Source organism: Knoellia sp. 3-2P3, from assembly GCF_029223115.1.
Classification (GTDB): Bacteria; Actinomycetota; Actinomycetes; order Actinomycetales; family Dermatophilaceae; genus Pedococcus_A.
On sequence record NZ_JARGZE010000003.1, the window covers coordinates 1 to 55,015 of the forward strand.

Sequence of the window (55,015 nt, forward strand, 5' to 3'; positions counted from 1 at the left end):
GACCTTGCTGCGGCGCGCGGTGGCGGCCGGTGACGAGGTCGGCAAGACGAACAAGACGACCCTGCTGCTGACCATGAGCTACGACGACCTCAAGGCCGGGCTCGGCGCGGCCACCACCCTGGGCGGGCTCGACGCCGGCACCCACCTCGCCCCCGAGACCGTCCGCCGGCTGTGCTGCGACGGCTCCGTCATCCCCATCGTCCTGGGCGGCAAGGGTGAGGTCGTGGACTGGGGCCTGGAGAAGCGGTACTTCACCGACGCCCAGACCAAACGGCTCTGGCTGCGCGACGGCGGGTGCACGTACCCGGGCTGCGACGCCCCGCCGCAGTGGACCGACGCCCACCACCTCGTGCACTGGGCAGACCTCGGCCCCTCGAACCTGTCGAACGCGGCCCTGCTGTGCGAGCGGCACCACACGATCGTGCACACCCGCCGCCACGCCGGCCGAGTCGTCCGCGACGCGCACGGCGAACGGGTCGAGTGGGACCTGGTCCGCGGGTCCTACGAGCTCCTGGCCCGTCGCGCCGCCCAGGAGCCAGCGTGACCCCGCCCCACACCCCGCCTGCCGCCGGCGGGGCCCTCGGCATGTCACTCAGCCGACCACAGGCTGGTCACAGGCAAGTCGGCGAACGGCCTCGCTCCCCCTGAGGCGCCACCTAGCATCGTCCCCGTGGCCCGCACCGACCCTCCCCCAGCACCAGGTCCGGCGCAGCTGGCGGTGAGCCCGCTCCAGGGTCTCCTGCTCGCCGTCCTGTTCCTGGTCGAGGTCCTGTGCCTGGTGGCGGTCGCCTGGTGGTCGGTCGGTCTCGGCGGGGCACTGGGCATCGCCGTCGCAGTCGTCACCGTGTCGGTCATGGTTGCCCTGTGGGGGCGCTACGCCGCGCCGAAGGCCGCCCAGCGGCTGCACGGTCTGCCCCTGGCCGCCTTCATGCTGGGGTGGTTCGCGGTCGGGGGCGTCTGCCTGGCCGCCGTCGGCCACCCCTGGTGGGGCGTGTCGCTCGTGGCCGGCTTCGCCCTCGTCAAGGGCCTGCTTCGACTGACGGGCCACCGGCACTCGGGCTGGGGGTCGTCAGCACCAGCGGCGGTGGAGGGACAGCGCCCGGACGTCGGTCAGTGAGGCCACCTGGTCGACGATGACGCGCAGCGCGGCCGCGTCCGACTCGGCCGCCTTCCAGTCGGCGAGCAGGTCGAGGTCCAGGCGCTCGGCGGGCGACTGCCGGTAGGCGGCCACGAGGTCCCTGACCACCGCCCGCTGGCCGGCCATGACCTCGACGCGCTCCTCGGCATACATGACGAAGTGCGCTGCCGTGGCCTTGAGCACCGCGACCTCGGCGCGGGTCGCGTCGGGCACGACGAGGTCGGCGTCGTAGCGGGTGAGGTCGCCGTCGCCGTGGCGTTCACGGGTGGCGAGCTCGACGGCGAGCACGAACCTGCCGATGAGGCGCGACGTCATGTCCTTCAGCGCGGCGAGGTCGCGCCGCGACCCATCGTAGGCCGTTGGCACAGCGCCCGTCGCCAGCACCCGCTCCAGGGCGGCGCCGAGGTCCTCGGAGCCGAGGTCGGCGGCATACAGCCCGCTGGCCATGGCCAGCACCTGCTCGACGTCGGAGGTGTCGCGCAGCCTCCGCAGGTCGAGCCGTCCCGAGGCCACGGCGTCCTCGACGTCGTGGACCGAGTAGGCGACGTCGTCGGACCAGTCCATGACCTCGGCCTCGAGGCAACGTCGACCCTCCGGGACGCCGTCGCGGAACCACGCAAACACGTCCAGGTCCTCGGCGTACACCCCGAACTTGCGAGTCCCCTCGCCCCCCTCCCCCCGCGCCCACGGGTACTTCGTCGCGGCGTCGAGGCTGGCCCGGGTGAGGTTGAGCCCGGCAGGTCGCCCGTCGGGGTGCACCCGCTTGGCCTCCAGACGCGTGAGCAGTCGCAGCGTCTGCGCGTTGCCCTCGAATCCGCCTATGCCAGAGGCGATCTCGTCGAGCACCTGTTCACCGTTGTGCCCGAACGGCGGGTGCCCGATGTCGTGCGCAAGGCAGGCGGTGTCGACGACGTCGGCGCTGCACCCGAGTGCCGCACCGAACTCGCGGCCGATCTGCGCCACCTCGAGCGAGTGGGTCAGCCGGTTGCGCACGAAGTCGTCGTCACCCGGCTGCACGACCTGGGTCTTGGCGGAGAGCCGCCGCAGGCTGGCCGAGTGCACCAGCCGCGCCCGGTCGCGCGCGAAGTCGTCGCGGTCGGCGCGCTTGTGCACCGGGTCCTCGCGCACCCAGCGCTCCCGGTCGGTGTCGGAGTAGGCCACGGTGCCGACTCTAGGTGGCCTCCCGAGCGGCCCGCGCAGCGCGCTCGACCCACCTCGGCTCCGTGCCGTAGCGCTGCGGCGGCACGAGCCGTCCGTTCGCGCTGTCGTCGATGAGCTGGGCCAGCCGTTTCTCCCGGGTGGCCTCCTGCTTCCCGTCGAGCACCCACGCCGTGACGGCCTTGCGGTAGGTCGGCGTCGCGACATCCCAGAAGGCCGCTGCGGCGGCGTTGGCCCGCAGCCGCTCCTCGTAGCCGTCCGGCAGGGCGAGCTCGCCCTGCTCGAAGGAGTAGACGCCCGACCGGGCGTCACTGCGCCGCTCGAAGGCCGCGACCCCGGCGGGGTGCATGCGCCCCTCGGCAGTCAGGCGTTCCACGTGTCCGATGTTGACCCGGCTCCAGATGCTGCCCGCCTTCCGCGGGGTCCAGCGCTGCCGCACCGTGTCGTCGTCGATGCGCTGGGAGACGGAGTCGATCCACCCGAAGCAGAGCGCCTCGTCGAGGGCTTCGCCGTAGGTCAACCCCCGGTGCGACGCGTGCTTCTTGTACAGCCCGACCCACAGGCCCTCATGGGTCGCGTGGTTCTCCTCCAGCCACGCGCGGAACTCCTCCGGGCCGTCGAAGAACAGCGCTGGACGCTCTGCCGAGCCGCCCGGTTGTCCGACCATGGGGCGAGCCTGCCACGCGGCACCGACAGCCGTCGCCACGAATTGCGCCTCTTCCGGGGGCGGGCGCAGGGTGGAGCCATGAGCCATCTGAGTGGAAAGAGCATCGCTTTCCTCGTCGCCCCCGAGGGCATCGAGCGTGTCGAGCTGACCGAGCCCTGGAAGGCCGTCAGCGACGCGGGTGCCACCCCGGTGCTGCTCAGCACGAAGGAGGGCGAGGTGCAGACCTTCAACCACCTCGACAAGGCGGAGAGGCGCCCGGTCGACAAGACCGTCTCGAGCGCCTCCGTCGACGACTACGACGCCCTCGTGCTGCCCGGCGGGGTGGCCAACCCCGACGCGCTGCGCATGGACGCGGACGCCGTCGCGTTCATCCGCGAGTTCGTGCAGTCCGGCAAGGTCGTGGCCGCCATCTGCCATGCGCCGTGGACCCTCGTCGAGGCCGACGTCGTGCGCGGCAAGCAGCTCACGTCGTGGCCGAGCCTGCAGACCGACATCCGCAACGCCGGCGGTGACTGGGTCGACAAGGAGGTCGTCGTCGACGGCAACCTCATCACCAGCCGGAAACCACACGACCTGCCCGCCTTCACCGGCCACCTGCTCGACGCCGTGGCGCACGGCATCGCCTCGCGGTAGGCGCGACGCCAGGGGGGACGTCCCCCTGAACAGCTGCTGCTCGGCCATCCCACCGGTGGCCGGGCAGCAGCGCTGTGTGGGGCTAGCGCGGCCGCCGCCGATCTCAACCGACGCGGATCTCAACCACCGCAGACCTCAGCCGCCGGAGACCGACAGCTCCGCCTGGGCGACGGCCTGCCGCGCGGCCTCGTTGAGCTCCTGGCTGTCGAGCCACCCCTCGGGCAGGGCGACCTGACGCGGCGACCCGGCCCGTCCCCGCTGGCCCTCGGCCGCGTCCCCCGGCCACGGCGCCTCGGGGTCCATCGTGGCGATGAGGGCGTCGAGCGCCTCGAGCGAGTCGACGAGGGCGAGCTGGTGCCGCACGGTCGAGCCCGCCGGGAAGCCCTTGAGGTACCACGCGATGTGCTTGCGGATGTCGCGGCAGGCCTTGAACTCGTCACCGTAGAAGTCGACGAGGTACTCGGTGTGCCGGCGCATCGTCGCCGTCACCTCGCCGAGCGTCGGCTCGATGCGGGCGGAGGTTCCGGCGAAGGCGGCTGCCAGGTCGGTGAACAGCCAGGGTCGTCCGAGGCAGCCCCGCCCGACGACGACGCCGTCGCAGCCGGTCTCCTCCGCCATCCGCACGGCGTCCTCGGCCGACCAGATGTCGCCGTTGCCGAGCACGGGGATGCTGCGCACCGTCTCCTTCAGCCGGGCGATCGCGGTCCAGTCCGCCTCGCCGGAGTAGGCCTGGGAGGCGGTCCGGCCGTGCAACGCGACCGCCGCGACCCCGGCCCGCTCCGCGATGAGCCCGGCGTCGAGGTAGGTCAGGTGCTCGTCGTCGATGCCCTTGCGCATCTTCACCGTGACGGGGATGCCCGACGGCGAGGCCTCGCGGACGGCGGCCGTCACGATCGCCTCGAAGAGGTCACGCTTCCACGGCAGCGCCGCTCCCCCACCCTTGCGGGTCACCTTGGGCACCGGGCAGCCGAAGTTCAGGTCGATGTGGTCGGCGCGGTCCTCGGTCACCAGCATCCGCACGGCCGCGGCCACCGTGGCCGGGTCGACGCCGTAGAGCTGGATCGACCGCGGGTTCTCCTCCGGGTCGTGCTCGATGAGCCGCATCGACTCCGGCGTCCGCTCGACCAGCGCGCGCGAGGTGATCATCTCGCTCACGTAGAGCGACGTCGCCCCGCTCGCGCCTCCGCGCTCGAGCCCCTCCTGGCCGTACTCACGGCACAGCTTCCGGAACGCGCGGTTGGTGATGCCGGCCATCGGCGCGAGCACGACGGGCGACTCGATGGTGTGGGGGCCGATCTGCAGCGGAGGCAGGACCGGGGTGGCTGCGGGCACGGGTGCGGTGGCGGAGGCGGTGCTGGTCATGGCGCCCGCATTGTCTCAGGTGCTGCGGCCCTCCTCAGAATCCGCGGGGCGGAGACCTGGGGCAGAGACCTCGTGGGCGAAGTCACGCAGCATCGTCGCGACCACGCGCGGGTGGCTGAGCGGCAGCAGGTGCGTCGCGCCCGGCACCACCACGACCCGGGCGTCGCGGCACTGGGCGGCGAACTCCCGCGCGTGCACCCGCAGCTGGTCCCACTGTCCGCTGAGCAGGAGCACGGGGCAGGTCACCTCGCGCAGCAGCCGGGGGTCGCCGTCGGCCATCACCGCTGCCCAGGCATCGGCGGTGGCCTCGTAGGAGTCGCTGCCGTCGAGCACCGTCCGAGCGGTCTCCTCGTCGGTGAGCCGCGTCAGCACCCGGTTCGACAGCCTGGCCATCCGCTCCGGGCCGACCTTCGGGATCAGCGAGGCAAAGGCGCGGTATGCCGCGGCGCCGGGTCCGCGGGGCACCGCGGACGCCCCGATCAGCGCCAGTCCGGCGAGGCGGTCGGGGTGGGCGCCGGCATACGCCATGGCCATGTAGCCGCCGAGCGAGTGGCCGGCAAGCACGACCGGTGCACCCGGCTCCCCTCCCTCGACCGCCTCGGCGAGGACCTCGACGGCGGCCTCGGTGGTGAACGGCTCCCCGGCCCGCGACCCGTGCCCCGGGAGGTCAGGCGTCACGACGTCGAGCTCGGCGAGCACCTCCTCGTAGGCCGGCAGCCGCCACTGGGTGCTGCTCACGCGGGTGCCGTGCACCAGCACCAGCCGGGTCGTCATGCCCCGACGCTACGCGAGGCCGCCGACCCTGCGGTTGGATGTGGCTCATGAGCGCCCTCATCAGCCCCGAGGACCTGCTGGACAGGCTCGACGACATCGTGGTCGTCGACGTCCAGTACCACCTCGGGGCGGTCGGCAGGGGCCGCGACGACTTCGAGCGGGCGCACCTCCCCGGGGCGCACCACGTCGACCTCGACGCCGAGCTCGCCGGCCCGCCCGGGCCCGGCGGGCGGCACCCGTTGCCGACGGCCCACTCGGTGCAGGCGGCGCTGCGCCGCTGCGGCGTCGACGCCGACACCCGGGTCGTCGTCTACGACCAGGGCGCGTGCACGGCCGCCGCTCGCGCGTGGTGGGTGTTCGGCTACTACGGCCTCGGGTTCGTGCAGGTGCTCGACGGCGGGCTGGCCGCGTGGACCGGGGCGGGAGGGCCCGTCAGCACGCAGGTGCCGCCCCCGGGCGCCGGGACCTTCGAGGCGCACGCCGGCGGCATGCCGCTGCTCGACGCCGACGGAGCGGCCGAGGTGGCCCGCCTCGGCGTGCTGCTCGACGCCCGCTCGACCGAGCGCTGGGCCGGCGAGACCGAGCCCATCGACCCGGTCGCCGGGCACATCCCCGGTGCCGTCAGCGCCCCCACCGTCGACAACATGGGGCCGGACGGCCGGTTCCTGCCCCAGCAGGAGCTGCGGGCGCGGTTCACGGCCCTCGGCGTGAGGCCGGGCAGGCCGGTCGGCACCTACTGCGGGTCAGGGGTGACGGCGGCGCACCAGGCGCTCGCCCTGCACGAGATCGGCGTCGAGACGCCGGTCTACGTCGGCTCGTGGAGCCACTGGATCACCGACCCGGCGCGGCCGGTCGCGACGGGCCGAACCCCCTAGCAGCCGACGAGGCGCGCGGCCAGGTAGGACTCGATCTGGTCGAGCGAGACCCGCTCCTGGCTCATCGTGTCGCGCTCGCGCACCGTGACGGCGTGGTCGTCGAGGGTGTCGAAGTCGACCGTGACGCAGAACGGCGTGCCGATCTCGTCCTGGCGGCGGTAGCGGCGGCCGATGGCGCCGGCGTCGTCGAACTCGACGTTCCAGTGCTGGCGCAGCGCGGCGGCGAGGTCCTTGGCCTTCGGCGTCAGGTCGGCGTTGCGCGACAGCGGCAGCACGGCGGCCTTGACCGGCGCGAGACGCTTGTCGAGGCGCAGCACGACGCGCTTGTCGACCCCGCCCTTGGTGTTGGGGGCCTCGTCCTCGGAGTAGGCGTCGACGAGGAAGGTCATCAGCGAGCGGGACAGGCCAGCTGCCGGCTCGATGACGTAGGGCGTGTACTTCTCGCCGCTGGCCTGGTCGAAGTAGACGAGGTCGGTGCCCGAGTGCTTCGTGTGGGTGCCGAGGTCGAAGTCGGTGCGGTTGGCGATGCCCTCGAGCTCACCCCACTCCGAGCCGGCGAAGTTGAACCGGTACTCGATGTCGACGGTGCGCTTGGAGTAGTGCGACAGCTTGTCCTGCGGGTGCTCGTAGTGGCGCAGGTTTTCGGGGTTGATGCCGAGGTCGGTGTACCAGCGGGTGCGCTCGTCGATCCAGTACTGGTGCCACTCCTCGTCCTCACCCGGCTTGACGAAGAACTCCATCTCCATCTGCTCGAACTCGCGGGTGCGGAAGATGAAGTTGCCCGGCGTGATCTCGTTGCGGAAGCTCTTGCCGGTCTGCGCGATGCCGAACGGCGGCTTCTTGCGCGAGGCGTTCATGACGTTGAGGAAGTTGACGAAGATGCCCTGGGCCGTCTCGGGGCGCAGGTAGTGCAGCCCGGACTCGTCCTCGATCACGCCGAGGTAGGTCTTGAGCATCATGTTGAACTCGCGCGGCTCGGTCCACGCGCCGCGGGTGCCGCAGTTCGGGCAGGCGATGTCGCTCAGGGGGATGGAGTCGGGGTCGACCTCCTTGCCCTTCTTCGCCTCCTTCTCGGCGATGGCCTCCTGCATGTGGTCGAGGCGGAAGCGCTTGTGGCACGACTGGCACTCGGTGAGGGGGTCGCTGAACTCGCCGACGTGGCCCGAGGCCACCCAGGTCTCGCGCGGCAGGATGATCGAGGAGTCGAGCCCGACGACGTCCTCGCGGCCGGTCACGATCGACTTCCACCACTGGCGCTTGATGTTCTCCTTGAGCTCGACGCCGAGCGGGCCGTAGTCCCAGGCCGACCTCGTGCCGCCGTAGATCTCACCGCACGGGAAGACGAAGCCCCTGCGCTTGCAGAGGGAGACGACGGTGTCCACGGTGGAGGTCGGTGCAGCCATGCGGAGAAGGTTACCGACCGCCTCCCGGGCGCTCACGCGGGTATGCCGCCTGCTCAGCTGCCGCTGCCCCCTGCCGTAGGGTGCGGGGCGTGTCCTCGAGCTTCCGCACCTCCGTCGAGAAGGCCAGCCTCCCGCTGCTGACCCGCCTGAGCCGCCTCCCCCGGGCCGTGCCCTTCCTCGCCGTCCTGGCCCTGCTGGTGGGCGGCATCCTCATCGCGGACTGGGGCTGGGTGCTCACCGCCCTGGTCGCCCTCTTCCTGGCGTGGATGCTCTACCTCGGCTGGCCGCGCCTCACCGGCGTCGAGCGGCTCATGCGCGTCGCGGTCATCCTCCTCGCGGCCGCGATCGCCGTCACCCAGGCGGTCCCCCGCACCTGAGCCGAGCTGCAGCGCCGCTCACCGGGGACACGGTTTTGACAATCATTCTCATTCCGGATGAGAATGATTGTCATGAAGGCCCGCCTGCTCCCCGCCCTCCTGTCCGCCGTCGCCCTCGCCGGCGTGACCGCGTGCAGCAGCCAGGGAGGTGCCGGCACCTCGGGGGACGGTGACCTCGAGGTCGTCGCGGCCTTCTACCCCCTGCAGTACGCCGTCGAGCAGGTCGGCGGCGACCGCGTCAGTGTCACCGGCCTGACCAAGCCCGGCGTCGAGCCCCACGACCTCGAGCTGACCCCCAAGGCGGTCGCGACCGTCTCCGGCGCCGACTCCGTGGTCTACCTCAAGGGCTTCCAGCCCGCCGTCGACGACGCCGTGGCGGACCAGGCCGCGGACAAGGGCTTCGACGTCACACCGTCGGCGCGGCTCGACCTGGCCGCGCAGCCGCACGGCCACGAGGGCGAGAGCGAGGCCGAGCACGACGCGCACGCCGAGGAGGAGCACGCCGAGGGCAGCGCCGACCCGCACTTCTGGCTCGACCCGCAGCGCTACGCCGATGTCGCCGACGCCATCGCCGCCAGGCTCGCCGAGCTCGACCCCGAGCACGCCGACGAGTTCCGTTCCCGCGCAGCGGACTTCACGTCGCGGCTGACCACTCTCGACTCCGAGTTCAAGGCCGGGCTCAAGACCTGCGACAGCCGCGATCTCGTGACGAGCCACGCCGCGTTCGGCTACCTCGCCGAGGCGTACGACCTCCACCAGCAGGGGATCAGCGGCCTCACCCCCGAGGCCGAGCCCGACCCCGCCACCCTGGGACGGATCGCCTCCTTCGTGAAGGAGGAGGGAGTCACGACCGTCTACGCCGAGACGCTGGTGAGCCGGGCCGTGGCGCAGACCCTCGCGCGCGAGACGGGCGCCCGGCTCGCGGTGCTCGACCCGATCGAGGGCCTCACGGACCAGTCGGCCGGCAAGGACTACTTTGAGGTCATGCGCAGCAACCTCGCGGCCCTCCGCGCCGGCCAGGGCTGTCAGTGAGCGCCGAGCCCTCGGCCGCGGCCGACACACCGGTCATCGCCCTCGAGCACGCCTCCTTCGGGTATGCCGAGGCGCCGGTCGTGCGCGACGTGACGCTCACCATCGCACCGGGTGAGGTCGTGGCGCTGCTCGGCGCCAACGGGTCCGGCAAGTCGACGCTGGTGAAGGGGCTGCTGGGCCTCAACGACCTCATGGGTGGCCGCGCCCGCCTGTTCGGTGTGCCGGTCGAGGACTTCGACGACCACCCCCGCCTCGGCTACGTGCCCCAGCGGCACACCCTGTCGGCCTCGGTGCGCGCCACGGTCGCCGAGATCGTCGAGGTGGGCCGTCTCCCGCACCGGCGCTGGTGGCAGCCCCGGGTGGGCCGGGGCGACGGCCACCTCATCGACCGCTGTCTCGACGTGGTGGGCCTGAAGGACCGCTCGGGGGCCGACGTCACCACCCTGTCCGGGGGCCAGCAGCGTCGGGTGCTCATCGCCCGCGCCCTCGCCTCCCACCCGGACGTGCTGATCATGGACGAGCCCACCGCCGGCGTCGACGCCGCCAACCAGGAGGTGCTCGCCGGGGTGCTGGCCCGCCTCGCCCGCGGCGGCACCACCATGCTCATCGTGACCCACGAGCTGGAGGCGCTGTCCGACATCGTCACCCGCATCGTGGTGATGTCGGGCGGTCGGGTCTCCTTCGACGGCACGCCCGCGCAGTTCGGCCGGGCCCGCGACACCCTGGGCGCCGTCGGGCACGACCACCACCACCCCGACGAGGCTGCACCCGCCTCCGGGCTGACGGGCGCGACGCCCACCGGCCCCCTCGACCCGCGGAACCACACCCATGGCTGAGCTGCTCTCCTACGACTTCATGCGCCAGGCGCTGGTCGCCGCCCTCCTGGTCGGGCTCGCCGCTCCCCTGGTGGGCGTCTTCCTGCTCCAGCGACGCCTCTCGCTCATCGGTGACGGCATGGGCCACGTCGCCCTCGCCGGTGTCGCCGTCGGCGTCCTCACCGGCACCGCGCCGGTGCTGACCGCCCTCGTGGCAGCCGTGGCCGCTGCCGTGGTGATCGAGGTCATCCGGGCCCGGGGCCGCACCAGCGGCGACGTCGCCCTCGCGGTGATGTTCTACGGCGGCATCGCCGCCGGCGTGGTGATCATCGCCAAGTCGCCCAGCGGCAGCCCGGCCAACCTCACGGCATACCTCTTCGGTGCCATCACCACCGCGAACGCCGCCGACCTGTGGGTCTTCGCCGGGCTTGCCGTCGTCGTCGTGGTGGGCACCACCCTGCTGCGGCCGTGGCTGTTCGCCGTGGCCAACGACGAGGAGTACGCCCGCGCCATGGGGCTGCCCGTCACCGGGCTCAACGTCGCACTGGCGGTGCTGACCGCCGTCACCGTCGTGGTGTCCATGCGCGTCGTCGGCCTGCTGCTGATCAGCGCGCTGATGATCATCCCCAACGCCACCGCCCAGCTCCTCGGAGGGAGCTTCCGGGCCTCGGTGCGGTGGGCCGTGCTCATCGGGGTGCTCGCCAGCGTCGGTGGCGTGATCGTCTCCTTCTACGCCGAGACCCCCTCGGGCGGCACCATCGTGCTGCTCGCCATCGGCGCCTTCGTCGTCGTCGCGGCCGGCACCGCGGTCGGCGCGCGCCTGAGGTCGCGCCAGCACCGCCGCGCCGACACGCACCACCAGCACGAGCACGGTGACGAGTGCGGGCACCCGGCCATCGTGCACGGCGACCACGTCGACTACCTGCACGACGGGCACCGGCACGCCGCCCACGAGGGCCACTACGACGAGCACGGCTCCGAGCCCGCAGGCGCGACAGCAGGACACGACCGGGAGGTGGGCCACTGATGGCCGCGACGACGAAGACGGCGTCCGAGTCGGGTCGCCGCCCCACGAAGCAGCGCGCGGCCGTCGCAGCCGTCCTGGCCGACGTCGACGAGTTCCGCTCTGCCCAGGAGCTGCACGCCCTGCTCCGTGAGGCGGGCGAGAAGGTCGGCCTGGCCACGGTCTACCGGACGCTCCAGTCGATGGCGGCGGACGGCTCGATCGACATGCTGCGCACCGCCGAGGGTGAGGCCGTCTACCGGGCCTGCAGCACCGGGCACCACCACCACCTCGTCTGCCGCGGGTGCGGCAAGACGGTCGAGGTGGAGGGCCCCGCGGTCGAGCGGTGGGCCGACAAGATCAGCGAGGAGCACGGCTTCTCCGACGTGCAGCACACCCTGGAGATCTTCGGCACCTGCGCCGACTGCCAGCGCTAGGCGGTGGGCTGGTCGACCGCCCCGCCGTAGCGGCGGTCGCGCTCGGCGTAGGTCTGGATCGCCTCCCACAGGTGGCGCCGGTCGTAGTCGGGCCAGAGCGTGTCCTGGAAGACCATCTCGGCGTAGGCGCTCTGCCACAGCAGGAAGTTCGACGTGCGCTGCTCCCCCGAGCTGCGCACGAACAGGTCGACGTCGGGCATGTCCGGCTCGTCGAGGAAGCGGGCGATGGTGCGCTCGTCGATGGAGCCCGGCTTGAGCTTGCCCGCCTTCACATGCTCGCCGATGCGCCGCACGGCGTCGGCGATCTCGGCCCGGCCGCCGTAGTTGACGCAGAAGTAGAGCGTGAGGCCCGTGTTGTGCCTCGTCAGCTCCTGGGCGACCTCGAGCTCCTTGATGACCGAGCCCCACAGCCGTGGGCGCCGCCCGACCCAGCGCATCCGCACGCCCCACTGGTGCAGCTGGTCCCGCCGACGTCGGATGACGTCGCGGTTGAAGCCCATGAGGAAGCGCACCTCCTCGGGCGAGCGCTTCCAGTTCTCGGTGGAGAAGGCGTAGGCCGACAGGTGCCCGACGCCCGCCTCGATGGCCCCGGCGACGACGTCGAGGAGCGCGGCCTCCCCCGCCTCGTGGCCCTTGGTGCGCGGCAGCCCGCGCTGGTTGGCCCACCGGCCGTTGCCGTCCATGACGATCGCGACGTGGTTGGGCACGAGCTCGGCGGGCAGCCGCGGGGGCGTGGCGCCGCTCGGGTGCGCGAACGGGCGCGCGTAGGGACCGCTCATGCCTGGGCCTCGACGCGCAGCGGGGTCACCTGCGCGGGCGGCGCATCCGGCCGCGGGCCGGGGTCGCGGCGCTCGACCAGCCGCAGTGAGCGCACCCCGCGCTCGAGGTGCCACTGCAGGAAGGCCGTCGCCAGGCCGGTGCCCTCGCGGCGGTGCCGCACCTCGGAGGCGTCGGCCACCGCCCAGTCGCCGGCGAGCAGCGCGGCCAGCAGCTCGAGCGTCTCCGGCGCCGGCGCCGCGGAGCCGGGCGGACGGCATACCGGGCACACCGTGCCGCCGGCGGCGAGGTTGAACGCGCGGTGCGGGCCCTCGGCACCGCACCGGGCGCAGTCGTGGAAGCTCGGCGCCCAGCCGGCGATCGCGAGCGCGCGCAGCAGGTAGGCGTCGAGGACGAGGCCGGGGTCGTGCGCGCCTTCTGCCATGGAGCGCAGGGCTCCTGCGAGCAGGAGGTACTGCTGCAGCGAGGGCTCACGCTCCTCGGTGAGCCGGTCGGCCGTCTCGAGCATCGCGGTGGCGGCGGTGTAGGTCGTGTAGTCACGCGCCAGCACGTCCCCCCAGCTGGCGAGCGTCTCGGCCTGCGTCACCGTGTCGAGGCTGCGGCCCTCGTAGCACTGCAGGTCGACCATCATCGCCGGCTCGAGCCGCGCGCCGAACCGGGACTTGGTGCGGCGCACGCCCTTGCCCACCACGCGCACCTTGCCCTGGGCGCGCGTGAGCAGCGTGACGATGCGGTCGGCCTCGCCCAGCTTCTGGGTGCGCAGCACGATGGCCTCGTCGCGGTAGAGCGGCATGGACCCATTCTCTCCCGACGCGGTCCAAAAGCCGGTATGCCGGGTGCCCGCGTGTGCGCGCACCTCACCGTTGCGCCCTCCCGGCGCCGCCCGGTCGCCTACTGTGCGGCCATGACGTCGTCGTCCGACCCTGCGGCAGAGCGGTTCTTCGATCCGTTCCCCGAGCCACAGCGGGCCGAGGACCGGGGACCGGTCTACGTGCAGCTGCCGTGGCAGCCGCCCATCAACGTGGTGCCGGTCTCCGCCGGTGGCACTGTCGTGCTGGCACGCACCGACGACACCGTGGTGGCGCTCACCAGCCTGGAGGCGTACCGGACGGGCCTCGCGTTCACGGTGCAGACCTGGCAGCGCCCCGGCACCGAGCTCGTCGACGACGAGTGGGCCTGGAGGAACGCGGTCCGCATCGGCGTGCTGCTCGAGGACGGCACGAAGATCGGGGCAGCTCCTGAGGACCTGCCGGCTGACCTGAACGCCCTTCCCGAGACGCCACGCATCGCACGGCTCGGCGGCACCGGCGGAGGTGTCCACGGCAGCATCCAGCACTGGCTGTACCCGCTCCCCACGGGTGAGGGGTGGACCTTCGTCGTCGAGTGGCTGGCGCGCGGCATACCCGAGACGCGAGTGGCGTTCGACGCGCGCCCGGTGCACGAGGCTGCGGCCGCCTCCGCCGGCGAGCTCTGGGATCTGCCCAGGCCGCCCGAGGGCAGGGAGTACGGCTGGTTCGGCTACGCCGGCTGAGCGGCCACGGCCTTGGGGGACTGACCCCACGCGTTGGGGCCCTTGCTGTCCTGCAGCGCGAAGATCAGAACGACGAGACCGCCGATCGGGATGAGCGACAAGAGCATCCACCAGCCGCTGCGGCCGGTGTCGTGCAGGCGTCGCGCCGTCACCGCAAGGCTCGGCAGCAGCAGCGCGAGCGTCACCAGCATCGTGACCGGGCCGTAGCCTGCCGTCTGCGGCAGGCCGGCGGCGCTGTCGATCACGGTCGCCACCACGGCGACGATGAGGTAGAAGAGGACGAACCACCAGTACTCCGAGCGGCGGGCCCGACCGGAGAAGGTCGCGTACTTCGACAACACGGTCTGCACAGCGGTCATGAACGACATCAGAGTTCCCCCTCGTGACACGGCCGACCCTGCGCCGGCCGCTGCTCATGCTGGCGGCGGCGAAGGTGGACGTCGCGGCGACACGCCGCAGACCGTGGTGCACTGCGCACCGCTACGCTGCACCGCCGTGACCTCGATCCAGACCCCCGATGGCCGTGGCTGGCGCGCGGACCGCGTGGGCTCGGCACTGCGCGGTGAGAACCCCACGGTGCTGCGCTGCCTCCCGGGCGGGTTCGCGGTCATGGGTGACGTGCAGTTCCTGCCGGGCTACTGCGTGCTCATCACCGACAACCGCGGCGCGGACCGGCTGACCGACCTGCCGAGGCAGCAGCGACTGGCCTTCCTCGACAGCATGGAGCTGCTCGGCGAGGCGGTGCAGACGGTGTGCGCGCGACGCGACCCCCAGTTCCGGAGGGTCAACCTCGAGATCCAGGGCAACCACGACGCCTTCCTGCATGCGCACGTCTGGCCTCGGTACGAGTGGGAGGGGCCCGACCACGTGTGGCGTCCGGTGGCCCTGCACCCGATCCAGCGGTGGCGCGCACCGGAGCCGGAGACCGTGCTCGGCCCCAGCACGACCACGTGCGCGCAGCCCTGACCGCCGAGCTGGACCGCCTGTCAGCCGGCCGGTTCTGAGCTCAGTCCGAGCCAGTGTTCGTCCCAGAGCAGTGAGAGCGTCGGCCCGCTGAGCTCGAGCCGTGGCCGCGCCTGCAGCATCTCCGCGATCCACTCCTGCTGGCGCATCAGCGTCGGCTCGCAGCCCATGTCGGTGGCGCCGAGGTCGTCGACGACGAGTGTGCTGTCCACGACGCGCACCGACCCGGTCAGCGCGTTGCACCCCGTCGTGGCCCGCAGCGACGTGCCCTCGAAGGTGAGCGCGACCCTCGAGCCCTGCACGGCCGCCGCCGGTGCGCCGACGTCGTTCACCGCGGTCCACGTGCCCTGCAGGACCGCCACGCCGCGGACGGGGACCGAACCGTTCGCGTTGTCCTCTCCGGCGGGGTCGACCAGGCTGCGCACCACCATCGCCAGTCCCAGGGCCGCGACGACCGCGAGCACGGCGACGACGGGGACGAGTCGTGTGGCTGTGCCTCTGGCCCTCATGGCCGTGGGACGCACCATCGGGTGCAGCGGTTCCGCAACGTCACTGCTCGAGGGAGCTCGGGTCGGAGGGGACGTCGACGGCGTGCCCCTGGAGAGCGGCGAGCGGCACCAGCTCGAGCACCGCCTCGTTGGTCGCCGCCAGCACCACCGGCGCGGCCACGCCGTCGGCGCGGGCCCTCGCCCAGTTGAGCGCCGTCACGCACCAGCGGTCTCCCGGCACCAGACCGGGAAACCGGTACTCGGGCACCGGCGTTGACAGGTCGTTGCCGATGCTGCGCTGGTGTGCGAGGAACTCCGCCGTGACCACCGCGCAGATCGTGTGGCTCCCGAGGTCCTGTGGCCCGGTGCTGCAGCAGCCGTCGCGGAAGAAGCCGGTCACCGGGTCGGTGCCGCACGGTTCGAGGTCGCCGCCGAGGACGTTGCGCTCCGCCATCGCCCCAGCATCGCGCCGCAGGGCCGGCGGGTGCCAGCGCACCACGCCGACCCTGCCGACCTGTCTCCAGGGCCGGGTCGCGCTCCTTCCGTGAACCGGCGGGCGTGGTGGAGACTCGACACGTGGCCGGATGCTGTGACCCGCGGGGGTGCGACCAGATGTTCGGTTCCGGGTTCTCCGGGCGGATGGCCAAGAGGTACCGACGCCGGGGCCTGGACCGGACGGCGACGCGCATGGTCGACTTCCTCGCCGCCGACGGCCTGGCCGGCGCCACGGTCCTCGAGATCGGCGGCGGCGTCGGCGAGATCGGCCTCGAGCTCCTGCGCCGCGGTGCCGCGAAGGTCGTCTCCCTCGAGCTGTCCACCGCCTACGACGACGACGCGCACCGGCTGGCGCAGGACGCCGGAGTGGCCGACCGGGTCCAGCGGCGCATCGTGGACATCGCCGCGACGCCGGACGAGGTGGGGCCGGCAGACGTGGTCGTCCTCCACCGGGTCGTCTGCTGCTACCCCGACCACGAACGGCTCCTCGGTGCGGCGGCCGACCACTGCCGCCACCGACTGGCGTTCAGCCACCCACCTCGCAACCTCGGCAGCCGCGCGCTGTTGGCTGCGGAGAACGCGTTTCATGCCCTCATGGGCCGCGAGTTCCGCACCTACGCCCACCCTCCGGCGGACATGCTGGCGGTGCTGGCGGGGCACGGCCTTCGACCGGTGTCCACCGAGCAGAGCGGGATGTGGCGGGTGCAGGCGCTCGCCCGGTGACCGGTGGATACCGCCCAACCACTAGAACAGGTGTTCGAACCTGTCGTAGGGTGGGCGGCATGAGCATGGCACTCCAGGGCTCGTTGCTCGACGTCGCCGACCGCCTCGAGCTGCGCTCGCTCGGCAGCGGCCTCCAGCGCACCCTTCTGACGAGAGGCGCCTGGGTCGACTACCGACCCGGGTGGCTGGCCGGGGCGGACGAGCTGTTCGACCACCTGCACCACCACGTGCCGTGGCACGCCGAGCGACGCGAGATGTACGAGCGGATGGTCGACGTGCCGCGCCTGCTGAGGTTCTACGGCGAGGGTGAGGCCCTCCCCCACCCGGTGCTCGTCGAGGCGCGCGAGCAGCTGAGCCGCCACTACACCGGCGAGCTCGGCGAGCCTTTCGTCACCGCCGGCATGTGCCTCTACCGCGACGGCCGCGACTCGGTCGCGTGGCACGGCGACCGCATCGGCCGCGCCAGGGACCTCGACACCATGGTCGCGATCCTCTCCGTGGGGTCGGCGCGATCGCTGATGCTGCGACCTCGCGGCGGTGGCGAGTCGCTGGGGTTCTCCCTCGGCCACGGCGACCTCGTCGTGATGGGTGGCTCGTGCCAGCGCACCTGGGACCACTGCATCCCCAAGACCGCCAAGACGGTGGGGTCACGGATCTCGATCCAGTTCCGCCCCCGCGGCGTGCGCTGAGGGAGCCACCCCCGACTTCGCGCAATGGCCCCTCGCCCGGGGTCGCGCCGCGGCACACTCGTGCTGGACGGGGGGTGGGGGCATGCGACAGCGCCGAGCCGGTCTCGCCATGGGTGTCGCCACGGCCGCCGCGCTCTCGGCCTGTGCGGTCCCCGCCGCTCTGCGCGGTGACGACGACCCGCCCGGGTGGGAACGTCTCGCGCCCGACGGGTTGACCGTCACCGGCCCCGTCGAGCCCTACCAACCGGGGCGGCTGCTGGCGTCGGGCCGCCTGCACGGACGCCCCTGCCTGGTGGAGCTGACGGTCGAAGGGGCCGCACGCTGCCTCCCGGACGGCGACTTCCCGCCCGCAATCCCCTCTGCCACAGCACTTTCCACCAACGGTGACGTCATCCTCGCCGTCGAGTGGCAGGACATGGGCGACGCGACGCCACCCGTCGTCTGGGCCGGCGACGACGTCAGGCTCGCCCGCGAGTCACTGGCGCCCGGACCCGACGGCAACGCCACCGCGTTCGTCGACGCCGCCACCTCCGACGACGAGGCGATCGTGGTCGGCACGGTCCCCTCAGTCGCGTGCCCGCACGGCGCCGTGTCCGCCTGGACGCTTCGCTCGCCCGGGCTGACCCCGTTCGGCGCACAGGGCCCCTGCGTCGACGCGGGCAGCCCCTCGCCCCTCCGGGCGGACACCGGCGACGGGTGGCTTCTCGTGGCCGGCCCGCTGTTCGCCCCCGGCACGGTGCCCTCCGCCAGTGGTGTGACCCAGACCTGGTTCGCCACCGCCGAGGACGAGGAGTGGAGCACGGCCGAGTGGCACCACGTCACGACGACCGACGCAGCCGACCTCGTCACCGATGTGGTGGTGGCCGTGGATGGGGTGGTCGCCGGCAGCCGCGCGGGCCGACCACTCCTGGTGACGGTCTCGGGTGACCGCGCGACCACCGTCGACGTCCCCGACGACCAGCTCGACTCCACCTCGCCCACCGTGCTCGTCGCCGACCCCGGAGTGGGCGGCCAGCCGGTCGTGCTGGCCGTGCAGGCCCTGCGCGGCACCCGGGTGTGGACCCAGCGCCAGGACGGCTGGTATGCCGTCGACGGCCCCCGCGGGCTGCTCACCTCCGCGGTCGAGATGGAGGACGCGACCTACCTGGCCGTCCGCGACGACGCCGGCGAGGTGACCCTCTGGGTGCGCCGTCGCACGGCCACGGACGCCAGCCCACCGGCATACCGCGCGCAGCGCTGAGGCGGCCCACCTGGCGCACCCCAACCGGCTGCGCAGGGCCTGGTCGTTCCTCCACACTGTCGGGGTGCACAGGGGGCGGGTGAGGCGCGGTCGTGCGGTCGCGGTGGCAGTCACCGCGGCGGCGGCAGTGGCAGTGGTGACCGGGTGCGGTGGCTGGGCCCCCACCCCGGCCACCCCGGCGCCGACGTCGGCCACCGGCAGCACCGGCGCCGGGACGGCCTGGCGTGAGGTGCGGCTCGACGGCGCCCGCCCGGTCGGCCCGCTCGTGCCCGACGGCGGCCGCGGCGTGCTCGTGCCCGCCGAACGTCCCGGCCCGACGGGCTGCCTGGCGTTCGTGTGGGGCGGGCAGTTCCGCGGCTGCCTCGAGGACAACGTGACCGAGCCGCACCCGATCGGCCGGCCGATGGTCTCGGCCAGTGGGAACGTGCTCACTGCCGAGACCGACTCGCCGACACCCCGGGTGTGGGTGGGAGGCGATTGGGGAGACGGTGGCTCGACAACGCTCGGCGCCGCCGAGCGCGCCCTCGTGACCCACGGCGGGGCGTCCGACGACGACCTGGCCCTCTTCGGCAGCGCCGTCACGGCTGCCTGCCCCGACGGGGCGCTCGCCGTCTGGATGCCCGACCTGTCCGACTGGCGGGTCAGGGGCGGCGTGGACGCCTGCGTCCACCGGGAGCAGCGCGCCGGCGTGGTGGGCTCGGTGCGCGACGGTGCCGTGCTGGTCTCCGGGCCCGATGTCCGCGGCAGGCCGCAGGCCTGGCTCGTCAGCACGGACACCGACTCGTGGGACGACGCCACGTGGCAGCGCGTCCCGCTGCCCGAGGTGCTCGAGCGGGTCACCGACGTCGAGTACACGTACACCAGCACGCTCGCGGGCACTGGAGGAGAGCGCGCGGTCGTGGTGCTCGACGGCGCCGAGCCGACCCGGGTGGCCGACGAGCGGGTGGACCTGCGGCACCCGACGGTGCTGATCGCCGACGACGGCTTCGTGGACGACCCCGTGGTGGCGCTCCAGGGCCCCGCCGGCCCCCGGCTCTGTCGGCTCAGGGCGTCGTGGACCTGCGTGGACGGCCCCCGCGGGCAGCTCACCGGAGCCGAGGTCAGCGAGTCCCTGGTCTACCTGACCGTCAGCGACGACCACACCCGCGTGTGGCAGGCCGACACCGCCGACCTGTTCGACCACTGAGGGCCCGACCCGGGGCGGACCCGCGCCGCCGCTACTCCCGGCCGGGCCAGCCGGTGTAGGCCTCCGCGAGGAACGTCGAGCCGGCCCTCGAGGTGACCACCGACGTCAGCTCGCCGACCTGCCGCCGCACGTCGAAGTCCGAGGCGTCGGGGAGCCGGTGCAGCATCGTCGTCATCCAGTAGGAGAAGTGCTGGGCGCGCCAGACCCGCTGCAGCGCCCGCTCGCTGTAGTCGTCGAGGGCGTCCCGGTCACCGGCGACGAACCGCTCGAGGCAGTCGTGGAGCACCCGCACGTCGGCGAGGGCGAGGTTCAGCCCCTTGGCGCCGGTGGGCGGCACGGTGTGGGCGGCGTCGCCGGCGAGCACCATGCTGCCGTGGCGCATCGGCTCGCAGACGAAGCTGCGGAAGGGCAGCACCGTCTTGTCGGTGATGCGCCCCTCCTTCAGGCGGAACCCGTCTCCGACGACCCGCTCCTGCAGCTCCTCCCAGATGCGGTCCTCCGGCCAGTCCTCCACCCGCTCCGTCGGGTCGCACTGGAAGTACATGCGCTGCACCGACTCGGTGCGCTGGCTGATCAGGGCGAAGCCACGGTCGGAGTGCGCGTAGATGAGCTCCGGCGCGCTGGGGGGCGCCTCGCAGAGGATGCCGAACCACGCGAACGGGTACTCGCGGAAGAAGTGCCGGCGCTGCGCCTCGGGGATCTCGTGCCGGCAGATGCTGCGCGAGCCGTCGGCCCCGACGAGCACCGAGCACCGCACCTCACTCGCCCGGCCGTCCGCGTCGGTGAAGGTGATCCGTGGCTCGTCGGTCGTGACGTCGTGCACGGCGACGTTGCTGACGCCGAAGCGCACGTCCCCGCCGTCGCGCTCCCGGGCTGTCGCGAGGTCCATGAAGACGTCGGTCTGGGGGTAGAGCCAGACCGACTCCCCCACCAGGTCCTTGAAGTCGATGCGGTGGCCGGTGCCTCCGAAGCGCAGCTCGATGCCCTCGTGCTCGTGGCCCTCGCGCAGCACCCGGTCGGAGACGCCGGTGTCGACCAGCATCCGCACACTGTCGTGCTCGAGGATGCCGGCCCGCACCGTCTCCTCGATCTCGCGGCGGGTGCGGTTGTCGACGACGACCGAGCCGATGCCTGAGCGGGCCAGCAGGTGCGAGAGCATCAGGCCGGCCGGGCCACCGCCGACGATGCCGACGGTGGCCCGGGTCAGGGCCGACGTGGGTGCGCCCATGCGGGCAGCCTAGAAGGGGTAGGGCGTGATGGAGCCCTGCATCGTGACCCACTGGGTCTCAGTGAAGGCCTCGACGTTGGCCTCGACACCGCCGAAGCGGGTGCCGGTGCCGGAGAACCCGACGCCGCCGAACGGCGCGGTGGGCTCGTCGTCGACGGTCTGGTCGTTGATGTGCACGATGCCCGAGGGAATCTGGCCGGCGATGTCCCAGGCTTTCATGACGTCCCTGGTCAGGATCCCGAGCGACAGGCCGTACTCGCTCTGCGTGGCCAGGGCGATCGCCTCCTCGACCGTCGAGAACCGCGCCACCGGCGCGACCGGACCGAACACCTCGTCGGAGAAGGCCGGGTGGTCGTAGCCGCTCTCGGCGAGGACGGTGGGTCGGTAGAACAGGTCCTCGTAGGTGCCGCCCGCCGCCAGCCGAGCCCCCGCAGCCTGCGATCGCGTGACGAGGTCGTGGATGCGGTCGCGCTGGTGCGCGTCGATCACCGGGCCGAGGGGCGCCTCCGAGGTGGCCGGGTTCCCGACCGGGATGTGGTCGGCGGTGGCCGCGAGGCGCTCGACGTACTCGTCGTAGATCCGCTCGTGCACCAGGTGGCGACCGGTCGTCATGCAGATCTGGCCCTGGTGCAGGAAGGAGCCCCATGCACCGGCCGACACGGCTGCCGGCAGGTCGACGTCGTCGAGCACGATGAGGGCGTTGTTGCCGCCGAGCTCGAGGTGGGCACGCTTGAGCAACCGGCCCGCGGCCTCGCCGACCTTGCGACCGGCAGCCGTCGAACCGGTGAAGGAGATGATCCGCACGCGCGGCTCCTCCACCAGCGCGCTGCCGACCTCGACGCCGCCGGGGAGCACGTGGAACAGGCCCTCGGGCAGGCCCGCCTCCTCGAGGACCGCGGCGAGGAACAGGCCACCGGAGACGGCCGTGCGCGGGTCGGGCTTGAGGATCACCGCGTTGCCGGTCGCCAACGCCGGTGCGACCGACCGGCTGGCCAGGATCTGGGGGAAGTTGAACGGCGAGATGACGCCGACGACACCGGCGGGCACGCGCCGCGCCAGGCTCAGCCGGGGCTGGGCGGTGCGCAGCAGCTGGCCGTACGGCGCCTCGGCCGTGGCCGCACCGGTGTGGAACTCCCCCGCCACCAGGCTCGCCTCGAAGGCGGCCTTGCCCTGGCCCGAGCCGGCCTCTCGCACGAGCCAGTCGGCGAGCACGGGGGCGTGCTCCTCGACGAGGCGAGCGGCGTTGCGCATCACCCGCGCCCGCTCCGTGTAGGGCAGAGCGGCCCAGTCCCGCTGGGCCTTGGCAGCCACGTCGACGGCGCGGGCGACGTCGTCGGCGGTGGCCACGCCGAAGGAGCCGATGGTGGTGCCGGTCGCGGGCTCGACGACGTCGTGCGCCCCCGCGGCGCCACCCGTCCAGCCCGAGCTGTAGAGCCGGCCGGACCAGCTCTGGGGATCGAAGAACGTCATGCGGTGCCTCCTGGTGTGGGGTCGTTGACTTGGGCTGCTGTGGTCATGGTCCCTCTCACGGCTCGCGGGCGTCATGGCTGGAAGTGGGCGCCCGCCTCGACGGCGACCTCCACCACCAGCGGCTCGGTGCGGCCGGCGAGCCCGGCGCAGATGTCGGGCAGGGTCGCGGCGAGCTCGGCGGCACCCTCGATCCGCACGGCCCGCACGCCGAACCCGGCGGCGAGCGTGGAGACCGACACCTCCGGGAAGGCCGGCCACGGCGCCTTGCCGCCCCGCCGGTCCGCGAGGCGGTCCATGACGGCATACCGGCCGTTGGCCAGCACGAGGAACACGGCGCCGACACCGCGGTGCGCGGCGGTCCACAGCGCCTGGATGGAGTAGAGCGACGAGCCGTCTCCGACGACGGCGAGCACAGGGGTGTCGGGCCGGGCCATCTTGACGCCGACGGCCGCCGGCAGCGCGAACCCCAGACCGCCCATGGCCGCGGACAGGAAGCCCATGGGCACCCGTGCCGGCACCATGGCCTGCAGGGCCGGGCGTGACGACGGTGACTCCTCGATGAGCACGGTCTCGCGCGGCAGGTGCTCGGCGAGCACCGCGAAGACGTCCTCCGGGCGCAGGGCGCCCTCGCGGGCAGGCTCCGCCGGGGTATGCCGCCGGCCCGCCTCCGCCGCGGCGCTCGCCGCGCGTGGCTCGGATTCCGCTGCACGGGAACGGTTCTCGTCCAGGCGCCTGGCCAGCTCCCGGGCCACGGTGGCGGGGTCCGCCACGACGGACAGCAGCGCGGGTGAGCGCACCGCCTCGGCGAGGTCGCTCGTGACGACGACGACCCGGGTCGCTTCCGGCACGAGCGGGCCCTCCTCGTAGGGGTACTGCCGGATGGCGGCCGCGCCGAGGACGAGCAGCAGGTCGTGGCCGGTGAGCACCTCGCGCAGGCGGGTGCGGTCGGCGGGCAGCTGACCGGCATACGCCGGGTCGGTCTGGTCGAAGCCGGCCCGGGCACCGAAGGGTTCGGCGTAGACCGGCGCGTCCGTCGCCCTCGCGAGCCGGCGCACGGCATCCCAGCCCGCGGCGGTGTCGACCCCGGCCCCGGCCAGCACGGCCGGCGACCGCGCACCGGCCGCGAGACGGACCACCTCGTCGAGCTCGGCCGGGAGGCCGGAGGGTGCGGTCACCAGCCGCTGCGGTGCGGCCACCGCGTCGGGCGCCGCCGGCTGGTCCCAGTCATCCATGGGCACCACGAGCAGCACCGGTCCCTGCGCGGCCTGCGCCCGGTGGGCGGCCCGGGCGATCGCCGACGGCACGTCCCCGGCCCACACGGGGGCGAGGACCTCCACGGGGTAGTCCCCCGCCAGGCCGGCCAGCCGGCCTGCGAGGAACGGCTCGAGCGCCAGGTGCCGGCGGTCCTGCTGGCCGACCATGACCACGACCGGCGCCCTGTTGACGCGCGCGGTGGCGATGGCGGCGACGGCGTTGCCCAGGCCGGCCGTGGTGTGCACGAGCGCCAGGGCCGGGCTGCCGGTCGCCAGGGCGTGCCCGGTGGCGATGCCGACCACGGACGCCTCGTGCAGGGCCAGCACGAAGTCGAGGTCGTCGGGCAGGTCGGCCAGGAAAGGCACCTCGGTCGACCCCGGGTTGGAGAAGATCGTCGTGAGCCCGACGTCGCGCATCACCGCGAACGCTGCCTCCCGCACCGTCGCCACCCTCGCGCCCGGGTCAGCCAACGTGGGCGACCTCCGTAGGGGCGTCGGACGCGCCCTGTTGCGGCGCGGCCTTCTTCGCCTTCTGGATCTGCTCGTAGACGTGGCCGCGCAGCTCCGTGAACCGCGGCAGGGAGCGCGTCCCGAGCTGGTCGCGCTCGGCCGGCAGGTCGATCGCGAGGTCCTCCTGGACCACGGTCGGCGAGCTGGACAGCATGATGACGCGCTCGCCGAGGTAGACCGACTCGTCGATGTCGTGGGTGACGAAGAGGATCGTCACCCCGAGGTCCTTCCACACCTTGCGGATGAGGTCCTCGAGGTCGGCGCGGGTCTGGGCGTCGACCGCGGCGAACGGCTCGTCCATGAGCAGCACCCGCGGCTGGTAGGCGATGGCCCGCGCGATGGCCACCCGCTGCTGCATGCCGCCCGACAGCTGCCACGGGTAGCGCTTGCCCGCGTACTCGAGCCCCACCTCGTGCAGCGAGCGCTCGGTCAGCTCACGGCGCTCCTTGCCACCCATGCCCGCGTTCTTCAGCGGCAGCTCCACGTTGTCGCGCACCGTCATCCACGGGAAGAGCGAGCGTCCGTACTCCTGGAAGACCACAGCCATCCCCTTGGGCGGGCCGGTCACCGGGGTGCCGGACAGGCGCACCTCGCCCTCCGTCGGCTCGAGCAGGCCGGAGATGCACTTGAGCAGCGTGGTCTTGCCGCAGCCCGAGGGCCCGACCAGGCAGGCGAGCTCTCCGTCGCGCAGGTCGAAGGTGAGGTCGCGGACCGCCTCCACCGACCCGTGGTCGCTGGCGTAGACCTTCTTGATCCCGCGCACCGACAGCAGCGCGTCGCCGCCGCCGACGGGAGTGGTGCGTTGCGTCTCAGCCGGCATGGTCAACCTCTCTCAAGCCGTGGTACCACCGCAGCACCCGGCGCTCGACGAACTGGAAGATGAAGGCGAGGGCGAGTCCGATCAACCCGAGCACGACGACGCCGCTCCACATCTCGGGCACCGCGAACGAGCGCTGGAACTGCACGATCGTGAAGCCGAGGCCGGAGGAGCTGGCGAACATCTCGGAGATGACCATGAGGATCAGGCCGATCGAGAGCGCCTGGCGGATGCCCGCCATCATCTGGGGTGCCGCCGCCGGGAGGACCAGCCGGGTCACCCGCAGCCACCCCGTGATGCGGTAGACCCGCCCCGTGTCGAGCAGCACCTCGTCGACGGACCGTACTCCCTCGACCGTGTTGAGCAGCACCGGCCAGATGGCCCCGGAGACGATGACGAGCACCTTCATCTGGTTGTTGATGCCCACCAGCACCATGAGGATCGGGACGAGCACCGGCGGCGGGATCGCGCGCAGGAACTCGAGCACCGGCTCGGTGAGCGCGCGCAGCCAGCGGACCGAGCCGATGAGGAGGCCGAGCCCGATGCCCAGGCTGATCGCGAGCACCAGCCCGACGGCCAGCCGCACGAGGCTCGGGGCGACGTCGTTCCAGAACCGCTCACCGACCCACGTATCGACGAACGTCTGGGCGAGCGTGACCGGGTCGACGACGAAGAAGCTGTCGGAGCTCACGGTCAGCAGGTGCCACACGACCACGAGGATCGCCGGCAGGCCGAGGAGGTAGCCGATCCGCTTCAGCGCGTTCACGGGCGCACCTCCCCGCGCACCGACGGGTGCCACGACAGCACCCTCCGCTCGACGAAGCGCATGCCGATGTTGATGACCACCCCGATCATCCCGGTCGCCAGGACGAGCGCGTACATCGCCGTGGCCGCACCACCGGACTGGGCCAGCGCGATCTCGTGCCCGAGCCCGGGGACGCCGATGACCAGCTCGGACGTGACGGCCAGGATGAGCGCGACCGCGGCGCCGAGGCGCAGCCCCGTCATGAGGTAGGGAAGAGTCGTCGGCCACACGACGTGGCGCATGCGGGCCCACCGGCCCAGCCCGTAGCTGCGAGCGGTGTTGCTGGCGACCACGTCGACGTCGGTGACGCCGTAGAGCACCTGGATCAGCACCTGCCAGAAGGCGGCGTAGACCACGAGCAGGAGGGTCGACCTCAGCGACACCCCGAACAGCAGGACCGCGAGGGGGATGAGCGCCACCGACGGGATCGGCCGCAGGAACTCGATGGTCGAGTGGGTCGCCTGGCGCAGGAACCGGCTGGAACCGATGACCAGGCCGAGCACGACGGCTGCGGTCGAGGCGATCGCCAGGCCGAGTGCCCAGCCCGTCATCGTGTGGCCGACGGCGACCCAGAAGGACGTCAGCCCGAGGTTGCGCACGAAGATCTGCAGCACCTCGCTGGCCGGCGGCAGGTACTCGGGGTTGGCCAGGCCGAGCCGCGGGACCGCCTCCCAGACGAGCAGGAAGAGGGCGATCCCGGCCAGGCCCAGCACCCACGAGGGAAGCTGGGCCAGCCGGCTGCCGAGGCTGCGGTTCGTGGCCACGACCCCAGGATGCGCGCTGGTCGCCGCCATCACCCGGTGGGGAGCAGCTCGTCGAGGTTCGGCGCCTTCTTGAGCGTGCCGTAGGAGACGGCTGCCTCACCGAGCTTGGTCGCCGCGTCGCGGTTGAACTCGGGCACGAACTTCGGCAGGACCATCGTGGCGCGGGCGTCGGCACCGATCTTGGTGTAGGTGCCGACGATGTCGCGCACCTCCTGCGGGTGGCCCTGGGCGTACTCCAACGACTTGTTCATGGCCCGGGTGAACTTCTCGACCATCTCCTTCTTGCCCTCGACCGTCTCCTTCTTGGTGAAGTAGCCGGCGATGTCGAGGCCGGGGTCGAAGTCGGTGTAGTTGTAGCTGACCACGCGTGCCCCCTTGGCGACGGCGGCGCTGAGGAAGGGCTCGAGGATCCAGGCGGCGTCCACCTGCTTGCGCTCGACGGCCGCCGGGGCGTCGGGGAACGCCACCTCCACGAACTTGATCGACTTGGGGTCGCCGCCCGCCTCCTCGACCACCTTGCGCACGGTGGTGTCACCGATGTTGTTGAGGTTGTTGACCGAGACGGTCTTGCCCGCCAGGTCGGCCGCGGACTTGATCGGCGAGTCCTTCGGCACGACCACGCCGCTGAAGTCCGGCTTCTCACCCGAGGTCGTCGTGCCGTTGGTGACGAACTTCAGCGGGAGGCCCTTGTCGGCCGCGACCATGAGGGAGACGACGTTGCCGAAGGCGATGTCGAAGTCGCCGCTGACGACGCCCGGCACCGCGGCGGCGCCGCCGGTGGTGGTGGTGATCTCGAGGTTGATGCCCTCGTCCTTGAAGAAGCCCTTCTCCTTGCCGAGCCAGATGGGCGCGGTGTCGACGATGGGGATGACGCCCACCTTCACCGTCGTGAGGTCGCCCCCACCTCCACCGTTCGCCGAGCTGGAGGCGCCGCCGCCTGGGCTGTCACTGCTCACGGAACCGGAGCCGCACGCGGTGAGGGCCAACGTGGCCGAGACGAACAGGACGGCGGCTGCAGTGGTGCGGGCCATGGCTTCCTCTTTCTCCGTTGAACGAGGTGGTGCAGCAGGTGCTGTGGTGCCAGTGTCGACTAGCCGTGTTCGCTGTGCGAACGAGTGTTCTTCATACAAACCTACGGTTGCCCTCTGGGGGTGTCAAGGGATGCCGGCGCCTCGCCGTGCGCCGTGAACGGGGGTTCGGAGCGGCGGAACGGGGTGCCGAGCGGCAGGACGGGGTGCGGGCGCGGCGGGTCAGGACGACAGCGCGAGGTCCGCCGAGATCCGCTGCGCGGCGGCCAGCGCGGCGGGCAGCACCTGCTCGACCCGGTGCGGGTCCTCCCCCGGGAACCCGACGCGCATCGACACGTTGAGGGCGGCCACCACGCTGCCGTCACGGCTGCGGACCGGCACGGCGACCGACCGCAGACCGGCCTCGAGCTCCTGGTCGACGCTCGCCCAGCCCTGCTCCCTGACGAGGCCGAGGGCCTTCGCGAGCTCCTCCCGCGAGGTGATGGTCCGCGGTGTCAGCGGGCGCAGCTCGACGCGGTCGAGGTAGGCCTGCAGCTGCTCCGGCGGGAGGTGCGCCAGCAGGACGCGGCCCATGGACGTGGCGTAGGCCGGGAACCGTGTGCCGACGTTGATGGCGACCGTCATGATGCGCCGGGTGTGCACCCGGGCGACGTAGACGACGTCGTCGCCGTCGAGCACCGAGGCCGACGTCGACTCCCCCACCTCCTCCGAGAGCTGCTTCAGGTGGGGCTCGGCGACCTCCGGCAGCCGCAGGCCGGAGAGGTAGGCGTAGCCGAGCTGGAGCACCCGAGGTGTCAGGGCGAACTCCCGGCCGTCGGTGCGCATGTAGCCCAGCGTCACCAGGGTGAACAGGAAGCGGCGCGCCGTCGCTCGTGAGAGGTTGGCCCGGCGGGCCACCTCCGACAGGGTCAGCTGCGGGTGCTGCTCGTCGAAGGCGCGGATCACGGCGAAGCCGCGGGCCAGGGACTGCACGAACTCACCGCTCGGCGCGTGGGTGACGTCGCTGTCCTCGGCGCTCATGCCTCTCCCGTCTCGTCGACCAGCTCGATGCCCGGCAGGCTCTCCTGCAGCTCGGCGAAGGTCGTGCCGAACATCTCGCGCACGCGGACCTCCCCGTCGCGGAGGTGGAAGACCGCCCGGTCGGTGTACACCCTGCTCACGCAGGCGAGCCCGGTCAGCGGGTAGGTGCACTCCGGCACGAGCTTGGGCTCCCCGGAGCGGGTGAACAGGTCCATCATGACGAAGGTCTGCTTCGCGCCGAGCGCCAGGTCCATCGCGCCGCCCACCGCCGGGATGTCCCCCTCCCGCCCGGTGTGCCAGTTCGCGAGATCGCCCTGCGCCGAGACCTGGTAGGCCCCCAGGACGCAGATGTCGAGGTGCCCGCCGCGCATCATCGCGAACGAGTCGGCGTGGTGGAAGTAGGCCGCGCCCGGCAGCTCGGTGACCGGGATCTTGCCGGCGTTGATCAGGTCGGGGTCGACCTCGTCGCCGTGCGCCTCGGGCCCCATGCCCAGCATGCCGTTCTCCGTGTGCAGCACGACGCCGGCGTCGGGCTCGAGGTGGTTGGACACCTTGGTGGGCAGCCCGATCCCGAGGTTGACGAACGAGCCGTGCGGGATGTCGCGGGCGACCAGCCGGGCGACCTGGTCGCGGTCGAGCGCGCTGGTGGTGGCAGGTACGGTCACTGTCCAACCTCCTCGGGGGCGGGCTTGGCGACCGGGATCTCCACGACGGTGTCGACGAAGATGCCCGGGGTCACGACCACCTCGGGGTCCATGCCACCGGTCGGCACGACCGAGCTCACCTGCACGATCGTGTGGGCGGCCGCGGTGGCCATCACCGGGCCGAAGTTCCGGGCGGTCTTGCGGTAGGTCAGGTTGCCCATGCCGTCGGCGCGGTGCGCCTTGACGAGGGCGAAGTCCGCCGTGAGCGGGAGCTCGAGGACGTAGCCACGCCCGTCGATCTCACGGGTCTCCTTGCCCTCGGCCAGCTGGGTGCCGTAGCCGGTGGGCGTGAAGAAGCCACCGATGCCGGCACCGCCGGCACGGATGCGCTCGGCCAGGTTGCCCTGCGGCACGAGCTCGAGCTCGATCTCGCCGGCGCGGTACTTCGCGTCGAAGTGGTGCGAGTCGCTCTGCCGCGGGAAGGAGCAGATGACCTTGCGGACCCGGCCCTTGCCGATGAGCAGGGCGAGCCCCGTGTCGCCGTTCCCCGCGTTGTTGTTGACGACCGTCAGGTCCCGCGCGCCCGAGCGCACCAGCGCCTCGACCAGCTCGACGGGCTGACCGGCAGGGCCGAAGCCGCCGATCATCACCGTGGCCCCGTCGCCGATGGCGGCGACGGCCTCGTCGGGGTCGTGGGTGAACTGCGTCATGACTCGTCCTCTTCCTGGGCGCCCTCGAGCACCCGCTGGGCGATGGCGAACGCGTGGTTGGCGGCGGGCACTCCGCAGTACACGGCTGTCTGCAGCAGCACCTCGCCGATCTCGGCGTCGCTCAGCCCGTTGCGCCGGGCTGCCCGCAGGTGCATCTCGAGCTCGTCCCAGTGGCCGTGCGCGACCAGCGCAGTGAGGGTGATGGCACTGCGCACCCGCCGGTCGAGCCCGGGACGGGTCCAGATCTCCCCCCACGCGTAGCGGGTGATGAGGTCCTGGAAGTCCTCGGTCAGCGGTGAGACGCGCTCCTGGGCGCGGTCGACGTGCTCGTCCGAGAGCACCTCGCGTCGCACGTCCATGCCGTCGGCGTGCGCCTGTGCGGCGGTGCGGTCATTCGCCATGGCCGGCCCCCGTCCCTGTCGTGGTTCCGAGCCGCGCCGCGCGGTCCAGTGCCCGGTCGACGAGCCGGTCGGCCACGCCGAGGTAGCCGTGTGGGTCCAGCAGCCGCGCCAGCTCCTGGTCGGTGACGGCGTCGAGAGGTATGCCGCGCCGCAGCACCGCGCGTGGGTCCGCCGCTGCGGCGGCCTCCGCGAGGAGGTCCCGCACCCGTGCGGCGGCCTCCGGCCCACCGCCGAGGCGGTCCGGCAGCTCCGCCTGGAGGCGCTCGGCCAGCACCAGCGGCCCCGCCTGGGCGAGGTGGGCAGCCATGGCCCCTTCACGCACCTGCAGCCCGTCGAGCAGCTCGGCGGCCAGGGCTGCGGCTCCGGCCGAGAGCAGCAGCAGGCGTCGGAGCACGGGCCACTCCGCGTGCCATGCCCCGTCGGGACGCTCGTCGGCGGCCAGGGTCGCGCTGGTGTGCAGCGAGGCCGCCAGGTGCGGGGCCTGGAGGGCGGCCGACCGCACGAGCACGGAGAGCACCGGGTTGCGCTTCTGGGGCATGGTCGAGGAACCGCCGCGCCCTGCGGCGGCCGGCTCGGCCAGCTCGGCGACCTCCGGCCGCACCAGGAGGGCGACATCGGTGGCGACCTTGCCGAGCGCGTCGGTCACCGAGGTGAGCGCGTCGGCCTGCCCCGTCACGGCGCTGCGGTTCGTGTGCCAGGGCCTGCCGGGCCACGCCAGGCCGAGCCGGTCGGCGAAGGTCCCGGCGAGGTCGAGGGCACGACCGTCGCTGGCCAGGTCTGCGAGCGCCAGGGTGCCGGCCGCTCCCCCGCACTGGACGGGGAGCGCGGCGCGTGCGCCGGCCAGCCGTTCGCGCGCGTCGAGCAGGCCCTCGAGCCAGCCGGCGGCCTTCGCGCCGAACGTGGTCGGCAGGGCGTGCTGGGTCAGGGTGCGCGCCACCATCGGCGTGCCGCGGTGGGTCTGGGCGAGACGGGCCAGCGAGGCGGACGCGTGGACCAGGTCGGTGCACAGGCGGTCGGCCGTGCGGGCCGCCACGAGCATGAGCGCGGTGTCGAGGACGTCCTGGCTGGTGAGCCCGCGGTGGACCCAGGAGGCCGACTCCCCGTCGACCTTCCGCACCGCTTCCTTCAGCAGACCGACCAGCGGGATCACGGGGTTGCCGCCGTCCTCCCCCGCGGTGGCGAGAGCGGACACGGCCAGAGCGGAGGGGCTCCAGAGACTGGAGACGGCCGACTGCACCGCCGCTGGCAGGGCAGCGGGCGCCGCAGGGACCTCGGCGAGCGCGTGGGCCCATGCCAGCTCCACGTCGAGCAGGGCGGCGACCACCGCCTCGTCGTCGACGAGGTCGCGCACCCTCAGGGTGGCGGGGTCGAGCAGTCCGTGGTCGGGCACGCCGGTCACCGGCTGTGGCGCGGGAAGGCGAGGAAGACGGTCTCGCGCTCCCCCTGCAGGTGGATGTCGAAGCGCAGGGAGCCGTCGTCCTCCCGCTCGGCGAGCAGGGTCTCGCGACGGTCGGCGTCGACGCCGGCAAGGAGCCGGTCCGCGCGGAGCCGCTCGTCGTCTCTTGGGAGGTAGGCCCGGGTGAACAGCCGGTTCAGCAGGCCGCGGGCGAAGACGGTGACGGCGAAGAAGGGCGCCGCACCGTCCGCCGTGGCGCCGGGCTCGAGGGTGCTGAAGGAGTAGCGCCCGGCAGGGTCGGCGGCGCACCGGCCCCAGCCGGTGAAGACGCTGCCGTCCCGGCGGAGGGCGCCCTCGACCGCGGGCACGCGCCCGGTCGGGTCGGCCTGCCGGATCTCGACCAGCGAGTCGGGCACCGGCACCCCGTCGCCGTCGTAGACCGTGCCGTGCAGCCGCACCGCGCCGGGCGTGGCCGGCGGCACGAGCTCGTGGTCGCGCTCGTACGACAGCGCGAAGCCGTAGAAGGGTCCGATGGTCTGGCCCGCAGTGGGCACGAGGCGGTCCTGCTGCTCAGGCGTGCTCATCGCAGGCCTCCATCCAGGTCGCGTGCGTTCCGGTCAGCACGATGTCCCAGCGGTAGCCGAGCAGCCACTCGTGCTCCGAGACGTCGTGGTCGTAGCGGGCCACGAGCCGGTTGCGGGCACTCTGCTGGGTCACTGCCTGCAGGATCGGGTCGAGGTCGAACAGCGGGTCCCCCGGGAAGTACATCTGGGTGACCATCCGCTGGGTGAACTCCGTGCCGAACAGGGAGAAGTGGATGTGCGCCGGCCGCCACGCGTTCTCGTGGTTGCGCCACGGGTAGGGCCCGGGCTTGACCGTCGTGAAGCTGTAGCTGCCGTCGTCGCCGGTGAGGCAGCGGCCCACGCCGGTGAAGTGCGGGTCGAGCGGTGCGTGGTGCTGGTCGCGCTTGTGGATGTAGCGGCCCGCCGCGTTGGCCTGCCAGACCTCGACGAGCTGGTTCCGCACCGGGCGGCCGTCGCCGTCGAGCACCCGGCCCACCACGCGGATGCGCTCGCCGATCGGCTCCCCTCCGGGCTGCAGCGTGAGGTCCGCCTCGAGCGGGTCGACGTCGCTGTGCCCGAAAACCGGTGCCACGAGCTCGACGCCCTCGGGGTCGGCATGCTGCAGGTCCTTCGTCGGGTGGCGCAGCACCGAGCTGCGGTAGGGCGCGAAGTCCAGCCGCGGCTGAGTCTCCTCGACGTCGCTGTCGCGGTGGATTCCCTCGATCTCGGCGCTGATCGCGGACTGCGGGTCCATGTCGGCACCCTACATCCCGCGTTCGCATTATGGCCAGACGTTCAAAATGCGAACGCGGGAGCCGAAGGGCACCCTGGGCTCAGCCCGCGTCGCGCTCGGCCCGGTTGACCGCCGACAGGATCGCGGTGAGCGAGGCCTTGACGATCGAGCTGTGCAGGCCCACGCCCCACAGCACCCGGTCGCCCACGGCGCACTCGACGTAGGCGGCGGCGCGGGCGTCGCCACCGGCCGACAGCGCGTGCTCGTGGTAGTCGAGGACCCGCACGTCGATCTCGAGGTTGCCCAGCGCGTCGATGAACGCCGCGATCGGCCCGTTTCCGGTGCCCTCCACCGTGACCGCGGTGCCACGGTCGAGCATGGTCGCGGTGATCCGGTCCTGCCCGTCCTCGCCACTGACGAGCGTGTGCGACACCGGGGTGAACCGGCCCCACTCGTTGGCCTCGCCGTCCTTGGCCGGCAGGTACTCGTCCTTGAAGATGCGCCACAGCTCGCGCGGGGTGACCTCGCCGCCCTCGGCGTCGGTCTTGCCCTGCACCACGCCGCTGAACTCGATCTGCAGCCGGCGCGGCAGGTCGAGGTGGTGCTCGCTCTTGAGGATGTAGGCCACCCCGCCCTTGCCGGACTGGCTGTTGACGCGCACGACGGCCTCGTAGGAGCGGCCGATGTCGTGCGGGTCGATCGGCAGGTAGGGCACGCCCCACACGAGGTCGTCGATCCCCTTGCCGGTCTCCTTGGCCTCCCGCTCCATCGCCTCGAAGCCCTTCTTGATGGCGTCCTGGTGCGAGCCGGAGAAGGCGGTGAAGACGAGGTCGCCGCCCCAGGGGTGGCGCTCCCCTACCGGCAGCTGGTTGCAGTGCTCGACGGTGCGGCGGATCTCGTCGATGTTGGAGAAGTCGATCTCGGGGTCGATGCCCTGGCTGAAGAGGTTCATGCCGAGGGTGACCAGGTCGACGTTGCCGGTGCGCTCGCCGTTGCCGAACAGGCAGCCCTCGATGCGGTCGGCCCCGGCCAGGTAGCCCAGCTCGGCGGCGGCGACCCCCGTGCCGCGGTCGTTGTGCGGGTGCAGGCTGACGACGACGGACTCGCGCCGGTCGAGGTGGCGGACCATCCACTCGATCGAGTCGGCGTAGACGTTGGGCGTCGCCATCTCCACCGTGGCGGGCAGGTTGATGATCATCTTGTGGTCCGGCGTCGGGTCGATGACGTCGATGACCTCGTTGCAGATCCGCACCGCGAAGTCGAGCTCGGTGCCGGTGTAGGACTCCGGGCTGTACTCGTAGTAGACCTTCGTGTCGGGGACGGTCTCCTCGAGCTTGCGGCACAGCCGGGCGCCCTGCAGCGCGATGTCGACGATGCCGTCCTGGTCCAGGCCGAAGACGACCTTGCGCTGCAGCACCGACGTCGAGTTGTAGAAGTGCACGATCGCCTGCCTGGCGCCCCGGATCGCGTCGAAGGTCCGCTCGATGAGGTGGTCGCGGCACTGCGTCAGCACCTGGATGGTGACGTCGTCGGGGATGTGGTTGCCCTCGATGAGCTCGCGGACGAAGTCGTAGTCGGTCTGGCTCGCGCTCGGGAAGCCGACCTCGATCTCCTTGTAGCCCATGCGCACCAGCAAGTCGAACATGCGCTTCTTGCGGTCGGGGCTCATCGGGTCGATGAGGGCCTGGTTGCCGTCCCGCAGGTCGACCGCGCACCAGCGCGGGGCCTTGGTGATGGCCTTGGTGGGCCAGGTGCGGTCGGGGAGGTCGACCTTGATCTGGTCCTGGAACGGCACGTACTTCGCTACCGGCATCCCGGAGGGCTGCTGCGGGTGGATCATCGTCTCGCCTTACGTTCGCTGCGTGATGTTACTCAGCCTAGGCAACGCAGACTCCGCGACGAGGGGCGGCTGATCGGTCAGGCCCCGCCGCGGCGGCGAAGGAGGAGGCGCTCGAAACGCACGTTGTGAGGGTATGCCGCGCGGCTGGCACCCGTCCACCGCGCCCCCTCGTCGGCCCACCATCCGGACGCGCGGCACCGCGGTCCCCGGTGCGAAGGGCCGCGCCGGCCCGGCCGCGCGGCATACATTCCTCCGCATGACCTCGCACTGGCCGCTCTTCGCGTTGTCGCTGCACACGCCCGACCTCGAGCTGCGTCCCGTGACGGAGGCCGACCTGCCGGGCCTGGCGGCCCGGCTCCCGGACGACCTCGAGCTCGACCCGGCGGCAACCAGGTTCGAGGGACTGCCGGACTCCGAGAACCGGGCGATGGTGGTCTACCAGGGCTACTGGCGCAGCCTGGGCACCTGGCGCCCCGAGGCGTGGTCCCTCACCTTCGTGGTGAGCCACCGGGGCGAGGTCGTGGGCTGCCAGACGCTCGAGGGTGAGGACTTCGTGCGGCTGCGCACCGTGGACTCATCGTCCTGGCTGGTGCCCGGTGCCCGCGGGAGGGGCTGGGGCGTCCAGGCGAGGGCTGCGGTCCTGGCGCTGGCCTTCGGCGAGCTCGGCGCGACGGCAGCCATCACCTCGGCCTGGCACGACAACGGTGCCTCGCTCGGGGTCTCCCGGTCGCTGGGCTACCAGCCCAACGGGGTGTCGACGCACTGGCGCGACGACCGCGGCGACGAGATGGTGCACCTGCGCCTCACCCGCGAGCGGTGGCTCGCCTCGCCGTGGCCCGAGCAGGTCGTGGTGCGCGGGTTCGAGCCCTGCCGGCCCTTCTTCGGCCTGTAGCGGCCCCGGTCAGCCTCGCGAAACTCGGGCGACACCCCGGCATCCCTGCGGCATGCTGCCGCCATGGACCTCCCCGAGGGCTTCGTCGCTCGTCCCCACGTCCCCTCCGACGCCCAGGCCGTCACCGACCTCGTCGCAGCTGCCGAGGAGGTCGACGCCGGCGAGTCCGCCATCGAGCTCGAGGACATCCTCGGCGACTGGCAACGACCGAGCTTCGACCTCGCGACCCAGAGCATCGGGGTCTTCGACGGAGACCGGCTCGCCGCGACCGGCGACGTCTTCAAGGGCCGCCGGTGCGAGGCCGCGGTGCACCCCGACTACCGGCGGCGCGGGATCGGCACCTGGCTGGCCGGCTGGCTCGAGGACACCGCCCGCGCCGGTGGGTCCACGCTGGTCGGGCAGTCGGTGCCCAGCGGCAGCTCGGCCGAGGTGTTCCTCAGGGCGAGGGGCTACCGCGAGGGCTGGACGTCGTGGGTGCTCCAGCTCCCCGAGGCGGCCCGGATCCAGGCACAGCCGTTGCCCGACGGCTACACGCTTCGCGAGTTCGCGGCCGGTGACGAGCGCGCCGCCTTCCAGCTCATCGAGGACGCCTTCAACGAGTGGCCGCACCGCGATCCCGCAGTCTTCGAGGACTGGGCCAGCCGCACCGTGCTGCGGCCGGGATTCGAGCCGTGGCAGATCCGCTTCGCGCTGGCGAGGGACTCAGAGCCCGTCGGCGTCTGCTTCACGATCCTCGCGGGCAGGACCGGCTACGTCGACCAGCTCGCGGTGCGCGCCGACCAGCGCGGCAGGGGCCTGGCCCGTGCGCTGCTGGTCGACGCCTTCGAGCGGGCCCGGCAGCGCGGGGCCAGCACGAGTGAGCTGGCGACCGACTCCCGCACCGGAGCGCTCGGGCTCTACGAGCACGTCGGAATGCAGGTCACGCAGACCTGGCGGCACTGGATGACCGACCTGGGCTGACCCGCCAGAACGGGGGCAGGGCGAACGCGAGAGCGACGACGACCGGCACGTAGACGAGCAGGTACCGCGAGCGCCCTTGAACCAGCAGGGTGAACAGCGCGATGCCCAGCACCGAGAACGCCAGCACCGCCACGTCGCGCCGGTAGCGGCAGCGGAGCAGCCCCACACCCGCGACCGTCAGGACGAGCAGCCAGACAGCCTGGGTGAGGGCCATCCGCAGCGGGTAGTGGTCACCGCTCGGGTGGTTCCACGAGACCACCCACGCGGTCAGGGGGCCGTGGCGGGGGACGACCGAACGGGCGTCACGGCCCTCGCCCCAGGCCCAGAACATCCCGTCACCCCAGTTCCAGGCCGTCTTCGTGGCAGCGAACCGCAGGTACCCCCCGACGCCCAGCCTGTCCAGCCGGTGCCTGAGCAGCGCCTTGGAGTAGGCGTCGATCTGCTCGCGGTCCTTGTCCCTGATGGCCACGACGAGCGACCTGTCGTAGCCGCCGTACCGCGTCGTGTCGCCGTGCTTCACCGACGTGCCCATCACCACCCACCACGACGGGGGCGGGGCCCGGGAGGTGTCGATCCGGCTCGCGTCCAGGCCGGCGGCGGCGGGGAGCACTGCCGCCGCGGCGACCACGACCGCCACGAACACCGCCACCCCCGCCGCCACCGCTAGGGCGCCGGCCAGCAGGCGCCTCCAACTCCGGACGGAGCTGAGGCCGGCCAGGGCAGTCACCACGAGGAACGCCAGCAGCGTCAGCACCGGCGTCGTCTTGAGCAGGAAGCCCACGGCCACCGCGGCCACGGCCCCCAGCGCCAGCAGGGCCGCCCGCCGCCGCGAGCCGGAGTGGAGGGCGGCGACCGCGAGCGCGGTACCCAGGACGGGCCAGGGTGTCGCGGCCATGTCCGTGTACGGCACCGCCAGCCACGGCGAGAGGCCGACCAGGACGACCACGGTGAGCTGCGCCGCCAGTCCGGCGAGCGGACCCCGGATGGTGCGCACCACGGCATACACCGACTGTGTGGTGACGAGGAGCCCGAGGCCGTTGAAGAGCACCGAGACCGTCGCGGGGTCCCAGCTCCACGCCTTCGCCAGGCGGTGGGCCGTCGTGGCGACGAGGGTGAAGGGCACGTTGTTGGGGTAGCGCGAGAGGTACCGGTAGTACTGGTCCGGCACGTACGGGCCCGCCGCCAGCCGGGTGGCGAGGTTGTTGACGAACTTGGCGTCCCACCCGAAGGGGTAGACGAGGTTGAGCGCGACGACCGTGCAGGCGGTGGTCGCCGTCACCGTCACGAGGACGGAGATGGCCAGGGCGTGCCGGCGAACGAACCCCGTCAACCGCAAGCCGGCCAGCCGACCCTGCCAGCGGACCACCGCCAGCAGGCACCCCGCCGACGCCAGGTAGGCCGCGACCACCCACGCCTGCCGGTAGGGGATGTTGGGCGGCACCGGCCACGCCAGGGCGACGATCACGACCGCAAGGAGCACACCGCCCAGGCCGCGCAGGCCCGCAGTGCCGATGGAGCGCTCGCCTCGGCCCACACCGCCTCCCCCGGTAGACGAGCCGAGGCTACCGGTGCGGGCCGGACTACCGCCGCTTGAGCAGCTCCTCGGCGATCTGCACGGCGTTCAGGGCCGCACCCTTGCGCAGGTTGTCGCCGACCACGAATAGGTTGAGGCCCTTGCCCTCCGGGGCCGCCTGGTCGACCCGGACCCGGCCGACGAAGACCTCGTCGCGCCCGGTGGCCTCGAGCGGGTTGGGCACGTCGGTGACGACGACGCCAGGGGCCCTGCCGAGCAGCTCGAGGGCCTCTTCCGGCGAGATGTCGTCGGCGAACTCCGCGTGGATGGCGAGGCTGTGACCGGTGAAGACCGGCACGCGCACGCAGGTGCCGGAGACGCGCAGGTCCGGGATGTGCAGGATCTTGCGCGACTCGTTGCGGAGCTTCTGCTCCTCGTCGGTCTCCAGCGAGCCGTCGTCGACGATCGACCCGGCCAGCGGCACGACGTTGAAGGCGACGGGCACGGCATACACGTTGGGGTCGGGCACCTTGACGGCGCGCCCGTCGAGGGCGAGGCCGGTCGGGTCGCCGGCGGCGTAGCCGCCACGCAGCTGGGTGTCGAGCTCCTGCACGCCCTTGCCGCCGGAGCCGGAGACCGCCTGGTAGCTCGAGACGTGCAGCCGCACCAGCCCCGCGCGCTCGTGCAGCGGCTTGAGCACCGGCATGGCGGCCATGGTGGTGCAGTTCGGGTTGGCGACGATGCCCTTGGGGATGGTGTCGAGGTCCTCGGCGTTGACCTCGCTCACCACGAGCGGGACGTCGGGGTCCTTGCGCCAGGCGGAGGAGTTGTCGACGACCACCGCGCCGGCCGCGGCGACCTTCGGGGCGAGCTCCCTCGACGCGGCTCCCCCGTTGGAGAACAGGGCGATGTCGAGCCCGGAGAAGTCCGCCGTGGCGGAGTCCTCGACGACGACCTCGCCGCCCGCCCACGGCAGGGTCGTGCCCGCGGACCGCGCAGAGGCGAAGAAGCGGATCTCGTCGACCGGGAAGCCGCGCTCGGCGAGGAGCACGCGCATGACCGAGCCGACCTGTCCTGTGGCCCCGAAAACTCCAACTCGCATGGGCCCGAGTCTACGGTCGCCGTTGCACCCACCTCAGCAGCGACCACCATGTGGGTATGCCGCGCGGTCACCGCCCGTCGGCTCAGCGGTGCGCACGGAGGATCCTCTCGACCTCGGTCTGCCCCCGTGCCGTGGCGTGGTCGAGCGGCGTCCTGCCATCGCGGTCGGCGATGGACGGGTCCGCCCCGGCGGCGAGCAGGGCGCGCACGACCTCCTGGTGGTCACGTCCACCGTCGCCGAGGACGACCGCCTCGAGCAGGGCGGTCCATCCGAGGTTGTTGACGTGGTCGACGTCGATGCCGGTCCGGACCACCCGGCGGACGTAGTCGACGTGCCCTCGTTCGCTCGCCGGGATCACGGAAACTCCGCCGTAGCGGTTTGTGAGGGTCAGGTCGGGGTGGGCAGGCAGCAGCGCCTCGAGCATCGCCACGCTCCCGGTCACGCCGGTGACCAGCCACGGCGTGTCGTGCTGGTCGTCGAGCGCGTCGGGGTCGGCCCCCATCGCGACGAGCAGCCGGGCTACGTCGACGCGGTCGTGCGTCGCCGCCAGCAGCAGGGCCGTGCGGCCGCGCTCGTCCCTCACCTCGAGGTCCGCCCCCGCCCGCAACGCACCAGCCACGGCATCGGCCGCACCACGCGCGGCGGCCTCGAGGAGGGCTGCGTCGGGACTGCGCGTGGGTGGCACCGGTGCGGCCCGCAGCACGGCCTCGAGGCGTGGGTGACCACGCTGCCGAGCCATCTCCAAGGGCGTCAGCCCCTCCTGCTTCGAGGGACGGTCCAGTTGGGCACCGCCGGCCACGAGGACGCGAAGGGTGTCGACGTAGCGCTCCTCGTCACGTCCGAGCCAGACCGTCTCATGCACGGCCTGGTAGCCGATCCGGTTCACGTGGTCGCGCTCGATGCCCGCGCGCAACAGTCGGCCGACGACGAGCGCATGGCCTCGTTCGGCGGCCCGGATCAGGCCAGTGCCGTTCCAGCCATCCTTGGCGTCGACGTCGGCGCCGTGTCTCAGCGCGAGCTCGAGGAGCTCGAGGTGACCCTCGCTGGTGGCGATGAGGTACGCGGACTGCTGTGTCTCGTCCTTGGCGTTGACGTCGGCACCGCGGCGGACCAGCTCGGCCACGTCAGCGACCCGGTCGCGCCACGCGGCCTCACGCAGCGCCTGATCGAGCTCCGCCGGCGACGCGCCCTCTGGTGGCAGGACGGCGGACCGGGGGGTGCCGCTCCCGGCCCCAGCTGACGTGGTCGGTGGGGCACTCGACATCGTCGTCCTCGCCTGGGTGGGCCCGTCCGTGCATCCCGCGCCCAAGCCCAGCACCAGCAGCAGCGGTACGGCTGCAAACCTGGCGGGTCTCACACCCCCCATCCTGCCCGAGGCGAGGCCCGGACAGGGCGACGGCGGCCGACGGCGGGTGACCCGCCGCCGACCGCCGTCGCGGTGCTGCTCGTCCGTGTCAGACGGTCACGGACTCGCGGTGCTCGCGCTGGGTCCGATCGGACTCGTCGACCTCGGCCTCGGCCTCGGCGGGAGCCTCCTCCACGACGAGCGCGAAGTCGTCGCCGTGCTCGGTCACGCCGGTCACGACCGCCTGGTCGATGGCCGCGACCGCGATCTGGCGCCGCACGATGAGCGGGTCGGTGCTGAGGTCCTTCACCAGGGAGACGGCCAGGCCCACCATCACGACCAGGAACGGCAGGGCTGCCACGATGGTGATGTTCTGCAGGCCGGAGAGCGCGTCCTCGCCGCCGACGATCAGCATGACGGCGGCCACGGCACCGGTGGCGGCACCCCAGAAGATGACGGTCTTGCGGCTCGGCACCAGGGTGCCGCGCTCGGAGAGCGTGCCCATCACGATCGACGCCGCGTCAGCGCCGGAGACGAAGAAGATCGCGACGAGCAGCATCACCACGACGGACGTGATGGTGGCCAGCGGCATGTTCGAGAGCATCGCGAACAGCGAGCCCTCGGCCGTGGCCTGGCCGGCCAGGTCGGTGCCCTTGCGCTGCATGTCGATGCCGGCGCCACCGAAGATGGCGAACCAGACCAGGCTGACCACGCTCGGCACGAGCAGCACGCCGGTCACGAACTGGCGGATGGTGCGGCCGCGGGAGATGCGGGCGATGAACATGCCGACGAACGGCGTCCACGACACCCACCAGGCCCAGTAGAAGATCGTCCAGCCGGACAGCCACTCCTGCATGGCGCTGCCGCCGGCGGCGTCGGTGCGCGCGGACATCATCGCGAGGTCCTCGAAGTAGCTGCCGACGGCGGTCGGCACCAGGTTGAGGATCAGCACGGTCGGGCCCACCACGAACACGAACACGGCCAGCGCCACAGCGAGCACCATGTTGATGTTCGACAGGTACTGGATGCCCTTGGAGACACCCGAGACCGCCGACAGGATGAAGCACACCGTCAGCACGGTGATGATGGCGACGAGCACGCCGTTGCCCGCCTTGCCCAGCCCGGCGACGAGCTCGAGGCCCGAGCCGATCTGCAGGGCGCCCAGGCCGAGCGAGGCCGCGGAGCCGAACAGGGTCGCGAAGATCGCGAGGATGTCGATGACGCGCCCGGCCGGACCGCCGGCGTGCTTCTCACCGAGCAGCGGCGCGAAGGCGGAGCTGATCAGCAGCGAGCGGCCCTTGCGGAACACGCCGTACGCCACGGCGAGGCCGACGACGGCGTAGATCGCCCACGGGTGCAGGGTCCAGTGGAAGAGGGTCGTCGCCATCGCGTTCTGCAGCGCCTCGGGGTTGCCCTCCGCACCGGTGCCGGGCGGGGGCGAGACGAAGTGCGACAGCGGCTCGGAGACGCCGTAGAACATCAGGCCGATACCCATGCCCGCCGAGAACATCATGGCGATCCACGAGACGGTGCGGAACTCCGGCTCCTCGTCGTCGCGGCCGAGCGGGATGCGCCCGAACTTGCCGGCCGCCAGCCAGATCACGAAGAGCACGAAGCCGCTGGCCACCAGGGCGAACAGCCAGCCCATGTTGTGCACGACCCAGTCGAGCCCGGCGCCCGAGGCGGAGCTCAGGGTCGAGGTGCTGAGGAAGCCCCACAGCACGAAGCCGATGGCCAGCGCAGCGGTGATGCCGAAGACCACCTTGTCGAGCTTCTGCGGCTCGTCGGCCGGGTGCTCCTCGAGGTCGAGGTCGAGGGCGGGGTGCGGGGCGTCGTCCATGGGCGCGCCCTCGCCCGTGAGGTCGGTGGGACCGGTGGGTCCTGTTGTCGTCAGTTGTGTCGTCACGCAGTATCGGCGCCCCGGGTCGCGGGGCGCCTCTCCTTCGTCTTCTCGTCGGTCACGTGTCAGGCCTGGTCAAGTCGACCTGACACTGTGCCAACGGGAACCCTTGACATCAAATCGAATCCGTGGCAGACAGCCGGGACGTCCCGCTAATTGCGTTGTGGCACAACGCTTTTTGGGCATACCGTGAGCCGCACCACAGCCACGGGTGTGCCGGTCGCTAGAGCACGATCGCGAGGACGAGGACGGCGAAGACGACGCTCTGGGAGCTGTGGACGGCGATGCCGATCCAGGCACTGCGGTACCGCTTCGTCGGGTAGGCGAGGATGAACATGTCGAGCAGGGTCGCCGGAATCCGCCACGGGACGTGGAGGTGGTAGGCCGCGAACAGCACGCCGTTCGCGACCCAGTCGCCTCGCCCGAACGCGCCGTTCATCCGGGGCAGGAGGAACCCCCGGAACAGCAGCTCCTCGCCGAGCACCGTGTTGAAGACCCAGAGCACGACCGTGAGGCCGAACCACCCCCAGGCCCCGTCGAGGAAGTCCTGCCCCGTGTCCGACTGCAGGAAGAGGTTGAGGTCACGGTCCGCGGGGACCGGCGGCGAGGGAAGCAGACCCTCGATCGCGAACGCCACGACAAGGGGTATCAGGACGAGCCAGCCCCGGCCCCCGAGGCGGCCGGTCTTCGGACTGCGCGGCGACCTCAGCCACAGGGCTTCCCGGAGGACGGGCCAGCGAAGGCTCCCCTGCTCCCTCCCGACCAGGACCACCACCAGCACGAACTGCCAGACCAGTCCGACTGTGAGGCACACGAGCAGGGCCTTGACCATCGGCACGTACCCCGCACCGGTGATCCGGCCAGCCAGCGCCGGCGCGACCAGCCAGGCGAGGACGGCCATGGGCAGGGCCGCAGCGGCCCACACCGCCAGGATCCGGGCCCTGCCGTACTGCGGCACCACGACCGACGAGTCACCGGGGGGCCTGGCAGCAGCGGGCGACGTGCCGCCCTGGGACGCCTGCACATCGCTCATGTCGTCACTCCTGAATGGGGACCCGGCTCAGGTGACCGCCAGCCGACGACGGAGTGGCGGCTGCCCGTTGCCGGAACGACTGGTCTCGCGAGATGTCGAGCAGGATCAGCGCGAGGTTCGCGACCGCGACCGCACCGACCGCGACGGTGACGAGGGCGATCGGGACTTCCGTCGCCTCGAAGCCGACCCACGCACCCACGAGAGCACCTGCGCCCCCGAGCAGCAGCCGCGCGTGCACCGTCCGGCGGGGCCAGCTGCGGTGCAGCGACGCCAGATGGATGACCAGGCCGACCGGCACACCGACGGAGAGCACCACGAGCAGCTCGTTGTCGATCCGCACCCCCGGCAGCGCCGTAAGGACGGCCAGGGCGCCGAGAGACCACCCGCCAAGGCCCAGCACGACCGCACCCACGGTGCGAGTCAACAGCTCGGTCGTGCGGCCGAGGTGGTCCCGAGTCCGCCGGCGGCGAGCCAGCACCGCGAGCGTGACCACCATCAGAGCCGACAGCGCGAGCATGGTGCCGACGAGCCGCTTCGCCAGTAACCCGTAGGTGCTCGGCGGCGTGAAGTCCATCCTCAACGGGGTGTAGCCGGATGCGTCGATGCGACCGCTGTCCAGATAGGTCAGGATCAGCCGGGTGCCGGCATCCGGCTGGTCGTTGAAGAAGCTCTGCGTGTGGCCGAAACCCGGCAGCACGACCTCCCGACCGTTCGGAAGGTAGGGCAGCAGCTCCCTCGTGGCGACCTGCGGCGGCGTCGCCACGTCGATCTCCCCACCCACGAGGAGCGTCTCCACCCGCGACGTCCGGAGGGTGCTGTAGCGCTCCTCGTGGGGCGATGCCGGCCACGCGTCCACCAGCCGGCCACCGGCCCACGCCAGCGAGCTCGCGGCGTGAGCGAGGTCCGACGGGTCGCCCGATCCCACCGCGAAGTAGTCCCGGGCAGCCTCTGCGTCGAGCATGGCGGCCGAGGCGTACTGCCCACGCACGAACAGCTCCGGCGTCAGGACGTCACCCAGCAAGGAGCTCACCCACAGGCCACTGACGTCGCCCTCCTCCGCAGACAGCCACGCATCGATCATCATCGGGGCCGTGGCTGGCCCGCTCGCGGGCTGGAGGAGCCCGAGCAGGGCCATCGCGCGGACGTTGCCCTCCTTGACCGGCAGGAACATCCAACGGTCAGGAACGTCACGGCTGATCTCCCGCATGCTCGCGGCGAGGTCGTCGGTGCGGCCACGGCAGCTCTCGTCTGCGGCGCACATCGCGGCGAACCGCTCGATCTGCTCGTCGGTCGCAGTCGGGTCCTGGACGAACGCGCCCGGCGGGTTCACACCGAACAGCACCGACCGGTGGATACTCTCGGGATGCCGCCAGCCGTAGACCAGCGCGGTGCGGGTACCGGCACTCTCGCTCAGCAGGTCGATGCGGTCGTAGCCCAACGCGACCCGCGCCACCTCCAGGTCGTCGACCTGCTCGACCAACCCGTAGCGCCTCGGGTCGATCCCGCTCTCGGCGAGCCGGTCCGCACAGGAGCGGTACGCCGCGCCGTAGGCCTCGAAGGACGCCTCGCTCAACAGGTCGGACGACCGCTTGAACGCCGAGTCGACCTCGGGGCAGTCGAGTCGGACGGAACCGTCCACCCCGCGGTAGCCGACGAGCACGACGTCGCGGTCGGCGGTGTAGCGGTCGGCGAACTCAAAGTCCATGTTCGACTGGCCTGGGCCACCAGTGAGGAAGAAGATCGGCTGCTTCGGGGGGTCCGACCTCGCGCGGACTCGAGTCACCGGGAGAGCCAGGAGCCGCCCCGCGTCGGCTTCGGCGTTCTCCGGGACGACCAGCGTGCCGCAGTCGGCGGCGACGCTGCCGCTCTCCCCGACGTACTCGCACGAATGGAGGGTGAGCGTCCCGGCCCGCGCGCCGTCGGGCACCACCGGAGGGTCGGGCTCCCCCGAGAGCCGCAGGACGGCGAGGCCCGCCAGCAGCCCTGCGATGACCACCAGGGACAGCACCCTCGCCCACGTCAGGAGACGCGGCAGCTGCACCTCCTCGTCGCGCTGCCTGCCCAGGCGCTCCGCCCCCACAGCGTCACCGCCTGGACGTCCGACCCTCGCTCACGCAGCCAGCGTCCGCACGGGGCGGCACGACGGTCAGGGCCGAAGGTCCCGGCGGGGTCAGAAGCCGAGCCGCTGCAGCTGCTTGGGGTCGCGCTGCCAGTCCTTGGCGACCTTCACGTGGAGGTCGAGGAAGACCTTCTGCCCCAGCAGCGCCTCGATGCCATGGCGGGCGTTGCTGCCCACCTCGCGCAGCCGCGACCCGCCCCGCCCGATGATGATCGCCTTCTGCGACGGCCGCTCGACGAAGACGTTCACGCGCACGTCGAGCAGCGGGCTGTCCTCCGGACGGCCTTCCCGCGGCACCATCTCCTCGACGACCACGGCGAGCGAGTGCGGCAGCTCGTCGCGGACGCCTTCCAGGGCCGCCTCGCGGACCAGCTCGGCGATCATGACGGCCTCGGGCTCGTCGGTCAGGACTCCCTCGGGGTAGAGCGGCCCCGGCGACGGCGGCAGGAACGAGGAGAGCACCCGGGCCACGTCCTCGACCTGGTCACCCTTGACCGCCGAGCAGGGCACGATCTCGTCCCACTCCCCCAGCTGGTCGATGGCGATCAGGTGCTCGGCCAGCCGGCCCTTGTCCACGCGGTCGGTCTTCGTCGCGATCGCCACCACCGGCCGACGCTTGGCGCGCTGGATCTCCTTGAGCTCGTTGGCGATGAACGTGTCACCCGGGCCGATGCGCTGGTCCGCGGGCAGGCAGAACCCGATGACGTCGACCTCGAGCAGCGTCTCGCGCACGACGTCGTTGAGGCGCTCGCCCAGCAGGGTGCGCGGCTTGTGCAGCCCGGGGGTGTCGACCAGCACCAGCTGCGACGCCGGGGTGGTGACGATGCCGCGGATGGTGTGCCGGGTCGTCTGCGGCTTGGAGGAGGTGATCGCGACCTTCTGTCCCACCAGGGCGTTGGTCAGCGTCGACTTCCCCGCGTTGGGCCGCCCGACGAGGCAGGCGAACCCGGCGGCATACCCGCTTTCACTGCGCTGGCTCATGACACACCCTCCCGGTCCGTGGGCTCCACCGTAGTGCGCTCCACCTCGTGCTCCGGCTCCGGCTCGGGCAGCCGCTCGACGATGACCGTCGCGATGCGGTGCCGGCGTCCGGCCATCCGCTCGGCTGTCAGCCTCAGGCCGGACACCTCGCAGCTCGACCCGAGGATCGGCACCCGGCCGATGGTCTTCCCGATGAGACCGCCGACGGTGTCGACCTCGTCCTCGTCGATGGCCACCTCGAAGAGGTCGGCCAGGTCGTCGATGTCCATCGTCGCGGGGACCCTGGTCGTGCCGTCCTCGAGGTGGTCCACCCCGGGCGCCTCGCGGTCGTACTCGTCGGCGATCTCGCCCACGATCTCCTCGAGGATGTCCTCGATGGTCACCAGGCCGGCGGTGCCGCCGTACTCGTCGACCACCATCGCGAAATGGCTCTGGTCCCTCTGCATCTCGCGCAGCAGGTCGTCGACGGGCTTGCTCTCGGGCACGTAGTGCATGGGCCGCATCAGGGCGGTGACCGGAATCGAGCCGGCCTCGGGGTCGGCGTTCACCCGACGCACGACGTCCTTGAAGTACAGCAGCCCCAGGACGTCGTCGGGGCCGTCGCCGACCACCGGGATGCGCGAGAAGCCCGAGCGCAGGAACAGCGACATCGCCGAGCGCAGCGGCCGGTCGCCGTCGATGGTGACCATGTCGGTGCGCGGCACCATGACCTCCCGGGCCACGGTGTCGCCGAGCTCGAAGACCGAGTGGATCATCTCCCGCTCCTCGGCCTCGATCAGCGCGCTCTCCCCCGCGAGGTCGACCAGGTCGCGCAGCTCCGACTCGCTCTGGAACGGGCCGTCGCGGTAGCCCCGGCCCGGCGTCACGGCGTTGCCGAGGGCGACGAGCAGCCGCGCCAGCGGCCCGAGCACCCGGCGCAGCCACACCACGGCCGGCGCCGAGACCAGGGCGATGGAGTCGGAGTGCTGGCGCCCCAGGGTGCGCGGCGAGACGCCGACGATGACGAACGACACCAGCGCCATGATCCCGATGGAGGTCAGGACCCGCAGGGCCAGCCCGTCGACGAGCTGGCTGACCGCGAACGTGATGAACACCGCTGTGGCCGCCTCCGCGACCACCCGCACGAACGCGAGCACCGAGAGGTATGCCGCGCCGTCGATGACGATGCGCTCCAACGCCTTCGCGCCGGCCCTGCCCTCCTCGAGCAGCTCGTGCGCGCGGATGCGCGAGGTGCGGAACAGGGCCGCCTCGGCGGCGGCGAGGAGGAAGGCGATGAGGAGGCTGAGCAGGGCCAGGAGGACGAGCTGGATCACCATGGGTCGATCACGTCCCCGGTCGGCCCCGTCCGGCCAGGAAGGTCAGCAGCAGCTGGCGCTGCAGCTCGAACATCTCGCGCTCCTCCTCCGGCTCGGCGTGGTCGTATCCGAGCAGGTGGAGGATCCCGTGGGTCGTCAGGAGCAGCAGCTCCTCCTCGGTGGCGTGGCCGGCCTCGGCCGCCTGCTTCGCGGCGACGCTGGGGCACAGCACGATGTCGCCGAGCACGCCCTCCTCGGGCTCGACGCCCTCGCGGCCGGGCCGCAGCTCGTCCATGGGGAAGGACATGACGTCGGTCGGACCGGGCAGGTCCATCCACTGCACGTGCAGGACCTCCATGGCCGGCTCGTCCACGAGGCGGATGCAGAGGTCGGCGCCCGGGTGCACGCGCATCTGCTCCATGACGTAGCGCGCGCAGGCCACCAGCTCGAGCTCGTCGAGCTGGTGGTCGGTCTCATTGAGAACGTCGACGCTCACGCTGCGCTCGCCCTCCCTGCTGGCGGTCGTCCCAGCGCCCGTAGGCGTCGACGATGGCGCCGACCAGGCGGTGCCGGACGACGTCGTGCGGGGTGAGCATCGCGAAGTGGATGTCCTCGACGCCCTCGAGGATCTCCTGCACGACCCGCAGGCCCGACCGGGTGCCGTCGGGGAGGTCCACCTGGGTGACGTCTCCGGTCACGACCATCTTGGAGCCGAAGCCCAGGCGCGTCAGGAACATCTTCATCTGCTCCGGCGAGGTGTTCTGCGCCTCGTCGAGGATGATGAACGCGTCGTTGAGCGTGCGGCCGCGCATGTAGGCCAGCGGCGCCACCTCGATGGTGCCGGCCGCCATGAGGCGCGGGATCGAGTCGGGGTCGACCATGTCGTGCAGCGCGTCGTAGAGCGGCCGCAGGTAGGGGTCGATCTTCTCGTTGAGCGTGCCGGGCAGGAAGCCGAGCCGCTCGCCCGCCTCGACCGCGGGACGGGTCAGGATGATCCGGTTGACCTGCTTGGCCTGCAGCGCCGCCACGGCCTTGGCCATGGCGAGGTAGGTCTTGCCGGTGCCCGCGGGACCGATGCCGAAGACGACGGTGTGCTCGTCGATCGCGTCGACGTAGTGCTTCTGGTTCAACGTCTTGGGCCGGATCGTGCGACCCCGCGAGGAGACGATGTTCATGGTCAGCACGTCGGCCGGCCGCTCGGCGGTCTGCGCCCGGAGCATGCCGATGGAGCGCTCGACGGCGTCGCGGTTGAGCGGCTGACCGCCCTCGATGACGAGCAGCAGCTCGTCGATGGTGCGCTCCACGAGGGCGACGTCGGCGCTCGGCCCGGTCATGTGGAACTCGTTGCCGCGCACGTGGATCGACACGAGCGGGAAGGCCCGCTCCATCGTGCGCAGGAGCTCGTCCCGCGGCCCCAGCAGCGTCACCATCTGCACCTCCGGCGGGATCACCACCGTGTGGGTCGGCGTCGGCCGGGACGTGCTCTCGGGCTGCCCCTCTGGCGGGGTCGGACGATCTGCGTCGTTCATGTTGTCGGCCAGTCTACGGTGCCGGTCAGCCGGGGGGCCACGTCAGTGGCCTGCCCCCGACGACGTGCACGTGCGCGTGGAACACCGACTGCTGGGCGTCGGGGCCGGTGTTGAAGACGGCCCGGTACCCCCGCTCCAGGCCCTCCATCCGCGCGACGTCTCCGACGGCCCGCACGACCTCGGCCAGCTCCTCCGGCGACACGTCGGCCAGCTCGGCCAACGTCGGCACGTGCCGCTTGGGCACGACGAGGACGTGGGTGGGTGCCTGCGGGTCGATGTCGCGGAAGGTCGTGGTGTTCGGCGTCTCGTGCACGACCGTGGCGGGGACCTCACCGGCGACGATGCGGCAGAAGAGGCAGTCGCGGCTGTCAGCGGCGCTCTCGGAAGCACTCATGGACCGAGACTATCGGCGCGTCAACCCCCGCCAGCCGCTGCGCGTCAGGGGCGCGTGAGAACGTTGGGCGTGGCCGAGAGAAGCGCTGGGGGACCGGCACCGGTAGTGGGTTCCCAGCATGCCGATGAGGCCATCGCCGACCTGTATGCCGCCCACTGGGCGGGCCTCGTGCGCCTGGCCTGGCTCCTCCTGCGCGACGACCAGCTGGCCGAGGAGGTCACCCAGGACGCCTTCATCTCCGTGCACGCCAGCTGGAGCTCGCTGCGCGACCACAGCCGGGCCGCGGCCTACCTGCGACGGTCCGTGGTCAACGGGGCGCGATCGCGACTGCGGCACCGGGGCGTCGAGGAGCGCTACCTCAACCGGGTGCAGGGCGAGCGGGCCACCTCCGGCGGCCACGAGCCCGGCCCGGAGGAGCGCGCCCTCGAGCACGAGTCCCACGTCGCGATGATCCGGGCGCTGACCCGGTTGTCACAGCGCCAGAGAGAGGTCCTGACCATGCGCTACTACCTCGACCTGAGCGAGGCGGAGATCTCCGACGCCCTCGGCATCTCCGCCGGCTCGGTCAAGGCACACGCCCACCGCGGGCTCGCTGCCCTGCGCGACACGATGGAGGCCCAGCGATGAGCCCCGGCCCCTTCGAGCACCCCGCTGCCGGCGAGGACGACCACACCGGCCTCACCCACGTCGAGCACAGGCTCCGCCACGCGCTGCACCACGAGGCCCAGCAGGTGCGGCCCTCCGACCGGCTCGACCACATCCTGGCCGCGTCGCGGCACGCAGCCGGGCAGGACGACGAGCGGCCGGGGCGACGACACTGGCTCGCTCCGCTGGCGGCCGCCGCGGCGGTCGCCGCCATCGCGGTCGCCGTGTGGGGCGGCACGCGGCCCGACGCGGCCGACCGGGGTCCCGCCGCTGCCCCGAGCACCCCCTCGCAGGGCCTTTCCGCACCCTCCTCCAGCGCACCGGACCCGACCGCCACCACCGGCCCCTCGTCGGAGCCGAGCGCGTCCTCGACGGCACCGCCGGCCGCCCGCCGCACCGCGCTGCCCGTCTACTTCGTGGGATCGGTGGGCGGCGACCGCCCGGTGTTCCGGCTCTTCCGGGAGTTCCTCCCGGCGAGCCTCCCGGTGGAGGCCACCGACGCGCAGAAGGCCACCGGGGCCCTGGCCCTGGCGATGGACGCGCAGCCGTTCAGCAACACCGACGGCTACCTCCAGCCGTGGTCGGGCACCACCGTCGACGACGTGGCCGTCACGCCCGACCTCATCACCGTGACCCTCAGCGGCCCGGGCTCCCCCGGCATCGACGACCGGGACGTGGCACGGGTGGCCGTGCAGTCCCTGGTCTGGACGGCGCAGGCGGCGGTGGGCAAGGGCACGATCCCCGTGACCTTCCGGGTCGCTGACGGCTCCACCGCGCTCTTCGGGGCCTTCCCGGCCGCGCAGCGCTACGACCGGCCGCCCAGCAGCGAGTCCTACCAGGACCTAGCGCCGATCTGGGTCACCTCCCCGGCTCGGGACGCGGCCCTGGGGGCCGGCCGGCCGGTCACCGTCAAGGGCGAGGCGACCGTCTTCGAGGCAACGCTGAGCTGGGAGCTGCTCCGGGGCGGCACCGTGCTGAAGAGCGGCCACACCACGGCGAGCACCGGGGCGCCGGAGCGCGGCACCTACTCGTTCTCCCTCGGGGCGCTGCCCCAGGGCAGCTACACGGTCCGCGTCTTCGAGCCGAGCATGGAGGACGGCAGGTCGGTCAACGCGGAGCGGCGGGTCAGCTTCTCGGTGACGCAGTCCGGGGGCTAGCTCCAGCGACCCGCGGCGGCGCTCAGCACCGCCAGGGCCGCAGGGCCGGCACTCGAGGAGCGCAGCACGGTCGAGCCGAGCCGCACCGCAACCGCCCCAGCCTCCTCGAGGGCGGCCAGCTCCTCGGGGCTGATGCCGCCCTCGGGGCCGACCACGACCAGCACGTCGCCCGACTCGGGCAGCGCCCGGCCGGCGAGCGGCGTGCTCGCGTCCTCGTGCAGCACGAGGGCCAGCGCGCTGCCGCGCACCCGCTCGACGAGGGCGCGCTGCGAGACTGGCTCGGCCACGACCGGCACCCTGCTGCGACGGGACTGCTTGGCAGCGGCCGTCACCACCGACTCCCACTTGCGCAGCGCCCTGGCCGCCCGGTCGCCGCGCCACACCACGATGCTGCGCGCGGCCTGCCAGGGCACGACCTCGTCGACACCGAGTTCGGTGGCGGACTCGATGGCCTGGTCGTCGCGGTCGGCCTTGGCCAGGGCCTGCACCAGGACCAGCCGCAGGGCCGGCTCCGGGTCCTCCTCGACGGCGGTGACCTCGAGCTCGAGCTCATCCCTGCCGGCGGAGACCACCGCGGCCGTCACGCGCGTGCCCCGGCCGTCGGAGAGGAGCACCGACTCCCCCACGCCGATGCGGCGCACGGTGGCGGCGTGCCGGCCCTCCGGCCCGTCGAGCAGCACCGAGCCACCGGCACGGGCGCCGGCGAGACGTTCGGGCGCGACGAGGAACAGGGGCAGCGTCACGGCATACGGCCTGTCTGGTCTGGGGGCCGGCCGGCCCCTACTTGCCCTTCAGGGCGTCGCGGAGCTTGCCGAACAGGCCCTGGCCCGCCGGCGCGAGGTGGCCCTCGGGCCGCTCCTCGCCGCGCAGGGCTGCGAACTGGCGCAGCAGCTCCTCCTGCTCGGCGTCGAGGCGGGTCGGCGTGATCACGTTGGCGTGCACGATGAGGTCGCCGCGCCCGGTGCCGCGCAGGTGGGTCACGCCGAGCCCGCGCAGGGTCATGGCGTCACCGGCCTGGGTGCCGGGCCGGATCTCGAGCTCGTTGATGCCGTCGAAGGTGTCGAGCTTCGCCGTGGTGCCGAGGGCCGCCGCGGTCATGGGCAGCTCGATCGTGCAGTGCAGGTCGTCGCCGCGACGCTGGAAGGTCGGGTGCGGCCGGACCGCGATCTCGACGTAGAGGTCACCCGCCGGGCCACCGCCCTGGCCGACCTCGCCCTCACCGGTGAGCTGGATCCGGGTGCCCGTGTCGACACCGGCCGGCACCTTGATCTTGAGGGTGCGCCGGGTGCGCACGCGACCGTCGCCGGAGCACTCGAAGCAGGGGCTGACGAGCACCTCGCCGTAGCCGTGGCAGGTCATGCACGGACGGCTGGTCATCACCTGGCCGAGGAAGGAGCGCTGCACCTGCTGGATCTCGCCGCGGCCGCCGCAGACGTCACAGGTGCGCCGGGACGTACCGGGCTGCGCACCGTCGCCGTGGCAGGTCTCGCAGACCACGGCGGTCTCGAGGGCAAGCTCGCTCTCCGCACCGAAGACGGCATCGGCGAGGTCGATGTCGAGGCGGACGAGCGCGTCCTGGCCGCGGCGCTGGCGCGAGCGCGGCCCGCGCTGCGCCCCACCGGCGCCCGGACCGAAGAACGCGTCCATGATGTCGCTGAAGGAGAAGCCCTGCCCGAAGCTCGCGGCTCCCGTGGCGTAGGGGTCGGCGCCCATGTCGTAGCTGCGCCGCTTCTCGGGGTCGCCGAGCACGTCGTAGGCCTGGGAGACCTTCTTGAACTGCTCCTCGGCCTCCGGACCCGGGTTGACGTCCGGGTGGAGCTGGCGCGCCTTCCTGCGGTAGGCGCGCTTGATCTCCTCGGCCGTGGCCTCGCGGGAGACACCGAGCTCCTGGTAGTAGTCGTTCAACGAATGTCCTTCTCCGTCATGCTGTTTCGGGCAGTACGTGGTGGCGCGCGGCGATCACCGGGCCGCGCTGGTCATTGGGACAGGATGCGCGAGACGTAGGCCGCGACCGCGCGCACCGACGCCATCGTGGTCGGGTAGTCCATGCGGGTGGGCCCTACGACGCCCATGCCGGCGACGAGGTCGGCGCCGGTGCCGTACTCGGTGGAGACCACCGACGTGGACTGCAGCCCGGCAAACGGGTTCTCGTGGCCGATCCGGACCGCGACCGCGTCCGGCCCGGCGTGGGCCTCCCCGAGCAGCTTCAGCAGCACGACGTGCTGCTCGAGTGCCTCGAGGACCGGGCCGATGCTGAGCGGGAAGTCCGTGCCGAACCGGGCCAGGTTGGCGGTGCCGGCCAGCACCACCCGCTCCTCGCGCTCCTCCACCAGGGCGTCCTCGAGCGAGCGCACCACGGCGCGCACCAGGTCGCGCTCGCCCGGCACGAACTGCTCGGGCAGCGCCTCCAGCGCGGCCGCGGCGTCGACCAGGCGCTTGCCGACGGCCTCGACGTTGACCTTGCCGCGCACCCGCGCCAGCAGGTCCTCGCCCTCGGCCGTCATGAGGTCGTGGTGCGACTCGAGCACCCGCTGCTCGACCCGGCCGGTGTTGACGATGAGCACGACCATCAGCCGCGACGCGCCGATGGGCACCAGCTCCACGTGGCGGACGCTGGAGCGGGTCAGCGAGGGGTACTGCATCACGGCGACCTGGCGGGTCAGCGAGGCCAGCAGCCGCACCGTGCGGTCGACGACGTCGTCGAGGTCGACCGCGCCCTCGAGGAACTGCGAGATGGCGGCACGCTCTGCCACGCTCAGCGGCTTCACCGCGCTCAGCCGGTCGACGAACAGCCGGTAGCCGGCGTCGGTGGGGATCCGTCCCGCGCTGGTGTGCGGCGCGGCGATGAGGCCCTCCTCCTCGAGGACGGCCATGTCGTTGCGCACGGTGGCAGCCGACACTCCGAGCTGGTGGCGCTCCAGCAGCGCCTTCGAACCGACGGGCTCGGAAGTCTGGACGTAGTCCTGGACGATGGCCCGCAGCACGGCCAGACGGCGCTCCTCGCTCATGCAGTCCTCCCGTCTCGTCCTGGTGGTGGCGCAAAGGGGTCGGTGAGGGTGCTGGCACTCACACCTTTCGAGTGCCAAGTCTACGTCGTGGTCGGCCCGTACGACGATTCCCGGCGTGCCCGCCACGACTGTCGCCCGCCACCCGCATAGCCTTCCCCGGTGACCGACAGGTATGGCTCCGACGTGCTCTCCGG

General features: G+C 72.3%; 59 protein-coding genes (1 of these 59 cut by a window edge). 20 read left to right on the top strand and 39 right to left on the bottom strand.

Features of this window, described 5'->3' with window-relative positions; translation table 11 throughout:
- Both P0Y31_RS10130 and P0Y31_RS10135 read left to right on the top strand, forming a co-directional pair.
- The coding region (locus tag P0Y31_RS10130; RefSeq protein ID WP_275868969.1) for an HNH endonuclease signature motif containing protein at positions 1-544 on the top strand (544 nt) is incomplete at its 5' end.
- Between the two features lie 126 nt (positions 545-670).
- Entirely contained in the window at positions 671-1,117 is a 447-nt protein-coding gene (locus P0Y31_RS10135) for a YrdB family protein (RefSeq protein WP_275868972.1), read from the top strand.
- On the opposite strand, the gene P0Y31_RS10140 is transcribed toward P0Y31_RS10135, so the two are convergent.
- Positions 1,070-2,299, bottom strand: coding sequence for a deoxyguanosinetriphosphate triphosphohydrolase (locus tag P0Y31_RS10140; RefSeq protein WP_275868974.1), 1,230 nt, complete (start codon positions 2,297-2,299; stop codon positions 1,070-1,072). The genes P0Y31_RS10135 and P0Y31_RS10140 overlap by 48 nt on opposite strands.
- 10 nt (positions 2,300-2,309) lie before the next feature.
- Positions 2,310-2,963 carry a YdeI/OmpD-associated family protein gene (locus P0Y31_RS10145; RefSeq protein ID WP_275868976.1) on the bottom strand — a complete coding sequence of 218 codons (654 nt, stop codon included), beginning with the start codon at positions 2,961-2,963 and terminating at the stop codon, positions 2,310-2,312.
- A 78-nt stretch (positions 2,964-3,041) separates the two neighbouring features.
- Between P0Y31_RS10145 and P0Y31_RS10150 the strand changes: the two genes are divergently transcribed.
- Entirely contained in the window at positions 3,042-3,596 is a 555-nt protein-coding gene (locus P0Y31_RS10150) for a type 1 glutamine amidotransferase domain-containing protein (RefSeq protein ID WP_275868978.1), read from the top strand.
- Between the two features lie 135 nt (positions 3,597-3,731).
- Here the strand turns inward: P0Y31_RS10150 and dusB are convergent, their stop codons facing one another.
- Together dusB and P0Y31_RS10160 are read right to left on the bottom strand one after the other, a co-directional pair.
- Positions 3,732-4,958 carry a tRNA dihydrouridine synthase DusB gene (dusB, locus tag P0Y31_RS10155; protein WP_275868980.1) on the bottom strand — a complete coding sequence of 409 codons (1,227 nt, stop codon included), beginning with the start codon at positions 4,956-4,958 and terminating at the stop codon, positions 3,732-3,734.
- Positions 4,959-4,973: 15 nt separating this feature from the next.
- Positions 4,974-5,732 (bottom strand): alpha/beta hydrolase, encoded by a 759-nt coding sequence (locus P0Y31_RS10160; protein ID WP_275868983.1) that lies wholly within the window; start codon positions 5,730-5,732, stop codon positions 4,974-4,976.
- A 47-nt stretch (positions 5,733-5,779) separates the two neighbouring features.
- Between P0Y31_RS10160 and P0Y31_RS10165 the strand changes: the two genes are divergently transcribed.
- Complete coding sequence (locus tag P0Y31_RS10165; RefSeq protein ID WP_275868985.1) at positions 5,780-6,607, top strand: sulfurtransferase; 828 nt, start codon at positions 5,780-5,782, stop codon at positions 6,605-6,607.
- Here P0Y31_RS10165 and P0Y31_RS10170 read toward each other — a convergent pair.
- The gene (locus tag P0Y31_RS10170; protein WP_275868987.1) at positions 6,604-8,010 is read right to left on the bottom strand and encodes a glycine--tRNA ligase; all 1,407 of its coding nucleotides are present in this window, start codon (positions 8,008-8,010) and stop codon (positions 6,604-6,606) included. The two genes, P0Y31_RS10165 and P0Y31_RS10170, sit on opposite strands and share 4 nt — an antisense overlap.
- Positions 8,011-8,099: 89 nt before the next feature.
- Between P0Y31_RS10170 and P0Y31_RS10175 the strand changes: the two genes are divergently transcribed.
- The 5 genes from P0Y31_RS10175 (at position 8,100) to P0Y31_RS10195 (ending at position 11,674) form a co-directional block, all read left to right on the top strand.
- Entirely contained in the window at positions 8,100-8,387 is a 288-nt protein-coding gene (locus P0Y31_RS10175) for a DUF6703 family protein (RefSeq protein WP_275868989.1), read from the top strand.
- A gap of 72 nt (positions 8,388-8,459) precedes the next feature.
- On the top strand, positions 8,460-9,419 hold the full coding sequence (locus P0Y31_RS10180; protein ID WP_275868991.1) for a metal ABC transporter substrate-binding protein: 960 nt from the start codon (positions 8,460-8,462) through the stop codon (positions 9,417-9,419).
- Positions 9,416-10,255 (top strand): metal ABC transporter ATP-binding protein, encoded by an 840-nt coding sequence (locus tag P0Y31_RS10185; protein ID WP_275868993.1) that lies wholly within the window; start codon positions 9,416-9,418, stop codon positions 10,253-10,255. Before P0Y31_RS10180 ends, P0Y31_RS10185 begins: the two co-directional genes overlap by 4 nt.
- Positions 10,248-11,261 (top strand): metal ABC transporter permease, encoded by a 1,014-nt coding sequence (locus P0Y31_RS10190; RefSeq protein ID WP_275868995.1) that lies wholly within the window; start codon positions 10,248-10,250, stop codon positions 11,259-11,261. The genes P0Y31_RS10185 and P0Y31_RS10190 overlap by 8 nt, the downstream gene beginning before the upstream one ends.
- On the top strand, positions 11,261-11,674 hold the full coding sequence (locus tag P0Y31_RS10195) for a Fur family transcriptional regulator (protein WP_275868997.1): 414 nt from the start codon (positions 11,261-11,263) through the stop codon (positions 11,672-11,674). Before P0Y31_RS10190 ends, P0Y31_RS10195 begins: the two co-directional genes overlap by 1 nt.
- Here the strand turns inward: P0Y31_RS10195 and P0Y31_RS10200 are convergent.
- The gene (locus P0Y31_RS10200; RefSeq protein ID WP_275868998.1) at positions 11,671-12,453 is read right to left on the bottom strand and encodes an isoprenyl transferase; all 783 of its coding nucleotides are present in this window, start codon (positions 12,451-12,453) and stop codon (positions 11,671-11,673) included. The two genes, P0Y31_RS10195 and P0Y31_RS10200, sit on opposite strands and share 4 nt — an antisense overlap.
- Positions 12,450-13,244: a DNA repair protein RecO gene (gene recO, locus P0Y31_RS10205; RefSeq protein ID WP_275869000.1), complete on the bottom strand. Its 795-nt coding sequence runs from the start codon at positions 13,242-13,244 to the stop codon at positions 12,450-12,452. The genes P0Y31_RS10200 and recO overlap by 4 nt, the downstream gene beginning before the upstream one ends.
- 111 nt (positions 13,245-13,355) lie before the next feature.
- Here recO and P0Y31_RS10210 point away from each other — a divergent pair, with 111 nt between their 5' ends.
- Entirely contained in the window at positions 13,356-13,982 is a 627-nt protein-coding gene (locus P0Y31_RS10210; protein ID WP_275869002.1) for a hypothetical protein, read from the top strand.
- Here the strand turns inward: P0Y31_RS10210 and P0Y31_RS10215 are convergent.
- On the bottom strand, positions 13,970-14,350 hold the full coding sequence (locus P0Y31_RS10215; protein WP_275869004.1) for a DUF805 domain-containing protein: 381 nt from the start codon (positions 14,348-14,350) through the stop codon (positions 13,970-13,972). The genes P0Y31_RS10210 and P0Y31_RS10215 overlap by 13 nt on opposite strands.
- 127 nt (positions 14,351-14,477) lie before the next feature.
- Here P0Y31_RS10215 and P0Y31_RS10220 point away from each other — a divergent pair, with 127 nt between their 5' ends.
- Complete coding sequence (locus P0Y31_RS10220; protein ID WP_275869006.1) at positions 14,478-14,948, top strand: diadenosine tetraphosphate hydrolase; 471 nt, start codon at positions 14,478-14,480, stop codon at positions 14,946-14,948.
- A gap of 20 nt (positions 14,949-14,968) precedes the next feature.
- Here the strand turns inward: P0Y31_RS10220 and P0Y31_RS10225 are convergent, their stop codons facing one another.
- Positions 14,969-15,454, bottom strand: a complete 486-nt coding sequence (locus tag P0Y31_RS10225) for an META domain-containing protein (RefSeq protein ID WP_275869009.1) — start codon at positions 15,452-15,454, stop codon at positions 14,969-14,971.
- Between the two features lie 40 nt (positions 15,455-15,494).
- Positions 15,495-15,887 (bottom strand): DUF2237 domain-containing protein, encoded by a 393-nt coding sequence (locus P0Y31_RS10230; RefSeq protein WP_275869011.1) that lies wholly within the window; start codon positions 15,885-15,887, stop codon positions 15,495-15,497.
- Positions 15,888-16,045: 158 nt separating this feature from the next.
- Here P0Y31_RS10230 and P0Y31_RS10235 point away from each other — a divergent pair, with 158 nt between their 5' ends.
- The 4 genes from P0Y31_RS10235 to P0Y31_RS10250 all read left to right on the top strand — a co-directional run bounded on the left by P0Y31_RS10235 (position 16,046) and on the right by P0Y31_RS10250 (position 19,766).
- A complete protein-coding gene (locus P0Y31_RS10235; RefSeq protein ID WP_275869013.1) occupies positions 16,046-16,651 on the top strand; it encodes a methyltransferase domain-containing protein in 606 nt (201 codons plus the stop codon).
- A 59-nt stretch (positions 16,652-16,710) separates the two neighbouring features.
- Positions 16,711-17,340, top strand: coding sequence for an alpha-ketoglutarate-dependent dioxygenase AlkB (locus P0Y31_RS10240; protein WP_275869016.1), 630 nt, complete (start codon positions 16,711-16,713; stop codon positions 17,338-17,340).
- Positions 17,341-17,422: 82 nt separating this feature from the next.
- Positions 17,423-18,580, top strand: coding sequence for a hypothetical protein (locus P0Y31_RS10245; RefSeq protein ID WP_275869018.1), 1,158 nt, complete (start codon positions 17,423-17,425; stop codon positions 18,578-18,580).
- Positions 18,581-18,659: 79 nt separating this feature from the next.
- The gene (locus tag P0Y31_RS10250) at positions 18,660-19,766 is read left to right on the top strand and encodes a hypothetical protein (RefSeq protein WP_275869020.1); all 1,107 of its coding nucleotides are present in this window, start codon (positions 18,660-18,662) and stop codon (positions 19,764-19,766) included.
- 31 nt (positions 19,767-19,797) lie between these two features.
- Here the strand turns inward: P0Y31_RS10250 and P0Y31_RS10255 are convergent, their stop codons facing one another.
- From P0Y31_RS10255 to leuA, 15 genes are all read right to left on the bottom strand, one after another.
- Positions 19,798-20,994, bottom strand: coding sequence for a 4-hydroxybenzoate 3-monooxygenase (locus P0Y31_RS10255; RefSeq protein ID WP_275869022.1), 1,197 nt, complete (start codon positions 20,992-20,994; stop codon positions 19,798-19,800).
- A gap of 9 nt (positions 20,995-21,003) precedes the next feature.
- Complete coding sequence (locus P0Y31_RS10260) at positions 21,004-22,464, bottom strand: benzaldehyde dehydrogenase (RefSeq protein WP_275869024.1); 1,461 nt, start codon at positions 22,462-22,464, stop codon at positions 21,004-21,006.
- A 71-nt stretch (positions 22,465-22,535) separates the two neighbouring features.
- Positions 22,536-24,158: a thiamine pyrophosphate-dependent enzyme gene (locus tag P0Y31_RS10265; protein WP_275869026.1), complete on the bottom strand. Its 1,623-nt coding sequence runs from the start codon at positions 24,156-24,158 to the stop codon at positions 22,536-22,538.
- A 22-nt stretch (positions 24,159-24,180) separates the two neighbouring features.
- Positions 24,181-25,047 carry an ABC transporter ATP-binding protein gene (locus P0Y31_RS10270; protein WP_275869028.1) on the bottom strand — a complete coding sequence of 289 codons (867 nt, stop codon included), beginning with the start codon at positions 25,045-25,047 and terminating at the stop codon, positions 24,181-24,183.
- On the bottom strand, positions 25,037-25,810 hold the full coding sequence (locus P0Y31_RS10275; RefSeq protein WP_275869030.1) for an ABC transporter permease: 774 nt from the start codon (positions 25,808-25,810) through the stop codon (positions 25,037-25,039). The genes P0Y31_RS10270 and P0Y31_RS10275 overlap by 11 nt, the downstream gene beginning before the upstream one ends.
- On the bottom strand, positions 25,807-26,613 hold the full coding sequence (locus P0Y31_RS10280) for an ABC transporter permease (RefSeq protein WP_275869032.1): 807 nt from the start codon (positions 26,611-26,613) through the stop codon (positions 25,807-25,809). The genes P0Y31_RS10275 and P0Y31_RS10280 overlap by 4 nt, the downstream gene beginning before the upstream one ends.
- Before the next feature lie 29 nt (positions 26,614-26,642).
- Positions 26,643-27,644, bottom strand: a complete 1,002-nt coding sequence (locus P0Y31_RS10285) for an ABC transporter substrate-binding protein (RefSeq protein ID WP_275869034.1) — start codon at positions 27,642-27,644, stop codon at positions 26,643-26,645.
- 219 nt (positions 27,645-27,863) lie between these two features.
- The gene (locus tag P0Y31_RS10290; protein ID WP_275869036.1) at positions 27,864-28,661 is read right to left on the bottom strand and encodes an IclR family transcriptional regulator C-terminal domain-containing protein; all 798 of its coding nucleotides are present in this window, start codon (positions 28,659-28,661) and stop codon (positions 27,864-27,866) included.
- Positions 28,658-29,326, bottom strand: a complete 669-nt coding sequence (locus P0Y31_RS10295) for a 3-oxoacid CoA-transferase subunit B (RefSeq protein ID WP_275869038.1) — start codon at positions 29,324-29,326, stop codon at positions 28,658-28,660. The genes P0Y31_RS10290 and P0Y31_RS10295 overlap by 4 nt, the downstream gene beginning before the upstream one ends.
- On the bottom strand, positions 29,323-30,015 hold the full coding sequence (locus P0Y31_RS10300) for a 3-oxoacid CoA-transferase subunit A (RefSeq protein ID WP_275869039.1): 693 nt from the start codon (positions 30,013-30,015) through the stop codon (positions 29,323-29,325). The genes P0Y31_RS10295 and P0Y31_RS10300 overlap by 4 nt, the downstream gene beginning before the upstream one ends.
- On the bottom strand, positions 30,012-30,416 hold the full coding sequence (gene pcaC, locus P0Y31_RS10305) for a 4-carboxymuconolactone decarboxylase (protein WP_275869041.1): 405 nt from the start codon (positions 30,414-30,416) through the stop codon (positions 30,012-30,014). The genes P0Y31_RS10300 and pcaC overlap by 4 nt, the downstream gene beginning before the upstream one ends.
- Positions 30,406-31,806, bottom strand: coding sequence for a lyase family protein (locus tag P0Y31_RS10310; protein WP_275869042.1), 1,401 nt, complete (start codon positions 31,804-31,806; stop codon positions 30,406-30,408). Before P0Y31_RS10310 ends, pcaC begins: the two co-directional genes overlap by 11 nt.
- A 5-nt stretch (positions 31,807-31,811) precedes the next feature.
- Positions 31,812-32,396 carry a protocatechuate 3,4-dioxygenase subunit alpha gene (gene pcaG, locus P0Y31_RS10315; protein WP_275869044.1) on the bottom strand — a complete coding sequence of 195 codons (585 nt, stop codon included), beginning with the start codon at positions 32,394-32,396 and terminating at the stop codon, positions 31,812-31,814.
- Positions 32,383-33,129, bottom strand: a complete 747-nt coding sequence (pcaH, locus tag P0Y31_RS10320) for a protocatechuate 3,4-dioxygenase subunit beta (RefSeq protein ID WP_275869046.1) — start codon at positions 33,127-33,129, stop codon at positions 32,383-32,385. The genes pcaG and pcaH overlap by 14 nt, the downstream gene beginning before the upstream one ends.
- Before the next feature lie 79 nt (positions 33,130-33,208).
- Positions 33,209-34,948: a 2-isopropylmalate synthase gene (gene leuA / locus P0Y31_RS10325; protein ID WP_275869048.1), complete on the bottom strand. Its 1,740-nt coding sequence runs from the start codon at positions 34,946-34,948 to the stop codon at positions 33,209-33,211.
- A gap of 256 nt (positions 34,949-35,204) precedes the next feature.
- On the opposite strand from leuA, the gene P0Y31_RS10330 reads away from it, so the two are divergent.
- Positions 35,205-35,840: a GNAT family N-acetyltransferase gene (locus tag P0Y31_RS10330; protein ID WP_275869050.1), complete on the top strand. Its 636-nt coding sequence runs from the start codon at positions 35,205-35,207 to the stop codon at positions 35,838-35,840.
- A 63-nt stretch (positions 35,841-35,903) separates the two neighbouring features.
- Positions 35,904-36,800 (top strand): GNAT family N-acetyltransferase, encoded by an 897-nt coding sequence (locus P0Y31_RS10335; protein ID WP_275869052.1) that lies wholly within the window; start codon positions 35,904-35,906, stop codon positions 36,798-36,800.
- Here P0Y31_RS10335 and P0Y31_RS10340 read toward each other — a convergent pair.
- The 11 genes from P0Y31_RS10340 to P0Y31_RS10390 all read right to left on the bottom strand — a co-directional run bounded on the left by P0Y31_RS10340 (position 36,760) and on the right by P0Y31_RS10390 (position 50,011).
- The gene (locus tag P0Y31_RS10340) at positions 36,760-38,334 is read right to left on the bottom strand and encodes a hypothetical protein (protein ID WP_275869055.1); all 1,575 of its coding nucleotides are present in this window, start codon (positions 38,332-38,334) and stop codon (positions 36,760-36,762) included. The genes P0Y31_RS10335 and P0Y31_RS10340 overlap by 41 nt on opposite strands.
- A gap of 46 nt (positions 38,335-38,380) precedes the next feature.
- Positions 38,381-39,415, bottom strand: coding sequence for an aspartate-semialdehyde dehydrogenase (locus P0Y31_RS10345; RefSeq protein ID WP_275869057.1), 1,035 nt, complete (start codon positions 39,413-39,415; stop codon positions 38,381-38,383).
- Between the two features lie 82 nt (positions 39,416-39,497).
- Positions 39,498-40,616 carry an ankyrin repeat domain-containing protein gene (locus P0Y31_RS10350; protein WP_345803636.1) on the bottom strand — a complete coding sequence of 373 codons (1,119 nt, stop codon included), beginning with the start codon at positions 40,614-40,616 and terminating at the stop codon, positions 39,498-39,500.
- Positions 40,617-40,869: 253 nt separating this feature from the next.
- Entirely contained in the window at positions 40,870-42,600 is a 1,731-nt protein-coding gene (locus P0Y31_RS10355) for a BCCT family transporter (protein ID WP_275869061.1), read from the bottom strand.
- A 283-nt stretch (positions 42,601-42,883) separates the two neighbouring features.
- Positions 42,884-43,693, bottom strand: coding sequence for a CPBP family intramembrane glutamic endopeptidase (locus P0Y31_RS10360; RefSeq protein ID WP_275869063.1), 810 nt, complete (start codon positions 43,691-43,693; stop codon positions 42,884-42,886).
- 4 nt (positions 43,694-43,697) lie between these two features.
- Positions 43,698-45,773: an alpha/beta fold hydrolase gene (locus P0Y31_RS10365; protein ID WP_275869065.1), complete on the bottom strand. Its 2,076-nt coding sequence runs from the start codon at positions 45,771-45,773 to the stop codon at positions 43,698-43,700.
- A gap of 90 nt (positions 45,774-45,863) precedes the next feature.
- Positions 45,864-46,793: a GTPase Era gene (gene era, locus P0Y31_RS10370; protein ID WP_275869067.1), complete on the bottom strand. Its 930-nt coding sequence runs from the start codon at positions 46,791-46,793 to the stop codon at positions 45,864-45,866.
- Entirely contained in the window at positions 46,790-48,109 is a 1,320-nt protein-coding gene (locus P0Y31_RS10375) for a hemolysin family protein (RefSeq protein WP_275869069.1), read from the bottom strand. Before P0Y31_RS10375 ends, era begins: the two co-directional genes overlap by 4 nt.
- Positions 48,110-48,116: 7 nt before the next feature.
- Positions 48,117-48,584: an rRNA maturation RNase YbeY gene (gene ybeY / locus P0Y31_RS10380; protein ID WP_275808745.1), complete on the bottom strand. Its 468-nt coding sequence runs from the start codon at positions 48,582-48,584 to the stop codon at positions 48,117-48,119.
- On the bottom strand, positions 48,562-49,617 hold the full coding sequence (locus tag P0Y31_RS10385; RefSeq protein WP_275869071.1) for a PhoH family protein: 1,056 nt from the start codon (positions 49,615-49,617) through the stop codon (positions 48,562-48,564). Before P0Y31_RS10385 ends, ybeY begins: the two co-directional genes overlap by 23 nt.
- Before the next feature lie 25 nt (positions 49,618-49,642).
- Complete coding sequence (locus tag P0Y31_RS10390) at positions 49,643-50,011, bottom strand: histidine triad nucleotide-binding protein (protein ID WP_275869073.1); 369 nt, start codon at positions 50,009-50,011, stop codon at positions 49,643-49,645.
- A gap of 105 nt (positions 50,012-50,116) precedes the next feature.
- On the opposite strand from P0Y31_RS10390, the gene P0Y31_RS10395 reads away from it, so the two are divergent.
- Positions 50,117-50,638 (top strand): SigE family RNA polymerase sigma factor, encoded by a 522-nt coding sequence (locus tag P0Y31_RS10395; RefSeq protein ID WP_275869076.1) that lies wholly within the window; start codon positions 50,117-50,119, stop codon positions 50,636-50,638.
- Positions 50,635-51,813: a Gmad2 immunoglobulin-like domain-containing protein gene (locus P0Y31_RS10400; RefSeq protein WP_275869079.1), complete on the top strand. Its 1,179-nt coding sequence runs from the start codon at positions 50,635-50,637 to the stop codon at positions 51,811-51,813. The genes P0Y31_RS10395 and P0Y31_RS10400 overlap by 4 nt, the downstream gene beginning before the upstream one ends.
- On the opposite strand, the gene P0Y31_RS10405 is transcribed toward P0Y31_RS10400, so the two are convergent.
- The 3 genes from P0Y31_RS10405 to hrcA form a co-directional block, all read right to left on the bottom strand.
- The gene (locus P0Y31_RS10405; RefSeq protein ID WP_275869081.1) at positions 51,810-52,556 is read right to left on the bottom strand and encodes a 16S rRNA (uracil(1498)-N(3))-methyltransferase; all 747 of its coding nucleotides are present in this window, start codon (positions 52,554-52,556) and stop codon (positions 51,810-51,812) included. The two genes, P0Y31_RS10400 and P0Y31_RS10405, sit on opposite strands and share 4 nt — an antisense overlap.
- A gap of 37 nt (positions 52,557-52,593) precedes the next feature.
- A complete protein-coding gene (gene dnaJ / locus P0Y31_RS10410; RefSeq protein ID WP_275869083.1) occupies positions 52,594-53,718 on the bottom strand; it encodes a molecular chaperone DnaJ in 1,125 nt (374 codons plus the stop codon).
- Positions 53,719-53,789: 71 nt separating this feature from the next.
- Positions 53,790-54,821: a heat-inducible transcriptional repressor HrcA gene (hrcA, locus tag P0Y31_RS10415; protein WP_275869085.1), complete on the bottom strand. Its 1,032-nt coding sequence runs from the start codon at positions 54,819-54,821 to the stop codon at positions 53,790-53,792.
- 159 nt (positions 54,822-54,980) lie between these two features.
- Here hrcA and P0Y31_RS10420 point away from each other — a divergent pair, with 159 nt between their 5' ends.
- A protein-coding gene (locus P0Y31_RS10420; RefSeq protein WP_275869087.1) for a DUF3097 domain-containing protein crosses the window boundary here: on the top strand, positions 54,981-55,015 show its 5' end (the start). The gene runs 844 nt beyond the window's last position; the window shows 35 of its 879 coding nt (coding positions 1-35); its start codon is at positions 54,981-54,983; its stop codon lies beyond the right edge, outside the window.

Coding starts and splice junctions, on each gene's coding strand:
- P0Y31_RS10145 (WP_275868976.1), bottom strand. CDS start 2,963: ATGGTCGGACAACCGGGCGGCTCGGCAGAGCGTCCAGCGCTGTTCTTC.
- P0Y31_RS10150 (WP_275868978.1), top strand. CDS start 3,042: ATGAGCCATCTGAGTGGAAAGAGCATCGCTTTCCTCGTCGCCCCCGAG.
- dusB (WP_275868980.1), bottom strand. CDS start 4,958: ATGACCAGCACCGCCTCCGCCACCGCACCCGTGCCCGCAGCCACCCCG.
- P0Y31_RS10160 (WP_275868983.1), bottom strand. CDS start 5,732: ATGACGACCCGGCTGGTGCTGGTGCACGGCACCCGCGTGAGCAGCACC.
- P0Y31_RS10165 (WP_275868985.1), top strand. CDS start 5,780: ATGAGCGCCCTCATCAGCCCCGAGGACCTGCTGGACAGGCTCGACGAC.
- P0Y31_RS10170 (WP_275868987.1), bottom strand. CDS start 8,010: ATGGCTGCACCGACCTCCACCGTGGACACCGTCGTCTCCCTCTGCAAG.
- P0Y31_RS10180 (WP_275868991.1), top strand. CDS start 8,460: ATGAAGGCCCGCCTGCTCCCCGCCCTCCTGTCCGCCGTCGCCCTCGCC.
- P0Y31_RS10190 (WP_275868995.1), top strand. CDS start 10,248: ATGGCTGAGCTGCTCTCCTACGACTTCATGCGCCAGGCGCTGGTCGCC.
- P0Y31_RS10195 (WP_275868997.1), top strand. CDS start 11,261: ATGGCCGCGACGACGAAGACGGCGTCCGAGTCGGGTCGCCGCCCCACG.
- P0Y31_RS10200 (WP_275868998.1), bottom strand. CDS start 12,453: ATGAGCGGTCCCTACGCGCGCCCGTTCGCGCACCCGAGCGGCGCCACG.
- recO (WP_275869000.1), bottom strand. CDS start 13,244: ATGCCGCTCTACCGCGACGAGGCCATCGTGCTGCGCACCCAGAAGCTG.
- P0Y31_RS10210 (WP_275869002.1), top strand. CDS start 13,356: ATGACGTCGTCGTCCGACCCTGCGGCAGAGCGGTTCTTCGATCCGTTC.
- P0Y31_RS10215 (WP_275869004.1), bottom strand. CDS start 14,350: ATGTCGTTCATGACCGCTGTGCAGACCGTGTTGTCGAAGTACGCGACC.
- P0Y31_RS10225 (WP_275869009.1), bottom strand. CDS start 15,454: ATGAGGGCCAGAGGCACAGCCACACGACTCGTCCCCGTCGTCGCCGTG.
- P0Y31_RS10230 (WP_275869011.1), bottom strand. CDS start 15,887: ATGGCGGAGCGCAACGTCCTCGGCGGCGACCTCGAACCGTGCGGCACC.
- P0Y31_RS10235 (WP_275869013.1), top strand. CDS start 16,046: ATGTTCGGTTCCGGGTTCTCCGGGCGGATGGCCAAGAGGTACCGACGC.
- P0Y31_RS10240 (WP_275869016.1), top strand. CDS start 16,711: ATGAGCATGGCACTCCAGGGCTCGTTGCTCGACGTCGCCGACCGCCTC.
- P0Y31_RS10245 (WP_275869018.1), top strand. CDS start 17,423: ATGCGACAGCGCCGAGCCGGTCTCGCCATGGGTGTCGCCACGGCCGCC.
- P0Y31_RS10255 (WP_275869022.1), bottom strand. CDS start 20,994: ATGGGCGCACCCACGTCGGCCCTGACCCGGGCCACCGTCGGCATCGTC.
- P0Y31_RS10260 (WP_275869024.1), bottom strand. CDS start 22,464: ATGACGTTCTTCGATCCCCAGAGCTGGTCCGGCCGGCTCTACAGCTCG.
- P0Y31_RS10270 (WP_275869028.1), bottom strand. CDS start 25,047: ATGCCGGCTGAGACGCAACGCACCACTCCCGTCGGCGGCGGCGACGCG.
- P0Y31_RS10285 (WP_275869034.1), bottom strand. CDS start 27,644: ATGGCCCGCACCACTGCAGCCGCCGTCCTGTTCGTCTCGGCCACGTTG.
- P0Y31_RS10290 (WP_275869036.1), bottom strand. CDS start 28,661: ATGAGCGCCGAGGACAGCGACGTCACCCACGCGCCGAGCGGTGAGTTC.
- P0Y31_RS10300 (WP_275869039.1), bottom strand. CDS start 30,015: ATGACGCAGTTCACCCACGACCCCGACGAGGCCGTCGCCGCCATCGGC.
- pcaC (WP_275869041.1), bottom strand. CDS start 30,416: ATGGCGAATGACCGCACCGCCGCACAGGCGCACGCCGACGGCATGGAC.
- pcaG (WP_275869044.1), bottom strand. CDS start 32,396: ATGAGCACGCCTGAGCAGCAGGACCGCCTCGTGCCCACTGCGGGCCAG.
- pcaH (WP_275869046.1), bottom strand. CDS start 33,129: ATGGACCCGCAGTCCGCGATCAGCGCCGAGATCGAGGGAATCCACCGC.
- leuA (WP_275869048.1), bottom strand. CDS start 34,948: ATGATCCACCCGCAGCAGCCCTCCGGGATGCCGGTAGCGAAGTACGTG.
- P0Y31_RS10330 (WP_275869050.1), top strand. CDS start 35,205: ATGACCTCGCACTGGCCGCTCTTCGCGTTGTCGCTGCACACGCCCGAC.
- P0Y31_RS10335 (WP_275869052.1), top strand. CDS start 35,904: ATGGACCTCCCCGAGGGCTTCGTCGCTCGTCCCCACGTCCCCTCCGAC.
- P0Y31_RS10345 (WP_275869057.1), bottom strand. CDS start 39,415: ATGCGAGTTGGAGTTTTCGGGGCCACAGGACAGGTCGGCTCGGTCATG.
- P0Y31_RS10355 (WP_275869061.1), bottom strand. CDS start 42,600: ATGGACGACGCCCCGCACCCCGCCCTCGACCTCGACCTCGAGGAGCAC.
- P0Y31_RS10360 (WP_275869063.1), bottom strand. CDS start 43,693: ATGAGCGATGTGCAGGCGTCCCAGGGCGGCACGTCGCCCGCTGCTGCC.
- era (WP_275869067.1), bottom strand. CDS start 46,793: ATGAGCCAGCGCAGTGAAAGCGGGTATGCCGCCGGGTTCGCCTGCCTC.
- P0Y31_RS10375 (WP_275869069.1), bottom strand. CDS start 48,109: ATGGTGATCCAGCTCGTCCTCCTGGCCCTGCTCAGCCTCCTCATCGCC.
- P0Y31_RS10385 (WP_275869071.1), bottom strand. CDS start 49,617: ATGAACGACGCAGATCGTCCGACCCCGCCAGAGGGGCAGCCCGAGAGC.
- P0Y31_RS10390 (WP_275869073.1), bottom strand. CDS start 50,011: ATGAGTGCTTCCGAGAGCGCCGCTGACAGCCGCGACTGCCTCTTCTGC.
- P0Y31_RS10400 (WP_275869079.1), top strand. CDS start 50,635: ATGAGCCCCGGCCCCTTCGAGCACCCCGCTGCCGGCGAGGACGACCAC.
- hrcA (WP_275869085.1), bottom strand. CDS start 54,821: ATGAGCGAGGAGCGCCGTCTGGCCGTGCTGCGGGCCATCGTCCAGGAC.